Origin of the sequence: Janthinobacterium sp. SUN128, from assembly GCF_030587275.1 — a bacterium.
Classification (GTDB): Bacteria; Pseudomonadota; Gammaproteobacteria; order Burkholderiales; family Burkholderiaceae_D; genus Janthinobacterium; species Janthinobacterium lividum.
In genome coordinates this window covers 1-57,671 of sequence record NZ_JAPWHY010000004.1, presented here as the reverse complement: position 1 = coordinate 57,671, position 57,671 = coordinate 1, and the positions used below count along the sequence as shown (strand labels likewise).

The 57,671-nt window shown below is 62.6% G+C and carries 47 protein-coding genes (1 of these 47 running past the window's edge); 21 read left to right on the top strand and 26 right to left on the bottom strand.

What is annotated here, in order from left to right; all coding sequences use genetic code 11:
- On the top strand, positions 1-308 hold the 3' end of the coding sequence (locus O3297_RS24355) for a heavy metal sensor histidine kinase (RefSeq protein ID WP_305050533.1). It extends 1,093 nt beyond the left edge of the window; 308 of the gene's 1,401 nt are visible here — the last part of the coding sequence; its start codon lies beyond the left edge, outside the window; it ends in the stop codon at positions 306-308.
- Positions 309-464: 156 nt separating this feature from the next.
- Here O3297_RS24355 and O3297_RS24350 read toward each other — a convergent pair whose 3' ends face one another.
- From O3297_RS24350 to O3297_RS24330, 5 genes are all read right to left on the bottom strand, one after another.
- Positions 465-3,803 (bottom strand): DEAD/DEAH box helicase, encoded by a 3,339-nt coding sequence (locus tag O3297_RS24350; protein ID WP_305050532.1) that lies wholly within the window; start codon positions 3,801-3,803, stop codon positions 465-467.
- A 174-nt stretch (positions 3,804-3,977) separates the two neighbouring features.
- Positions 3,978-5,684, bottom strand: a complete 1,707-nt coding sequence (locus tag O3297_RS24345; protein ID WP_070280113.1) for a methyl-accepting chemotaxis protein — start codon at positions 5,682-5,684, stop codon at positions 3,978-3,980.
- A gap of 651 nt (positions 5,685-6,335) precedes the next feature.
- The gene (locus tag O3297_RS24340; protein WP_305050529.1) at positions 6,336-6,881 is read right to left on the bottom strand and encodes a DinB family protein; all 546 of its coding nucleotides are present in this window, start codon (positions 6,879-6,881) and stop codon (positions 6,336-6,338) included.
- An 18-nt stretch (positions 6,882-6,899) separates the two neighbouring features.
- Entirely contained in the window at positions 6,900-7,499 is a 600-nt protein-coding gene (locus tag O3297_RS24335; protein WP_070280111.1) for a MarC family protein, read from the bottom strand.
- 116 nt (positions 7,500-7,615) lie between these two features.
- Positions 7,616-8,404, bottom strand: coding sequence for a helix-turn-helix transcriptional regulator (locus O3297_RS24330; RefSeq protein ID WP_305050527.1), 789 nt, complete (start codon positions 8,402-8,404; stop codon positions 7,616-7,618).
- 102 nt (positions 8,405-8,506) lie between these two features.
- Between O3297_RS24330 and O3297_RS24325 the strand changes: the two genes are divergently transcribed.
- The 3 genes from O3297_RS24325 to O3297_RS24315 all read left to right on the top strand — a co-directional run bounded on the left by O3297_RS24325 (position 8,507) and on the right by O3297_RS24315 (position 13,160).
- A complete protein-coding gene (locus O3297_RS24325; RefSeq protein ID WP_034781295.1) occupies positions 8,507-9,421 on the top strand; it encodes a DMT family transporter in 915 nt (304 codons plus the stop codon).
- Between the two features lie 41 nt (positions 9,422-9,462).
- A complete protein-coding gene (locus O3297_RS24320; RefSeq protein ID WP_305050524.1) occupies positions 9,463-11,076 on the top strand; it encodes a toxin-antitoxin system YwqK family antitoxin in 1,614 nt (537 codons plus the stop codon).
- A 350-nt stretch (positions 11,077-11,426) separates the two neighbouring features.
- Positions 11,427-13,160, top strand: coding sequence for a methyl-accepting chemotaxis protein (locus tag O3297_RS24315; protein ID WP_305050523.1), 1,734 nt, complete (start codon positions 11,427-11,429; stop codon positions 13,158-13,160).
- A gap of 1 nt (position 13,161) precedes the next feature.
- Here O3297_RS24315 and O3297_RS24310 read toward each other — a convergent pair whose 3' ends face one another.
- Positions 13,162-14,313 (bottom strand): AI-2E family transporter, encoded by a 1,152-nt coding sequence (locus O3297_RS24310; RefSeq protein ID WP_070280107.1) that lies wholly within the window; start codon positions 14,311-14,313, stop codon positions 13,162-13,164.
- Between the two features lie 163 nt (positions 14,314-14,476).
- Positions 14,477-15,487: a hypothetical protein gene (locus tag O3297_RS24305; protein WP_305050522.1), complete on the bottom strand. Its 1,011-nt coding sequence runs from the start codon at positions 15,485-15,487 to the stop codon at positions 14,477-14,479.
- Positions 15,488-15,610: 123 nt separating this feature from the next.
- On the opposite strand from O3297_RS24305, the gene O3297_RS24300 reads away from it, so the two are divergent.
- The gene (locus O3297_RS24300; RefSeq protein WP_305050521.1) at positions 15,611-15,961 is read left to right on the top strand and encodes a hypothetical protein; all 351 of its coding nucleotides are present in this window, start codon (positions 15,611-15,613) and stop codon (positions 15,959-15,961) included.
- On the opposite strand, the gene O3297_RS24295 is transcribed toward O3297_RS24300, so the two are convergent.
- The 5 genes from O3297_RS24295 to dnaA form a co-directional block, all read right to left on the bottom strand.
- Positions 15,958-17,019 (bottom strand): GGDEF domain-containing protein, encoded by a 1,062-nt coding sequence (locus O3297_RS24295; protein ID WP_305050520.1) that lies wholly within the window; start codon positions 17,017-17,019, stop codon positions 15,958-15,960. The genes O3297_RS24300 and O3297_RS24295 overlap by 4 nt on opposite strands.
- Positions 17,020-17,225: 206 nt before the next feature.
- Entirely contained in the window at positions 17,226-18,146 is a 921-nt protein-coding gene (locus tag O3297_RS24290) for a bifunctional helix-turn-helix transcriptional regulator/GNAT family N-acetyltransferase (RefSeq protein WP_305050519.1), read from the bottom strand.
- 143 nt (positions 18,147-18,289) lie between these two features.
- Positions 18,290-20,788 (bottom strand): DNA topoisomerase (ATP-hydrolyzing) subunit B, encoded by a 2,499-nt coding sequence (gyrB, locus tag O3297_RS24285; RefSeq protein ID WP_211552143.1) that lies wholly within the window; start codon positions 20,786-20,788, stop codon positions 18,290-18,292.
- Positions 20,789-20,941: 153 nt separating this feature from the next.
- On the bottom strand, positions 20,942-22,048 hold the full coding sequence (dnaN, locus tag O3297_RS24280) for a DNA polymerase III subunit beta (protein WP_034754341.1): 1,107 nt from the start codon (positions 22,046-22,048) through the stop codon (positions 20,942-20,944).
- 150 nt (positions 22,049-22,198) lie between these two features.
- Positions 22,199-23,593 carry a chromosomal replication initiator protein DnaA gene (gene dnaA, locus O3297_RS24275; RefSeq protein ID WP_034781304.1) on the bottom strand — a complete coding sequence of 465 codons (1,395 nt, stop codon included), beginning with the start codon at positions 23,591-23,593 and terminating at the stop codon, positions 22,199-22,201.
- 513 nt (positions 23,594-24,106) lie between these two features.
- On the opposite strand from dnaA, the gene rpmH reads away from it, so the two are divergent.
- From rpmH to O3297_RS24245, 6 genes are all read left to right on the top strand, one after another.
- Positions 24,107-24,241 carry a 50S ribosomal protein L34 gene (rpmH, locus tag O3297_RS24270; protein ID WP_010401996.1) on the top strand — a complete coding sequence of 45 codons (135 nt, stop codon included), beginning with the start codon at positions 24,107-24,109 and terminating at the stop codon, positions 24,239-24,241.
- A gap of 8 nt (positions 24,242-24,249) precedes the next feature.
- The gene (rnpA, locus tag O3297_RS24265) at positions 24,250-24,702 is read left to right on the top strand and encodes a ribonuclease P protein component (RefSeq protein WP_080753306.1); all 453 of its coding nucleotides are present in this window, start codon (positions 24,250-24,252) and stop codon (positions 24,700-24,702) included.
- Positions 24,699-24,959 carry a membrane protein insertion efficiency factor YidD gene (gene yidD, locus O3297_RS24260; protein ID WP_034754335.1) on the top strand — a complete coding sequence of 87 codons (261 nt, stop codon included), beginning with the start codon at positions 24,699-24,701 and terminating at the stop codon, positions 24,957-24,959. The genes rnpA and yidD overlap by 4 nt, the downstream gene beginning before the upstream one ends.
- 11 nt (positions 24,960-24,970) lie before the next feature.
- Entirely contained in the window at positions 24,971-26,701 is a 1,731-nt protein-coding gene (gene yidC / locus O3297_RS24255) for a membrane protein insertase YidC (RefSeq protein WP_070258727.1), read from the top strand.
- Positions 26,702-26,886: 185 nt separating this feature from the next.
- Positions 26,887-28,266 carry a tRNA uridine-5-carboxymethylaminomethyl(34) synthesis GTPase MnmE gene (mnmE, locus tag O3297_RS24250; RefSeq protein WP_034781311.1) on the top strand — a complete coding sequence of 460 codons (1,380 nt, stop codon included), beginning with the start codon at positions 26,887-26,889 and terminating at the stop codon, positions 28,264-28,266.
- Positions 28,267-28,275: 9 nt separating this feature from the next.
- On the top strand, positions 28,276-28,575 hold the full coding sequence (locus O3297_RS24245) for a hypothetical protein (RefSeq protein WP_305050504.1): 300 nt from the start codon (positions 28,276-28,278) through the stop codon (positions 28,573-28,575).
- Between the two features lie 23 nt (positions 28,576-28,598).
- Here O3297_RS24245 and O3297_RS24240 read toward each other — a convergent pair whose 3' ends face one another.
- Positions 28,599-30,296 carry a M1 family metallopeptidase gene (locus tag O3297_RS24240; RefSeq protein WP_305050502.1) on the bottom strand — a complete coding sequence of 566 codons (1,698 nt, stop codon included), beginning with the start codon at positions 30,294-30,296 and terminating at the stop codon, positions 28,599-28,601.
- A gap of 179 nt (positions 30,297-30,475) precedes the next feature.
- Here O3297_RS24240 and O3297_RS24235 point away from each other — a divergent pair, with 179 nt between their 5' ends.
- Positions 30,476-30,673 carry a hypothetical protein gene (locus O3297_RS24235; RefSeq protein ID WP_034781317.1) on the top strand — a complete coding sequence of 66 codons (198 nt, stop codon included), beginning with the start codon at positions 30,476-30,478 and terminating at the stop codon, positions 30,671-30,673.
- Positions 30,674-30,682: 9 nt separating this feature from the next.
- On the opposite strand, the gene O3297_RS24230 is transcribed toward O3297_RS24235, so the two are convergent.
- Together O3297_RS24230 and O3297_RS24225 are read right to left on the bottom strand one after the other, a co-directional pair.
- Complete coding sequence (locus O3297_RS24230; protein WP_034781319.1) at positions 30,683-31,318, bottom strand: Hpt domain-containing protein; 636 nt, start codon at positions 31,316-31,318, stop codon at positions 30,683-30,685.
- Positions 31,319-31,423: 105 nt separating this feature from the next.
- Entirely contained in the window at positions 31,424-32,374 is a 951-nt protein-coding gene (locus tag O3297_RS24225) for a CAP domain-containing protein (RefSeq protein WP_370385444.1), read from the bottom strand.
- A 268-nt stretch (positions 32,375-32,642) separates the two neighbouring features.
- On the opposite strand from O3297_RS24225, the gene pssA reads away from it, so the two are divergent.
- Entirely contained in the window at positions 32,643-33,383 is a 741-nt protein-coding gene (gene pssA / locus O3297_RS24220; protein ID WP_225243950.1) for a CDP-diacylglycerol--serine O-phosphatidyltransferase, read from the top strand.
- A 150-nt stretch (positions 33,384-33,533) separates the two neighbouring features.
- On the opposite strand, the gene O3297_RS24215 is transcribed toward pssA, so the two are convergent.
- Positions 33,534-34,460, bottom strand: coding sequence for an aldo/keto reductase family oxidoreductase (locus tag O3297_RS24215; RefSeq protein WP_305050501.1), 927 nt, complete (start codon positions 34,458-34,460; stop codon positions 33,534-33,536).
- A 53-nt stretch (positions 34,461-34,513) separates the two neighbouring features.
- Positions 34,514-35,056: a TetR/AcrR family transcriptional regulator gene (locus O3297_RS24210; RefSeq protein WP_213086523.1), complete on the bottom strand. Its 543-nt coding sequence runs from the start codon at positions 35,054-35,056 to the stop codon at positions 34,514-34,516.
- Between the two features lie 251 nt (positions 35,057-35,307).
- Here O3297_RS24210 and O3297_RS24205 point away from each other — a divergent pair, with 251 nt between their 5' ends.
- Genes O3297_RS24205 through O3297_RS24195 form a run of 3 tightly spaced genes read left to right on the top strand, consistent with a single transcriptional unit; the run spans position 35,308 to position 39,232 of the window.
- Entirely contained in the window at positions 35,308-36,000 is a 693-nt protein-coding gene (locus O3297_RS24205) for a gluconate 2-dehydrogenase subunit 3 family protein (protein ID WP_305050499.1), read from the top strand.
- 38 nt (positions 36,001-36,038) lie between these two features.
- Positions 36,039-37,826 (top strand): GMC family oxidoreductase, encoded by a 1,788-nt coding sequence (locus tag O3297_RS24200; protein WP_052140055.1) that lies wholly within the window; start codon positions 36,039-36,041, stop codon positions 37,824-37,826.
- A 14-nt stretch (positions 37,827-37,840) separates the two neighbouring features.
- The gene (locus tag O3297_RS24195) at positions 37,841-39,232 is read left to right on the top strand and encodes a cytochrome c (RefSeq protein WP_305050497.1); all 1,392 of its coding nucleotides are present in this window, start codon (positions 37,841-37,843) and stop codon (positions 39,230-39,232) included.
- Positions 39,233-39,295: 63 nt separating this feature from the next.
- On the opposite strand, the gene O3297_RS24190 is transcribed toward O3297_RS24195, so the two are convergent.
- The 9 genes from O3297_RS24190 to O3297_RS24150 all read right to left on the bottom strand — a co-directional run bounded on the left by O3297_RS24190 (position 39,296) and on the right by O3297_RS24150 (position 47,983).
- Positions 39,296-40,441: a D-alanyl-D-alanine carboxypeptidase family protein gene (locus O3297_RS24190; RefSeq protein ID WP_034754313.1), complete on the bottom strand. Its 1,146-nt coding sequence runs from the start codon at positions 40,439-40,441 to the stop codon at positions 39,296-39,298.
- A gap of 114 nt (positions 40,442-40,555) precedes the next feature.
- Positions 40,556-41,209 (bottom strand): alpha/beta hydrolase, encoded by a 654-nt coding sequence (locus O3297_RS24185; protein ID WP_070280179.1) that lies wholly within the window; start codon positions 41,207-41,209, stop codon positions 40,556-40,558.
- A gap of 35 nt (positions 41,210-41,244) precedes the next feature.
- Positions 41,245-41,562, bottom strand: coding sequence for a ferredoxin (locus tag O3297_RS24180; RefSeq protein WP_034781335.1), 318 nt, complete (start codon positions 41,560-41,562; stop codon positions 41,245-41,247).
- 40 nt (positions 41,563-41,602) lie between these two features.
- Entirely contained in the window at positions 41,603-42,790 is a 1,188-nt protein-coding gene (locus tag O3297_RS24175) for a VanZ family protein (protein WP_034781338.1), read from the bottom strand.
- Complete coding sequence (locus O3297_RS24170) at positions 42,787-43,401, bottom strand: ABC-type transport auxiliary lipoprotein family protein (RefSeq protein WP_305050491.1); 615 nt, start codon at positions 43,399-43,401, stop codon at positions 42,787-42,789. Before O3297_RS24170 ends, O3297_RS24175 begins: the two co-directional genes overlap by 4 nt.
- Positions 43,402-43,413: 12 nt before the next feature.
- A complete protein-coding gene (locus O3297_RS24165; RefSeq protein ID WP_034781344.1) occupies positions 43,414-44,373 on the bottom strand; it encodes an MlaD family protein in 960 nt (319 codons plus the stop codon).
- The gene (locus O3297_RS24160; RefSeq protein ID WP_070253863.1) at positions 44,373-45,272 is read right to left on the bottom strand and encodes an ABC transporter ATP-binding protein; all 900 of its coding nucleotides are present in this window, start codon (positions 45,270-45,272) and stop codon (positions 44,373-44,375) included. Before O3297_RS24160 ends, O3297_RS24165 begins: the two co-directional genes overlap by 1 nt.
- Positions 45,272-46,405, bottom strand: a complete 1,134-nt coding sequence (locus O3297_RS24155) for an ABC transporter permease (protein WP_034781349.1) — start codon at positions 46,403-46,405, stop codon at positions 45,272-45,274. Before O3297_RS24155 ends, O3297_RS24160 begins: the two co-directional genes overlap by 1 nt.
- Before the next feature lie 57 nt (positions 46,406-46,462).
- Positions 46,463-47,983 (bottom strand): B12-binding domain-containing radical SAM protein, encoded by a 1,521-nt coding sequence (locus O3297_RS24150; protein WP_305050489.1) that lies wholly within the window; start codon positions 47,981-47,983, stop codon positions 46,463-46,465.
- Between the two features lie 164 nt (positions 47,984-48,147).
- Here O3297_RS24150 and O3297_RS24145 point away from each other — a divergent pair, with 164 nt between their 5' ends.
- From O3297_RS24145 to O3297_RS24125, 5 genes are read left to right on the top strand one after another with little or no spacing between them, the layout of a single operon-like run.
- Complete coding sequence (locus tag O3297_RS24145; protein WP_305050487.1) at positions 48,148-49,758, top strand: DUF2138 family protein; 1,611 nt, start codon at positions 48,148-48,150, stop codon at positions 49,756-49,758.
- Positions 49,755-50,426 carry a DUF1175 family protein gene (locus O3297_RS24140; RefSeq protein ID WP_305050485.1) on the top strand — a complete coding sequence of 224 codons (672 nt, stop codon included), beginning with the start codon at positions 49,755-49,757 and terminating at the stop codon, positions 50,424-50,426. The genes O3297_RS24145 and O3297_RS24140 overlap by 4 nt, the downstream gene beginning before the upstream one ends.
- 8 nt (positions 50,427-50,434) lie before the next feature.
- Positions 50,435-54,985 carry an alpha-2-macroglobulin gene (locus O3297_RS24135; protein ID WP_305050484.1) on the top strand — a complete coding sequence of 1,517 codons (4,551 nt, stop codon included), beginning with the start codon at positions 50,435-50,437 and terminating at the stop codon, positions 54,983-54,985.
- Positions 54,985-56,667, top strand: a complete 1,683-nt coding sequence (locus O3297_RS24130; RefSeq protein ID WP_305050482.1) for a DUF2300 domain-containing protein — start codon at positions 54,985-54,987, stop codon at positions 56,665-56,667. The genes O3297_RS24135 and O3297_RS24130 overlap by 1 nt, the downstream gene beginning before the upstream one ends.
- 29 nt (positions 56,668-56,696) lie before the next feature.
- Positions 56,697-57,425, top strand: coding sequence for a YfaP family protein (locus O3297_RS24125; RefSeq protein ID WP_070253868.1), 729 nt, complete (start codon positions 56,697-56,699; stop codon positions 57,423-57,425).
- The last annotated feature ends 246 nt before the right edge of the window (positions 57,426-57,671 follow it).

Sequence of the window (57,671 nt, the reverse complement as noted above, 5' to 3'; positions counted from 1 at the left end):
CGCTGGGCAACCTGCTGTCGAACGCCATCCGCCACGCGGCGCCCGGCAGCACGATTTTATTGCGCTCGCATGCGACGAACGAGGGCGTGGAATTGAGCGTGAGCAACCTCGGCCCCGCCATTCCCGCGCGCCACTTGCCGCACCTGTTCGAGCGCTTCTACCGCGCCGACCCGGCCCGCAGCGATTCGGCCGCCTCTACCGGCCTGGGCCTGGCCATCGTCACGGCCATCATGCAGCTGCACGGCGGCAGCGCGACCGTGGCGTCCGATGCGGCCGCTACGACGTTTACCCTGGTTTTTCCGGCGTAATTGACTGGGGTGGTGTCGGATTACGCTACGCTAATCCGACCAACGCCGCATTCCGGCACAGGGTAGGTCGGATTAGCGAGGCGAAGCCAAGCGTAATCCGACAAGAGCCGTCAATAATACTGTCGGATTACGTGGTCCCGTATGGTCTCGGAGCCGTCAGCCCATTTCCACCAAAAACTCATGCATGCCCGTATGCGCCAGTTGCGCACATGCTGGCGCAAAGTGTGGCAACTGCCCCCACAGCAACGGGTTGCCGACGATGTACACGTAATGCTGCGCGCGCGTCAGGGCCACGTTGAGCAGGTTAGGCGTGGCCGCCGCCCACTGCGCGGCGCCGGCCGTGCTGTCATCGGCGCCGAGGACCAGCATCACCACGCTTTGTTCCTTGCCCTGGAAGGTGTGCACGGTGCCCACCATCTGGCTGCTCCACTGGCGCAATTCGCGCGCCGTCGGCGCCTTGCCGTAGCCGAGGCGGCGGTCCCAGTCCAGGTCCATGATGCGCGAACGCAATTCGTTGCGCACGGCCTTGAACGGCGTGATCACATACATGTCGGGCAGCTTGCCGTCGCGGCGGTACAGTTTCAGCAGCACTTCCAGCACGAAATCGAGCTGCACGGGCACGACCTGCTTGTAGCTGACGGCGCCGACGGCGTCGATCCAGCGGCTGGGGCCCCGCGTAAGTCCCCGCGCGCCATCTGGCGGCGTGCGGTCGCTCAGGCCGTAGACCATCTTGTCCTCGTAGGCGATGCTGTTGGCCAGTGAAAACATCGGCTCCACGCAGCGGCGGTGCACGCGCAGGGGGCTGCCGATCCACAAGGGTTTTTCGCCGTTGGCGCCGACCACGGCGCCGAAGCGGTTGGCCTTGTCGGCCAGAGTCTGCACGGAAACACTGCCTGGCGCGTAGCTGCCGTCCTGCGTGTGCGGCGACAGGGCGGACAAGGTCTGCACCAGGCGGCCCGGCACCGTGAACACGGGTTCGATCTGCAGCGGGTCGCCCACGACGACGGCGCGCTTGGCGCGCCACAGGCTGCCCAGCGCCGTTTGCGGTGGTGCTTGGCCCGCTTCATCGATGAACAGCCAGCCCAGCGATTCGGGGCCCATGCCCTGGAACTGGCGCGCGAACGAGGCAAACGTGGTCGACACGACGGGCACCACCATGAACAGGCTGTGCCAGACCATGGCGATGTGCGACTGGTCGTAGGCGCGCTTGTTTTTCAGCAATTTCGACACGGCCAGCAAGTTGCCGCCAAAGCCGGGGCCGCCTTTTTTTGCCACTTCCGCCAGCCACGCTTCATGCAGGGCCAGGGCCTTGGCGAACAGGCGCGAGCGCAGGCGCGCCAGCGCCGGTTCGTGCCACAGGCCGCCAATTTGCAGGGCGTCGCCGTCCAGCTCGTCCAGGGTGGCCGGCGCGATGATGGTGGGGAAGCGCATGCGCGCGCGGCGCAGCAGTTCCGTGCTGTCATCCCATTCGCGCTGGCGCGATTGCGCCGTGCGCAGCGCGATGTGCAGGCTGTTGCGGGCGCGCTCGCAGCGCGGCTCCAGTTCGCCTTTCAGCAATAGCTTGATGGCGGACACGTCGCGCGCGGCCTGGCGCTGCGCTTCCGCGTTGGCGACGACGGCATCCTTGAAGGCGCGTGCCGGTGCCGTGCGGAACAGCCGGGCAAAGAAGCCGGGCTGTGTCAGCGCCACCAGGCGTTCTTCTTCCAGCAATTCCTTCTTGCTGGCGAGCAAGGTATCCTGCTGCGCCAGCGCGGCGGCCAGGGCGCCATTTGCCGCATCCATCTCTTGCTCGGCAGCAATCAGCGCTTGCTGGCTGGCCTGCATGAAGTCCGCTTCCGTGCAAGTGCCCACGGCTTGCCACAGGGCGGCGTATTGGGCGTGTTCGGCCAGGGCCTTTTCCACCACGTGTTCCGTCTCGCGGAACTCGCGCGCAGCCTGGGCGAAGCTGACGCCCTGGTAGCTGGCCAGCCACTGGCGGATGTTCTGCGCATTCGGCGTCTTGCGCGGCGTGCTCTTGTCCCAGTCGTCGTCATAGAAATTGCTGACGAAGCGGCGGCGGTTCGCGCTGTTTCCCAGCGCACAGGACATCAAGCCCCATGGCGCTTCCGTCTCGCCCAGGGCGCGGTTGGCGCCGCTGCCATCAGCCACGACCCGGCGCGCCACGCTTTCAAAATAGCGCGTGCGCGCCCATTCCTTGCCCAGCTGCTTCGGTTTTGGCAGGTCGCTGGAAATGTTTTCCACCGCCGCGTTATTCGACGAAGCGACGACCATTTCAAAGCCCGTCAGTTCCGGACGCAAGCGGGCGATGGTAATCGGGTCGCGCACGCCTTCGAAGGCCACGGCCACCTTGCCGATGAAGGCGTCGCCGGCGCGGTCCAGGCAGGACAGCACGCTGGCGCGGCGCACGATGTTGTCGGCGAACAATTCACGCAGCAAGGTCGTCTTGCCCGTGCCCGGTGGGCCGTTGACGGAAAAGATGCCCCGTTCGTTCAAGCCCGTGCGCGCGCCGTGGATGGCGAACTGCTGCATCAGGCTCATGGCGTAGCTGGCGTCTTCCAGCCAGTGTCCCCGGTTCATATTGGCCGGATTGAGCATGGCGGCCAGCGCCTGGCGTCCGGCCGGGCTGTACAGGTCGATGCGCTCATCCTGTGCCAGCGGGGTCAGATAGGCAGCCACCGTCGCGGGTAGCTTGCCGCCACGCAAGGCGCGGATGATCTGCTCCAGGTCGTCGAGGTAAAAACTGTTGAGGATATCGATCGATGGCTCCACCGCGTCGCCGAAGTCCAGCGTGCGGTTCTGGCTGGCTTCAGCCAGGTCGGCTTCCGAGACTGCGGCGCGTTTTTTGCGCGTGCGCAATTCCAGCACGGCCAGCGGCTGGCCTGCCGACGGGTGGAAGCCGGCCCAGTCGCGCAGCAGGTCGGCCAGGGCGGCGATTTCCATGCCGGACAAGGGCGACGAGACATTGCCTGCCTCGTCCGTCACTGGCTGCGGGGCGCGGCTTGCCGCGAAATTGCGCAGGCTGTCTTGCAGCGCCAGCTGGCTGTCGCTGAAGGCGTCCAGGCTCAGTCCGGACCAGTCCGGCGTGCGGGCGCGGCCCAGGGCCCACGGCAACGTTGACACGGAGACGGGATCGAATTGCGGTTCGCCCAGCGCATTGAGGTTCAGGCGGGCAAAGCACGAGCGTCCCAGCAGTTCTGTTTTTTCTGTTTCGGCAATGTTTTCCGGGCCGTTGGCCGGCGGACAGGCCTTGTTGATTTCGGCCTTGTCGAACACGCCGAGGAACAGCGAGAAGCCGTCGATCTCTCGGTCGGACGGCACTTGCCATTGCGTGGCGAACTGCAGTGGCAATTGCGCCAGCTGTTCGCGGTGCAGGAGGCGCACGGTGGACTGGTCTTCAACGTCCGTGATTTGATTCAGGTCAAACGGGATAAAGAATTCGATCTTGTGCCAATACTCCAGGATAGCCAGGAGGCGCTGCTGTTCTGCCTGATTCATGATGACCAATATTTTGTAAAGCGAGCGAGGATTGTAAAGCGTATGCGCGGTGCACGTTTTGCACTTTTGCCTATTGCGCGGGCTTTGCCGCAAAAAAAGTGGTGATTGCGGACGAAAAAAAGCCAGGCAGCAACTTCCTGCCTGGCTTTCCCGTGGGGAGGACGTTGCTATTGGTTAAAACTCTTCCCATTCGCTCTCGGCGGCAGCATTGCTGCGGCGTGCCGGCGCGGCCGCGACAGCCTTGCGCGCGGGTGCGGGCTTGGCGGCGGGGCGTGCGATGGCGGGCGCTGCCGGTGCGGCGCGCACAGGCGCCAGCTTGGGTGCGCTGGCGACATGGTTGCCGGTTTTAAAGAAACCCACCACGTGCGCCAGTTCGCCCGCCTGCTCCTGCATGCTTTGCGAAGCGGCCGCCGCTTCTTCCACCAGGGCCGCGTTCTGCTGCGTCACTTCATCCATCTGGGCAATGGCCATGTTGATCTGCTCGATGCCGATGGTCTGCTCGTGCGTGGCGGAAGTAATCTCCCCCATGATGTCGGTCACGCGCACGATGCTGTCGACGATGTCGCCCATGGTCTGGCCCGCTTCATTGACGAGGCGCGAACCCGTGTCCACGTTGGCGACGGACGCGGCGATCAATTCCTTGATTTCTTTCGCTGCGCCAGCGGATCTTTGGGCAAGATTACGCACTTCCGTTGCCACGACGGCGAAGCCACGGCCCTGTTCGCCCGCGCGGGCCGCTTCCACGGCCGCATTCAGGGCCAAAATGTTGGTCTGGAAGGCGATGCCGTCGATGACGCCGATGATGTCGACGATTTTCTTCGACGACTCGTTGATGGTGCCCATGGTGTCGACCACTTGCGAGACGATGCTGCCGCCGCGCACGGCCACTTCCGACGCGCTTTTCGCCAGCTGGTTGGCCTGGCGCGCATTGTCCGCGTTCTGCTTCACGGTTGAGGTCAGCTCTTCCATGGCCGACGCCGTTTCTTCCAGCGAACTGGCTTGCTCTTCCGTGCGGGACGACAGGTCGAGGTTGCCGGCGGCAATTTCGCTCGATGCCGTGGAGATCGCATCCGTGCCGTTGCGCACTTGCGCCACCACGCCCAACAGGCTGTCGTTCATGGCTTTCAGGGCGCCCAGCAGGCGGCCCGTTTCATCGCTGGAATTGACGACGATGTGCGACGACAAGTCGCCCGAGGCCACGGTTTCGGCCACGCCCACGGCTGCATTGATGGGGCGGGTGATCGAGCGCGTGATGATCCAGGCAACAAAAGCGCCCAGCAGCACGGCCACGCTGCCCAGGGCAATCATGGAGGCGCGCGCGCTGGCGCTCAGCGTCTCGGCATCCGTCGCCGCCTGCGCCGCCTGCTCGCCTTCATACGCGACCAGGCTGTCGAGTGCGCCCAGCACGCGCTTCAGGCTCGGTGCCGCCTGCTGCGTCAAAAAGGCGATCGCTTCTTCCGTCTGGCCCGCATTGCGCAGCTCGATCACCTTGTTGTTCAGCGGCGCACCCGATTTCAGGGCAGCGTCCAGCTCGGCCATCAGTGCCGTTTCCTTGTCCGTCGAGATTTTCTTTTGCAAGGTTTCCTTGGCGGCACCATATTTCTTGCGCGCTTCGCCGATCTTCGCCAGTTCCGCCTGCACCAGCGCTTCCGTCGGCGCCACCACAATGCTCGTGATCGCCAGCGTAATGTTGCGCACGTTGTCGCTCATGGTATTGGCGGCCGCCATCTTGACGTTCTTGTCGGCCACGATGTCGTGCGTGCGCGCGCTCAGTTGTCCCATGGAGTACAGGCCGACGAGCAAGACGGCCACCAGCAGGCCGAGGACGACAGCAAACCCGATCCCGAGCCGGGTGCCGATTTTGAATTGTGTGAGTGACATGATTGCTTTCGTGTTGCGGAAGTGAAGGAAAACGTCGACAGGCCTGGGCTACGGGTTTATACGTAAGGGCGGCCAGGCTGTAATTGTTCCTCAAAATTCCGCACTGCAATACAAAAACTTGTATCAAGTCCCCGAAAAGTTTAAAAATTGGTAGCAAATTAAATAAGTTGTCGTGTGGAAACAACGAGCGCGGCGCCGGATGCGGACTCAGCTTTCCGGAAACACGTGCGTGGCCAGGAAGTCGAGGAAGGCGCGCAGTTTCGGCGTCAGGTGGCTGGCTGCTGGGCCACAGGATACGAAAGGTCCCATTGTGGCTGCGGTGCGCGTTCAGCACGGGCGGCAAGCGGCCCGCGGATACGTGTGCGCACATGCGGCCAGCACGGAGTGAGCCAGCTGCCCACCTGCGGCAGCTTGACGCGCAGGCATCCTCGGGGTGCAGCTCTTGCTGCTGGATAATTCCTGCTCGGCCGCTTTGATCTCGCCCAGGATGCGCCGGCAGCGTGCGAGAGACACGGTTCCCTCGCTCGTCATTGCGACGGAACTGTGGCAAGCCGTGTATGCGGCAAAGGAAATGCCATGACTCTGCCGCATCCCATTGTCTTTCTTGCGCTGGGCTTGATCTTGTTCAAGGCATGGCGCTACCGCCCGTCGTCAGTCGGCAATATGGTTGGGGATGCGAAACAGTAGATCCGTGTCGCCGATGTCCACGCCCGCTTGCGACAGCAGGGTGCTGGCCTGGCCCCGGTGGTGCGTCTGGTGGTTGAAGAAATGCATGAGCAGGCTGAAAAACTCGCGCCGGTTCGGGCCCTTGCTGTTGCGGTAATCGAGCAAATGGTCGAGGTCGGCTTCCGTGATCGAGACGGTCCAGTCGATGATGAGCTGGTCCAGCCATTGCCGGTGCGCGTGCATGGCGGCAAAATCGTCTGCCGTGAACAGCGGGTGCGTGAGCGAGGCGGGCGGGGTGATGGCGCGGATGGGGTCGAGCAGGGGAAAGCCGGCCGGGTGCTTCGCATAGCGCTGCATCCACAGCGTGTCGCCCACCATCACGTGGTTCAGGGTGGCCAGCAGGGAGCCGAAGAAGGCGCCCCGCTCGCGCTGCAGCTCGCCGGGTGGCAGGCTGGCCGCCGCCGCGTACACCTTGGCATTCATCCACTGGTTGTAATCGGCCATCAGGCAAAGGTGGGCGCAACGGCTCATGGTGATGAATGTTCTATATCAGACGGATTTCAAAAACGCGCGTATGCCGGCCAGCAGCATTTCAATGGCCATCGCCGTCAGTATCAAGCCCATCAGGCGTTCAAACGCCGTCATGACTCTTGGACCCAGGGCCCGCTGCAAGCGTTCGGCGCACAGGAAGACGGCCAGCCAGACGGCGGCCACGGCCGTCAGCCCCGCCACGTGGGCAATGACTTCGTTCATTTCATGCGAGGAAAACAGCAGCACGGTGGCCAGCGCCGACGGGCCGGCCAGCGCGGGGATGGCCAGCGGCACGATGAACGGTTCGCCGCCCATCTCGTGGTCGCTATTGCCGGCGTTGGGCTGCGGAAAGACCATGCGCATGGCGATCAGGAACAGGATCACGCCGCCGCCGATGCGCAGCGCCACTTCCGACAATTGCAAGGCGTTCAGGAAATGGCGGCCGAAGAACATAAACAGCAGCAAGATGCCGAAGGCGATCAGGCATTCGCGCACCACGACTTTCCAGCGCCGCTCGATGGGCACCCGTTTCAGGGCATTGACGAACAGGGAAACGTTGCCGAACGGATCGGTGACGAGCAAGAGCAGGATAAATGTCTGGAAAAAATTCTGTGTCATGGTGATGTGATTGAGGTCAACACCGCTGCCAGGATGGGCGCAGTGCGATAAGGCTTGCGATGATAACAAGAGCGGCGGCTATCGCCCATGATTATTGATGCATAGCAGCATTTTTTTTACGCAGCGATGACTTTTGCCTGGTAAAACGCGGTGGGCGTGGTGCCGAAATGCTTCTTGAACATGGCCGTGAACGCACTCTGGCTCGTATAGCCATTGTCCATGGCCACGTCGATGACCTTGCTGCCGTGCGCCAATTGTTCCAGCGCCCGCAGCAATCGCGCCTGCTGGCGCCACTGGCCAAAGCGCATGCCCGTCTGTTTCTGGAACAAGCGGTGCAGGCTGCGCTCGGTGATCGTCAGTTCCTGCGCCCAGTGCGCCACCGTCTGCTGTTCGCCCGGCTGCGCCATCAGCCGAGCGCAGATGCCGCGCAGGCGCGCATCGGCAGGCAGCGGCAGATACAAAGGCAGCACGGGCAGGCTGTCGAGCTCGTGCAACAGCAATTGCAGCAGATGCCAGTCGCGGCTGCCTTCCGTGAAATCGGGCGCGATGTCGACGGCCGCCACGATCAATTGCCGCAGCAGGGGGCTGATGTCGAGCACGCAGCTGTGGCGCGGCAGCAGCGGTGAGCTGGCGCAGTCGATGAAGACGGTGCGCATTTTCACGGCGCCGCTCATGCGTACCTGGTGCGCGATGCCGGGCTGCAGCCACACGCCGCGCGTGGGCGGCACCACCCAGCGCCCGCCTTGGGCCTCGATGGTCATCACGCCCTCGATGGCATACAGCAATTGCGCATGCGTGTGGCGGTGCACGGAAATCACGTGGCCATGCGCATAGTCGACGGCCAGCGCCATGGCGCGCGCCGTGACGGGCAGCAATTCCTGAAAGGCGGGGGAGGTGCAATCCATGAAAATGATGTCAGTTTTGCGATAGGTCCAGACATTTTAGCGCGAGAAGGCGCGGCGCGCCTGCGGCATGATGGTTTCCCGCAACTATTCCTGGAGCCTCGCATGCCTGTGCGCGCCTATCTGTATCCGTTTTTGGCCATGCTGCTGTGGGCCGGCAACGTCGTCGTCTCGAAGCTGGCGGCGTCCAGCATCGCCCCCACCGCCATCACTTTTTACCGCCTGGTGCTGGTCTTGCTGGTGATGACGCCGTTTATCGCCCGCCCCCTGTGGCGCAACCGCGCCGCCATCCGCCGCCAGTGGTGGCAGCTGGCCCTGTGCGGCGTGATGTCGATGGCGCTGTTCCAGAGCCTGTCCTACCGCGCCGCCGAATCGACGACGGCGACGAATATGGCCATCGTCACGGCGCTGGCGCCGCTGATGACGGCCTTGCTCAGCGTGCTGCTGCTGGGCGAGCGGTTGACAGTCGGCATGGCGGCCGGCGGCGTGCTGTCGTTTGGCGGCTTGCTGTACCTGGTGGGGCGCGGCGACGTGCTGGCCTTGCTGCATCAAGGCGTGCATGCGGGCGATGCGCTGATGCTGCTGGCCTGCCTGAGTTTCGCCCTGTATGGCGTGCTGCTGCGCCGCTGGCGTTTATCCATTCCCGCCTGGCAAGCCATTTATTGCCAGGCCTTGGCAGCCTTGGCGTGCATGCTGCCGCTGTTCCTGCTGCTGCCGGCCGGCAGCGCCAGGCTGGACGCTACGACCTTGCCGCTGATCGGCTATGCCGGCATAGGCTCGTCCATCGTGCTGTCCTACCTGTGGATTGAAGGGGTAAAACTGCTGGGACCGAACCGCTGCAGCATTTACGTCAACCTGCTGCCCTTGCTGACGGCCTTGCTGGCCATCGTCTGGCTGCACGAAAGCATGCATGTGTACCACCTGGTCGGCGGCGGCATCTCGCTGCTGGGCGTGCTGCTGGCCCAGACGGTGCAGCGGCCCCTGTGGCGCCAGCGTCCTGGCGTGTCCGGTCTTGCCTGAATGGCCATGCATAATGGCGGTTTTCAGGCAGTGGAGTTGACATGCGGCAAACATTTTGGATGAGCACGATGGCGGCGCTGCTGGCGCTGGGCACTTTGGCGCCGGCGCAGGCGGCAGTCCGGTTCTACGAGGGTAAACCGATGGCCACCGCCAGCGTTGTCGAGCGCCGCGATGGCGGCGTGGTGCTGGCCTTCCTGCGGGAAAATGGCGAAGTCAACGGCTACTATTGCCAGTGCAACGGGGATAGCGAGAAGCGCATGAACCTGAACAAGTATGGCAAGGCCAGCATCGCGGCCGTGTTCCAGCTTGACCTCGACAGCGAAGGTGAAACCACGTTCGTGCTCAGCCGCAGCAGCGATAAGCTCTTTGGCTTGCATGCCTACCGCTACGAGCGCAGCGGCGGCAGGATGTTCAAGGTGGCCACCCTGCAGCCCACCCTGGACGCCATCGTGCGCGGCGCGAAAACCATGGACGAGGCGCGGGTGCGCGCCGCGCTGGCCCGCTTGCAGCTGATCGACTACAGCATCGCGTACGCACCCACGGGCGTGGCCGAGTTCGACGCCATCGAGCATGGCCACGGCACCCTGGTCGGCTATTTCAATATCGATGGCGAGTTATTGCCCGGCAAGCCGACGGACGCCCCGGCATTTGCCTATAAAAAAACCTTCCAGGAAAAGGAGGGCCATTTCCTCACGGTCACCTATCTGCTGGGCAAGGGCTGGGAAGGCGGGCGCGCGCCCAGTTATCACGTCAAGTGGATTACCTGGGAAACGCAGCCGCAGCGCTTCGCCGCCAGCCAGGATGGGCTGCTCATCGAATACGACGTGAATTGCTGCACGGGCAACGTGTATGCCCGTGGCCGGTATGCGCAAGGCAAGCGCACTGGGCAGTGGCACTATGAAGAGCCGCTCACCATCCGCTCGGTTGGCGCGTTTGTCGACGACAAGGCCGAAGGGCCGTGGACGTATGAAAGCGGCGAGGAAACGACAACGGGCATGATGCAGCGGGGCCAGCGCACGGGCCGCTGGGAAGTGAGCCCGGGCGTGGACGAATGGCGCGACGAGGGCAAGGGCAATTACGAGGGTTTCGATACCTACGTCAAAGACAGGCTGGACGGCCCCAGCGAGCGCCGTATCGGTACGCTGGTGCACTGGCAGGGCAACTATGTGAATGGCAAGAAGCAGGGCCAGTGGATCGAGCCGGGCGGTGGCGGCCTGTATGTCGATGACATCAAGCAGGGGCCGTGGAAGAAGGCGACGCCGGATGGCGGCTGGCAAGTGCTGACCATGCGCGATGGCGAACCGGAAGGCAAGCTGGAACAATATGCGGCCGGTGGCCAGCTGGAACTGGTCGAACATTACCGCTTTGGCGAGCTCGAGGGCCCGATGGAGAGTTTTTATCCGGATGGCAAGCGGCGTTACCAGGGCTCGTTTGCCAACGGCAAGCGCGATGGGGCGGAAACCCTGTTTTATCCCGATGGCGAAGTGCCGCAATTTCACCGTAGCTGGCACAAGGGCGTGCTGCATGGCGTCAATATCGAGAATTTCCAGAACGGCAAACCAAAGCGGATAGGCGCCTACAACATGGGCATGAAAACGGGCCGGTTCCAGTATTTCCGCGACGATGGCCAGCTCATCGAAGAAACCATGTATTAACTTGTTAGCTAGCATAAATGGCATTCCCACGCGACCTTGCACGGCAGCGGAATGCCAGTTCTGCGCAAAAAACATCATCCGCTTGTTACAAAGCGTGAAAATCAATACTGGATGTTGCTACTAGTAAACTTTCCCTGTATCTTGCAGTCAGGAAATTAAAAGTACAGGAAACCTCGACCTCGTTGCCCTGTATTGCACTCCTGACGATATGCGCGGGCCGCCTTCCCCCCTGCCGCCTTACACGCCGTATCGATCTGTCCTGAACAATTCACGTGACCCGCCCATCTGGCGTTTGCCGCTATCTCGTCCGGCATGCGCAGGCAAGGTTGCGCCCTTACCAAGGAAACTGCATGCTGTCGAATATAACAATAAAAATGCGCCTGATTGCCACCATGAGTGTGCTGGGCTTGCTGATCGCCGTGTTGGGCGTCATGAGTATCATCAGCCTGAAATCGGCCAACCACAACCTCAACGAGGTCTACAGCAATCAGCTGGTATCGACGCAAGCCATCGGCGAGTCGCAGATTCTGCTGGGCCGCGCCCGGTTCACGATGGACCGCGTGATGGTGCACCCCGAAGCGGCCGATGCCAAGGATACCCTGGCCCGTGCGGAACAATTCATGGAAGCCTCCAACAAGTCCTGGAAGGTGTACCTGGCCTTGCCGCAAAGCACGGACGAAAAGCGCCTGTCCGACGACATGGACAAGAAGCGCAGCGATTACATGAACAACGGCTTGCTGGTCATGAGCAAGGCTTTGCGTGAAGGCAACGTCGCACAAGCGGACGGTTTGATGATGACGGGGCTGACGCCGCTGTACCGCACCCTGGACCAGGCAGCCGAAACATTGACGCAATACCAGGCCACGTCGGCCGCCGCGATGTATGCGACCAGCCAGTCCAGTTACCGCACCCAGGTGGCCATGGCCATCGGCGGTATGATCGTCGGCGCCTTGCTGACGATTATTTCCAGCATCTTGCTGCTGCGCGCCATCTTCGGCCCGCTGGATCAGGCCCTGCGCCATTTCGGCGCCATTTCCGACGGCAACCTGGCCAATGACATCGTCATCACGCGCAACGACGAGATGGGCGCCTTGCTGACGGGCTTGCAGAAAATGCAGGAACGCCTGTCGAACACCGTGCGCGGCGTGCGCGACGGCAGCGGCGCCATCGCCACGGCCAGCAATGAAATCGCTTCGGGCAACCTGGATCTGTCGAGCCGCACGGAGCAGCAAGCGTCGAGCCTGGAAGAAACAGCCTCCTCGCTGGAAGAGCTGACCTCGACCGTCAAGCAGAATTCCGACAATGCGCGCCAGGCAAACCAGCTGGCCGTGTCCGCATCGGATGTGGCCGTCAAGGGTGGTGCGCTGGTGGCGCAAGTGGTCGATACCATGGGCACCATCAGCGAATCGTCGAAAAAGATTGCCGACATCATCGGCGTGATCGATGGCATCGCCTTTCAGACCAACATCCTGGCCTTGAATGCGGCCGTGGAAGCGGCGCGTGCCGGCGAACAGGGCCGTGGCTTTGCCGTCGTCGCCACGGAAGTGCGCAACCTGGCGCACCGCTCGGCCAGCGCGGCCAAGGACATCAAGATGCTGATCGAAGCGTCGGTGCAGAACGTGGGCGCCGGCAGCGCGCTGGTCAGCCAGACGGGCACGACGATGGATGAGATCGTGTCCAGCATCCGCCGCGTGACGGACATCATGGGCGAAATCAGCGCCGCCGGCCGCGAGCAGGAACTGGGCATCGGCCAGATCAATCAAGCCGTGGCGGAAATGGATACCGTGACGCAACAGAATGCGGCGCTGGTGGAAGAAGCGGCAGCCGCTTCGGAATCCATGCAGGAGCAGGCGGCCGCGCTGGCCGAGATGGTCAGCATTTTTAAACTCGACGCCAACCATAGCGGTCCGGCAGCGGCCAAGCCTGCCTTGCGCAAGCCTGTCGTGGCCGCGGCCAGCACGGCCTTGAAACGCCCGGCGCTGCGCTTGGCGCCGGCCCGCGCCGCTGCTGCACCTGTCGCTGCCGCAAAACCGCGTCCCGCCAAGCCTGCTGCCGATAACAGCGGCGAGTGGGAAGAGTTCTAAGTTACTGCGCTGGCAGGGTGGCCTTGCTGCCCTGTTCCTGCAAGCGCGCCGCCTCGGCCAGGGCCTGGGCGCGCGCTTCTTCCGCCGCCTGTTCCGCTTTCTCATGCGCATCATGGCGCGCCTGCAAGGCCGCTCGGGCACGCACGAAGACGATCTTGATGGCCGCCATCACGGGCACGGACAGGAAGATGCCGACCACGCCACCCAGCTGGTCGCCGGCCAGCAAGCCGACGATCACCATCAGCGGGCTTACTTCCACGCCTTCGCTCATCAAGTATGGGTTGACCACGTAATCCTGGAACAAACGGTAGGCGGCGATAAAGCCGATCAGCCAGAACACGTGCTCGAAGCCGCTGAAACCGGCCACGACCACGGCGATGACGGCCGCCGCCAGCGGGCCGGCAAACGGGATGAATTCCAGCAAGGCGGCCGCGCCGGCCAGCAGCAGGCTGTACGGCACGCCCATCAGGGAAAAGGCGATGCTGTAGGACACAAAAGTGGCGATCGACAACAGCAGCAGGGCGCGCACATAGCGCGACAACAAGATGTCGAGGTCATCGATGATGGCGCCCCAGAGTTTCTTGTTCGGGCGGTTCAGCAGGGAGAGCAAGCCGTCGCGCATGTCCGGCCCTTCCTTGATCAACAAAAAGCTCAGCACGGGCACCAGCACCAGATAGATCAGGTTGCTGGCCGCATGCATGACGGTCAAGCCCAGTTCTTTCGCCAGCGGCATGGCTTGTCCCGTCCCGCTGCTCAGCTGTGTCTGCATGAACGACAGCAGGCGCGCGCGCAACGGTTCCATGAATTCCGGCAAAGGAATGCGCTCGGCAAAATTATTCCCCTTGAGCAAGGTCGGCAATTGATCGCTGAGCTTGATCGCCTCTTCCTCTATCCGCGCCCCGAAGATCGACCCCAGCACCGCCACCAGCAAGATCACCACCAGGAAGACGATGCCGATACTGGCCGTGCGCGGCAGGCGTTTCGGCCCATACCGCTCCAGCAGCCCGATCAGCGGATACACGAGGTAGCTGAAGAACACCGCGAACACCACCACGATCAAGGTCGACGACACCTTGTACGTGATGAATAACAAAAAAGCGACGAGAAAAGCCGTCCACACCATCTTGGCGACGCGCAAGTTAAAACCGAACATATGAATTCCTTAGGGCAGGATGCTACGCAAGCGTGGCTGGCTTGAAGGACAGGGTGGGCAAGGCAGGGATCGGGCCGCGCCGCACGGCCGGAAATCATACCGCAAAATGCCAAAATGCCATGCCCTTGTGCGGAATAGCAATGTTTTCCCTGTGTGCCTCCGCTTATTTTGTCCGCCAGAAGGCTACGGTAATGAAGACGCCGTTTTCCTTGTCCGGCTCGCGCAAGGTCACCGTGTAGCGGCCGCTCGTATCGCTGCCCGTGAACACGACCTTCTCGTCATGCCCCTTCACTTGCGCGCCCTTGGCCAGTTTGGCATAGGTGTTGAGCACCCAATGGAAATCGGCATAGCTGCGCAGGGTGATGCTGGCATCGGGCATGGGCTCGTCGCCGGCCTCGGCCGCTTCCGTGGGTGTGCGCATGGGCAAACCCGCCAGGCCCGCCGGCGCGATGAGTTTGCCGCCGCTGGAACTGCTGTTGAGTTCCGCATTCGGCAGCAGCAGGTGCAGCAAGCTGGCGGGAAAGCCGGGCGGTACGTCGCGCTGTTCCCAGCCGGGCTGGCCGGGGCGGGTCGTGATGTATTCCACCACAGCAATGCTTTGCCGCTGTTCCGGCGCAGCCTGTGCCAGCATCTGTGGCAACTGCCGCGCCCAGACCAGCAGCGGCGCGGCCATCTCGTCCTCCGCGCCGGGCGGCAGGAACAGCGTCAGCACGGCATGCGTGGATGGCAGGCAGGCGGGCGCGGCGTCGCCGATGGCGGCCTGGCAATGGCCGTTGACAAGGCCCAGCGCCAACAGCTTGCGTTGCGGATCGAACAGCATGGCGGCGCGCCATGCACCGTCGGTGCTGGCATCGATGGAGGCCAGCACCGAGCGCCCGTCGGGCAGCATGGTGCGCGTGATGTCATCGAGTGAATGCATGCTGTCGAGCACCTGGCGCGCGATCAGGGTATCGCCCTGCGTATAGCTGCCGCGCGCATAGCCGAGCAGTTTCAAGACGTCGGCGCGGATCTCGGGATGCGCGCTCAGGCGCAGCGGCGGCGATGGGACAGGCACGGTGGCGGCCACGAAGGCGGCATCCTCGGCAGGAATGGCTTGCGCCATGGTGGACAGCGGCAGGCACAGGGCGGCGCACAGGGACAGCATGCGAAAAGTGATGTTTCCTGGGGTGTTCAATGGCAATCCTTGTCGAGACGCCATGCCGGACGGCTTGCCGGCATGCGCGGGCCGCGATCTTAGCATTTCAGGAATAAATCTCTTTCTGCTAAGCTTGGCTATTGAATCACTGTTCCCGTTGCCATGGCCCAGATTACTATTTCCTGCAGTATCCCTGTCGACGATGCGGCAGTGACCGAGTTCCTGCACAAATATCTGGGCCGCTCGCGCGTCGGCTCGGCCAAACTGTTGAGTATGGGAGAGACGGGCTGTTTTTATACCTGTCCCTTGTTTCTGGATGACCACGCCAAGGTGAGCCGTTTGATCCGCCGCATGCTGGCGTTCTTTGAGAGCAAGGACATTCCCTTGACGATCCTCAAGATCGGGGCCCAGGACAGCTGGTACGAGGTAGATCCCGAGCAGCGCGATCCCTGGAAGATTTCCCCGCAAGCCTTGCTGGCGCTGCTCGATGCCAAGCAGGACGCCAATGCCTAGGCGGCGTTGAGCACGTAGCGGTTCTTGCCGTTTTTCTTGGCCTGGTACAAGGATTCATCGGCGCGCCGGTAGCTGTGCGACAAGTCCGTTTCCTTGATCAGTTCCGCGATGCCGATGCTGACGGACACCCTGCGTTCCGGCACAAAGGCCGCTTCGACGGCATCGACCAGTTGCGCGGCAAAGGCGCAGGCCGCGTTCTTTTCGCCCAGGTAAATCACCGCAAACTCCTCGCCGCCCAGGCGGCCGCACAGGTGCTCGCCCGACAGCCCGCCGATCACCTCGGCGATCTTTTTCAGCACCTCGTCGCCCACGTCATGGCCATACACATCGTTGATCTGCTTGAAGTCGTCGATGTCGATCATCAGGAAATACGCAGGTGTGCGCGCCGTGCGCTGCAAGGTGCGGGCGCTTTGCGTGAACATGCGCCGGTTGTTGAGTCCGGTTAAGCCATCCTTGTAGGCCATCGTCGCCAGTTCGCGCTGGGAACGGTAGTTATGGATGCGCAAGACGAGAAAATAGATGTTCAGCGCCAGGCCGATGATCACGCTGATGGTGACGGCCAGCACGGGCCAATGCTGGTCAGCCTGGCCCGCATGCACGGGAAACTGCCCCAGCCCAAGGATGGCCCACACGCACAGCGATACGCCCAGGTAATACGCGATGCCGCTGAAGATGGGCGCCGTCGTCAGGGTGATCATCACGCCCAGCGGCAATACCCAGAAAGCGGGATCTTCCGTCCCCAGCATCAGCACGCGAAAGCTGAAAGCAATGAACAGCACGCTGATCGTACCGCTGACGATGATCGCCTGCAGTGACTTCGCATACCTGGTCAGCACCAGCCCGACCACCATGCCCGTCACGCCCAGCGCCGCCTGCGCATGATCGAGCGAAGCGCGCGACAAGGTCAGGCTGAACGTGACCAGCCAGCAAGCCAGGCCAAATGTCAGGATGGCTATCGAAATGAAATGCAGTTCCCTGAAAAAGCGCTGCTGCTGCTCCCGTTCTCCTGAAAAGAAAAGGTAATAGAAGGCAGGAGACAGGCTGCGCGAAGTGAACATGACATTTGTCCAGGCAGACAACACGCCTTGCGGCAGGGACGCCTCCCGGCAACGGCAGGCGGCATGGCGCGCGCACAAAATTAGTTGCGCTCAGGAACTAGTGTACTGGTTTCTTGAGGGGAAGGGGGATACGGGCGAGGAAATTGGCGGCCACTGTCCTCGTGCCGCCACAGTCGCTTTCACCTCAGAAGCTGGCAAGCGCCTGCTTACAGGTCACGCGCCAGCACCTGGCCGATCAAGTCCTTGCCAAAGCTGTGATGCGCCTCTTCCTCGACCAGCTGGAAGCCGGCCTTGTCGTAGATGCGGCGCGCATCGGTGAGGATGCTGTTGGTCCACAACATCATTTTCGTATAGCCGACCTGGTGGCTGAAGCGCAGGCACTCGTCGACCAGGCGGCTGCCGATGCCCAGGCCGCGCGCACAGGGATCGACATACAGCAGGCGCAGCTTGGCCGTTGTGTCGTCCTGGCGCACGATGAAGACGGAACCAATTACCTTGCCGTCCTTCTCTGCTATCCAGCAGCGCTCGCGGACCGGGTCGAATTCCCGCACGAACTTGGCGAGGATGTCGGCAACGAGTGCCTCGTACTCGTTGTTCCAGCCATATTCCTGCGCATACAGCACGGCTTGCCGGTGGATGATCCAGCCCATGTCGCCCGGCTGCGGATTGCGCAGGAGATAGCTGGGCGATGGTTCCCCCAGCAAACCCTGGATTTGCTCCATGGCAGCGACCAGCGCCTGCTGCGCCGTCGGCGGCAAACGTTCCAGCATGGCGGCCACTTCGCGCCGCGAGGCGTCGACCAAGGGGGCGAGGGTGCGCTGTCCCTGCTCTGTCAGCTGCAATTGCGCCGCGCGCGCATCCGTGGGCGAGCGCGTCTTGGCGATCAGCCCCTGCTTTTCGAACCCGGCAATGACCCGGCTCAGATAGCCCGCATTCAAGCCCAGCTCGCGGCACAAGTCTGCGCTGGTCAATTGCTCACGATGCGCCAGTTCATACAGGATGCGCACCTCCGTCAGCGAAAACGCGCTGTCCAGCAAGTGTTCATGCAGCACGCCAATCTGGCGCGTATAGAAACGGTTGAAACGACGCACGATCTCCGTGCGTTCGCCAAGTTGATCCGCCTGCATGTGATATCTCCCATTTGCTTGCTTATGGCAGATTATTGCTTGCTTTTGGCAAGTATGTCAATCTGGCGGCAGGATACTGGCGTGCAAAAAAAAGCGGCCCTGAAGAGGGCCGCCTTAGCTGAACGGAAACCAGAGACGTTAGCTTACACGTCGATATTCCCCGCACGCAGCGCGTTGTTTTCGATGAAGGCGCGGCGTGGTTCCACGTCGTCGCCCATCAGGGTGGTGAAGATTTGATCCGCGGCAATCGCGTCTTCGATCTGCACTTTCAGCAGGCGGCGGACGGTCGGGTCCATCGTTGTTTCCCACAGTTGATCCGGGTTCATTTCGCCCAGACCTTTGTAGCGCTGTTTCGAGACGGTGCGTTCGGCTTCGTCGCGCAGCCATTGCATGGCCTGGTGGAAGTCAACCACGGCGATTTCCTTGATGCGCTCGCCTTCGCCGCGGCGGACAAACGCGCCTTCGCCGATCAAGCCTTCGAAGGTGGCGGCGCCGCTGCTCAGCACGGCGTAGTCTGGGCCTTGCACGAAGTCGGCGTCGATGGCGCTGACTTTCACGTTGCCGTGGTGCATGCGCTCGATGCGCAGCATGTGTTTTTCCGACAAGTCGTCGGAACGCACGTGCACGCGCACGGCGCTGTCGTTGATGGCCGTCTGCAGGGCCAGGGCGGAGGTTTCCGCCAGGTCCAGGGTCGACAGGTCCAGCTGCACGCCCGTCATGATGGCCGTCAGGGCGGCGCGGTCGATGACGCGCGTCAGACGGGTCATGATGGTGTTCGACAGGTTGAACTTGCGCACCAGTTCCGTCAGGGTCTCGCCGGAAATGCCTTCCGCGCCTGTGCGCGGCACCAGCACGGCCGTGTTCAGCGCCACCGTCATCATGTAGCTCGCTTCCTCGGCGTCATCTTTCAGATAGCGCTCGTCGCGGCCGGCTTTCACCTTATACAGCGGCGGTTGCGCGATGTAGATGTGGCCGCGCTCGACCAGTTGCGGCATCTGGCGGTAGAACAGGGTCAGCAGCAGGGTACGGATGTGGGCGCCGTCGACGTCCGCATCGGTCATGATGATGATGCGGTGGTAGCGCAGCTTTTCGACGTTGAATTCGTCCGGTCCGATCGAGGTGCCGAGCGTGGCGATCAGAGTGGTGATCTGCTCCGACGACAGCATTTTCTCGAAACGGGCTTTTTCCACGTTCAAGACCTTGCCGCGCAGCGGCAGGATGGCCTGGAACTTGCGGTCGCGCCCTTGTTTTGCCGAGCCGCCTGCCGAGTCACCCTCGACGATGTACAGTTCGCACAGGGCGGGGTCTTTTTCCTGGCAGTCGGCCAGCTTGGCCGACAGGCCCAGGCCGTCCATGATGCCTTTGCGGCGCGTCAGATCGCGGGCCTTGCGTGCCGCTTCGCGCGCGCGCGCCGCTTCGACGATCTTGCCGCAAATGATCTTGGCGTCGTTCGGTTTTTCCTGCAGGTAGTCGGCCAGGGTCTTGGCGACGATCTCTTCGACGGGACCGCGCACTTCGCTCGACACCAGCTTGTCTTTCGTCTGCGACGAGAATTTCGGTTCCGGCACTTTCACCGACAAGACGCAGGTCAGGCCTTCGCGCATGTCGTCGCCGCTGATTTCCACTTTCGCCTTCTTGGCGAATTCGTGTTCATCGATGTATTTGTTGATCACGCGCGTCATCGCCGCGCGCAAGCCCGTCAGGTGGGTACCGCCGTCGCGCTGCGGGATGTTGTTCGTGAAGCACAGCACCTGTTCGTTGTAGGCATCGTTCCACTGCATCGACACGTCGACCGAGATGTTCGTGCCCTGGTCCGACAGGCGTTCGCCCGTGGCCTGGAAAATGGTCGGGTGCAAGACCGATTTGGCCTTGTTGATGTATTCGACGAAGCCGCGCGTGCCGCCTTCGAAGGCGAAGATTTCTTCCTTGCCCGTGCGCTGGTCGGACAACTTGATGTTGACGCCATTGTTCAGGAAGGACAGTTCGCGGATGCGCTTGGCCAGGATTTCGTAGTGGAATTCCACGTGCGTGAAAATCTCTTCATCGGCCCAGAAATGCACGTCGGTGCCGCGCTTGTCCGTTTCGCCGATGACCTTGATCGGCGAGGTGGCGATGTCGCCGACCATGACGATCTGGCGGTCTTGCGGCACGCCGCGCACGAATTCCATGTGATGCACTTTGCCATCGCGGCGGATGGTCAGTTTCAGCAGTTTCGACAGGCCATTCACGCAAGACACGCCCACGCCATGCAAGCCGCCCGAGACTTTGTACGAGTTCTGGTCGAACTTGCCGCCCGCGTGCAGCTCGGTCATGACGATTTCCGCCGCCGAACGCTTCGGATCGTGCTTGTCGTCCATTTTCAGGCCGGTCGGCACGCCGCGGCCATTGTCGGTGATCGAGATCGAGTTGTCGCTGTGGATGGTGACGTGGATTTCCGTGCAGTGGCCGGCCAGCGATTCATCGATCGAGTTGTCCAGCACTTCGAATACCAGATGGTGCAAGCCGGTGCCGTCCGAGGTGTCGCCAATGTACATGCCCGGGCGTTTGCGTACGGCTTCCAGGCCTTCCAGGATCTGGATGGAGGCGGCGCCGTATTCTTCCGTTTTGGCCTGGATCGGGGTGTCTTGTGGATTCTCGGACATGGACTGCTTTCTCAAATAACGATTGCTGATTGATTCGGGGCTGCTGGCTGATGACCGTCTGTCGAGTTAGCCGGAACGGCGTAACCCGACAGGCGGAGATTCAGCATGTCGGATTACGCTGCGCTAATCCGACCTACGTCACTGCTGTGGTCTTTAGATGCGCATCGGCATGACGACATACTTGAAGTCGGCATTGTCCGGGATGGAGATCAGGGCGGACGAGTTCGAGTCGCCCAGCGCGATGTTGACGTATTCGCATTTCAGGTTGTTCAGCACGTCCAGCAGATACGTCACGTTGAAGCCGATGTCGACGGAGTCGCCGCCGTAGTCGATTTCCAGCTCTTCGACGGCTTCTTCCTGGTCCGCATTGGTCGAGCTGATCTTCATGCTGCCCGGGGTGATGATGCAGCGCACGCCCTTGAACTTGTCGCTGGTCATGATGGCGGCACGTTGCAGCGAGCGCAGCAGTTCATCGCGGCCGATGGTGAAGTCGTTTTTGTAGCCTTTAGGAATCACGCGCGTGTAGTCGGGGAACTTGCCTTCCACCAGCTTCGAGATCAGCTCGATGTCGGCAAAGGTCAGTTTCACCTGGTTGGCGGCGATGTCCAGCTGCACCGGCTCATCGTTCTCTTCCAGCAGGCGCTGCAGTTCGATGATGGTCTTGCGCGGGATAATCACTTCTTGGCGCGCGAACGTCTGCTCGGTGGCGACCTGGCAAAACGCCAGGCGGTGGCCATCGGTGGCCACGGCGATGACATTATTGCCATCCAGAACCAGCAGCAAGCCGTTCAGGTAGTAGCGGATGTCTTGCTGCGCCATCGAGAAATGCACCATGTTGAACAGGTGCTTCAGCGTTTTCTGCGGCAGGGTGACGGACGCGTTGTAGCTTTCCGCCTGTTGCACGGTTGGAAACTCTTCCGCCGCCAGCGTTTGCAGGGCGAAGCGCGACTTGCCCGTTTGCACGGTCAGGCGCTTGTTCAGCAGGGTCATCGTGACGTCGCCCGATTCGGGCAGGGCGCGCAAAATGTCCAGCAGCTTGCGCGCGGCCACGGTGGTGCCGGTGACGTCCGCGCCGGAACCGATTTCCGCGTGCGTGGTGATCTGCACTTCGGTGTCGGTCGACAGGAAGGAGACATTTTCACCGTCTTTGCGGATGAGGATATTGGCCAGAATCGGCATAGTGTGCCGACGCTCGACAATACCGCTCACGATCTGCAGTGGCCGGAGAAGGGTATCTCGGGTGGTTTTGACCAATTGCATATTTATCCTCAATGTATAGGTTGAACAGTACGACGTTTAACGTATTAATTTAACAATTGTTGCCATGGGAAGCCCCGACAGACCGGCTGCGGTGCCCTCCCAGATAATAAGGGTAAAGCACGTTTTGAGCCAGTCTTGCCAAAGCCGTGCTTAGCCCTTCAACGTTTGCTCCAGCACATGCAACTCGTGGTTGCATTCCGGGTTTTTGGTACGGTCCAGCGCGATCTTGCGCACGGCATGCAGCACCGTGGTGTGGTCGCGGCCGCCGAACAGCTCGCCGATTTCCGGCAAGCTCTTCTGTGTCAATTCCTTGGCCAGGTACATGGCGATCTGGCGCGGCCGGGCGATATTCGCGGGGCGGCGCTTCGAATACATGTCGGCAACCTTGATATTGAAGAAGTCGGCCACCGTTTTCTGGATGTTTTCCACGGAAATCTGGCGGTTCTGCACCGACAGCAAGTCCTTCAAGGCTTCCTTGACGATATCGATGGTGATGTCTTTGCCATGGAAACGCGAATACGCCAAAATTTTGCGCAGCGCGCCTTCCAGTTCGCGCACGTTCGAGCGCAAGTGCTTGGCGACAAAGAAGGCCACGTCGTCAGAGAAGGTCACGCCTTCCTGCTTGGCTTTTTTCAGCAGAATCGCCACGCGCATTTCCAGTTCCGGCGGTTCGATGGCCACCGTCAGGCCCGAGTCGAAGCGCGAGATCAGGCGGTCGTCCATGCCCGTGATTTCCTTCGGATAGGTATCCGAGGTGATGATGATCTGTTTCTTTGCGGCAATTAATGCCTCGAACGCATAGAAGAACTCTTCCTGTGTGCGGCTCTTGCCTCCAAAGAACTGGATATCATCGATCAGCAGCATGTCGAGCGAGTGATAGTAATGCTTGAAGTCGTCGAAACCCTTGCGCTGGTAAGCGGTCACTACGTCGCGAACGTACTGTTCCGCGTGGATGTAGCGGATCTTCGCGCCCGGATTGTCGGCCATCACCTGGTTGCCGATGGCGTGGATCAAGTGGGTCTTACCCAGGCCGACGCCGCCATAGAAGAACAGCGGGTTGTACGACACGCCCGGATTGTTCGCCACCTGGATGGCGGCGGCGCGCGCCAGCTGGTTGGCTTTACCCGTCACGAAGCTGTCGAAGGTCAGGTCGGTGTTGATGCGGCTCTGCTCGCGGCGCGGCGCGGCGCCGATGCTCAGTTCCGGCACGCTGGGCTGCGGCTCCGCGGCGCGCGCGCTGGGCGCGCCGCCATTCGGATCGCTGGCCGGGGTGCTGGCGGTGACGGGTTTCTTCGGCAGGGCCAGGCGCGGGTCGAGCACGAACTGCACTTCCGTCGGCGCTTCGAAGTACTGAATGGCCAGGGCAGTGATGCGGCTGGCGAACTGGGTCTTGACCCAATCGAGCTTGAAGCGATTGGGCGCAGCAATGCGCAGCTTGCCCTCTTCGTAATCGAGAGGGATAAGCGGTTTGATCCACGCACTGAATTGTTGCGGTGTCAGCTCCAGTTCCAACTGCGCGGAACAGGCCTGCCAGAAATTATCCATGTATGTCTATGTGAAAAGGTGTGGGAGGGCGTATCGATTCTGCCCTGCGTTCACCGTGTTGCAAGGCCGGCGTCGCGCGAGGGCTCGCCACACGTAACGCGCTATTCTACTCCCGACTGCGAAAGTTATCCACAGGCACGGCTGTTATTTTTGTGTGGCGGGGTGGGGCGCCGTGTGCATAAGAGGCGACTTATCCCCCGGTTATCCCGTCACAGGCAGTGCTGGCGCGGCCTGTGGCGGGGCCTTGCCGGCAGATGGGGAGCGGCGCGCAAATTTCCAGGCGATCACGGCAATCCTTGACAAGAGGGGGGCATATGCTGAATAATTCAGGGTTCCCCGCCCGTATTCCGTGTTTATTCATTTGGAACGACAATATGGACTAAGCGTGGATTAAGCGGGCGATGAGATTGGCCAGCTTGTGCCTTGGCATAAGTGCGCGATTGTCATTGGCACCAAAAACTGACGGGACGTCAGACCCGATTTTGCATTTTTTTTGTTTTTAGCGAGACCAACATGAAACGTACTTACCAACCTTCCGTCGTTCGCCGCAAGCGTACGCACGGCTTCCGCGCTCGTATGGCTACCCGTGGTGGCCGTGATGTGCTCAACGCACGTCGCGCAAAGGGCCGCAAACGTCTGGCCGTCTAGGCTTGTCGTTGACAGCTGATCGCGTGGCTAGCTGTACTCCAGTCGGCAATCAACGCGAAGGTTCACACGACTTCGCGCGCGTTCGGCGTATCGTTAAAACGGATGAATTTTCATCCGTTTTTCGTTTGCGCCCTTCGCAAAAAACAGCGCATTTTGTGCTGTACACCCGACACAATCAATTGCCGCATGCGCGGCTGGGCGTCGTTGTGGCCAAGCGTTTCGCGCCGCGCGCGGCGACCCGCAACACGATCAAGCGCGTCACGCGCGAGCTGTTTCGCAACAGCGCGATGCCGCCGGTCGACTGCGTGGTGCGTTTGTCGCGCGCCGTCAACAGCAAGGATGGCCCGGCCACCACGACCCGGCTCAAAGCCGAGCTGCGTGAGGAATTGAGCCGCCTGTTCGCGGCGCAAATCGCCGCCCAGGCCCGTTCTGTTGCTGCGCCACCACCATCCGCGCCATGAAAACCCTGCTGCTGTTCCTGCTGCGCGCTTATCAGTTGCTGATCAGCCCCATGCTGGGACAGAATTGCCGTTTCTATCCGAGCTGTTCGCATTACGCGATGGAAGCGCTGCGCGTGCACGGCACGGCCAAGGGCAGCCTGCTGGCTGCCAAGCGCCTGTGCCGTTGCCACCCCTGGAATGAAGGGGGCGTCGACCCGGTGCCGCCGGCCGATGGCAAACAATCTTCAACGACCGCTTGCGGTTGCAACCACTCCTGACAAATACCCTAATGGATATCAATAAACGTACCATCCTGTGGATCGTGTTTTCCGTCTCGCTGGTAATTCTCTGGAACGAATGGATGATCTCGAACGGCAAGCCGTCGATGTTCTCCGCGAACACGGAACAAACCGCCAAGGCGCCTGCGACCCCTGCCAAGACGGCTGCCCTGCCAGCTGCGGCAGGCGTGCCTGCCCTGCCGGGCGAGGCTGTCGATCCCGCCGCGTTCAAGCGCGAAGTGATTACCATCACCACCGACGTCATCAAGGTCGATATCGACACCCTGGGCGGCCAGGTCAAGCGTCTGGAATTGCTGAAATTTAAGGGCGCGGGCAATCCGGGCTGGTTTGGCGGTTGCTTCGGCCTGTTCAAATGGTGCCAGCCGGACGACGGCAAGCAAAACGAAGTGCTGTTCGACGAAGGCGCGAACCACACCTACCTGGCGCAATCGGGCCTGGTCGGCGGTCCATTCCCTACCCACGCGAGCGGCTTCACCGTGCAGCCTGGCGTGCGTACCCTGGCCGATGGCAAGCAGATCCAACTGGTGATGGAAGCGGTCGAAGGCGGCGTCAAGCTGACCAAGACGTTTACCTTCAAGCGCGGCGACTACGTCATCGACGTGCGCCACGACGTGTCCAACGTGGGCGCGGCGCCCGTCACGCCGCAGCTGTATCTGCAACTGACGCATGACGGCAACAAGCCGGTCGGCGATTCGTTCTTCAACAGCAGCTTCACTGGTCCTACCCTGTACACGCCACAGGACAAGTACCAGAAGCTGACTTTCGAGAAAATCGAAAAAGCGGCTGCAGAAGACGAGAAGAAAGGCAACGACAACGCCATGAAGGGCTTGCACCCGGCGACGGCGAATGGCGGCTGGTTTGCGATTTCGCAACACTTCTTCGTGTCCGCATTCGTTCCGCCTGAGAACGCCAAGCGCGACATCTTCACGAAGAAGGTCGGCCCCAACCTGTACGCCATCGGCAACGTGCTGCCCCTGCCTACCCTGGCGCCTGGCGCCTCGGCCAGCATGGACAGCAAGCTGTACTCGGGTCCGCAAATCGCGCACCTGCTGGAAAACGTCTCGCCTGGCCTGGAACTGGTCAAGGATTATGGCTGGCTGACCATCATCGCCAAGCCGATGTTCTGGGTCATGGAACAGATCCACAGCGTGCTGGGCAACTGGGGCTGGACCATCATCGCCTTCACGATCCTGATCAAGCTGCTGTTCTTCCCGCTGTCGGCCGCCGGCTACCGCAGCATGGCCAAGATGAAACTGGTCACGCCGAAGATGCAAGCCATCCGCGAACGCTTCAAGGGCGATCCGCAAAAGATGAACCAGGCCACGATGGAGCTGTACAAGACGGAAAAGATCAATCCGCTGGGCGGCTGCCTGCCGATTCTGATCCAGATGCCTGTCTTTATCGCCCTGTACTGGGTCTTGAACGCGTCCGTGGAAATCCGCGGCGCGCCATGGATCGGCTGGATCACCGACCTGGCCCAGCATGACCCATGGTGCATCCTGCCCGTGCTGTACGCGATCTCGATGTTCATCACGACCAAGCTGAACCCGGCCCCGGCCGATCCGATGCAAGCGAAGATGATGCTGTTCATGCCACTGGCATTCTCGGTGATGTTCTTCTTCTTCCCGTCGGGCTTGGTACTCTACTGGGTCGTCAACAACGTCCTGTCGATCGGCCAGCAATGGGTGATCACCAAGAAATACGCGCCTGCCGTCAAGTAAGTCCGGCCAGCGAACAGAAAGCCCGCCTAGTGCGGGCTTTTTAATTCTTGTAGGTCGGATTAGCGTGGCAAGGCCACGCGTAATCCGACACTATCGCCAGCGTGTGCTGCGTCGGCTTACGCGCTGCGCGCTAAGCCGACCTACGTTGCTGCACCTTCCCTTGCCGTACCTATTACAATATCCCCATGAAACTCGACTCTTCCCCTATCGCCGCCATCGCCACCGCTCCCGGACGCGGCGGCATCGGCGTGGTACGCGCCTCCGGCAAAAATCTCGCCCCTTTGATGGCCGCCCTGTTCGGCGCGCAGCAACTGAAACCGCGCCACGCCACCTATCTGCCATTCACGGAAAGCGACGGCGCCATCATCGACCAGGGCATCGCCATCCACTTCAAGGGCCCGCATTCGTACACGGGCGAAGACGTGCTGGAATTGCAGGGCCATGGCGGCCCCGTGGTGCTGCAGCTGCTGCTGGCGCGCGTGCTGGAAGCGGGCCGTGACAGCGGCTTGCGCCTGGCCGAACCGGGCGAATTCACGCGCCGCGCGTTTTTGAATGACAAGCTTGATCTGGCGCAAGCCGAAGCCGTGGCCGACCTGATCGATGCCTCCACGGAGGCGGCGGCCAAGTCCGCTTCGCAATCGCTGTCGGGAGCGTTTTCCAACACGATCCACGCGCTGGTGGAGCAGGTGACGGGACTGCGCATGCTGGTCGAAGCGACCCTGGACTTCCCGGAAGAGGAAATCGATTTCCTGGAAAAATCGAATGCGCGCGGTCAATTGAAGGCCGTCATCGAAGCGCTGAATAAAGTGTTTGCGCAGGCGGCGCAGGGCGCGCTGCTGCGCGAAGGCCTCAATGTCGTGCTGGCGGGCCAGCCCAACGTGGGCAAGTCGTCGCTGCTGAACGCGCTGGCGGGCGCCGACGTGGCGATCGTTACGCCGATCGCCGGCACCACGCGCGACAAGGTCAGCGAAACCATCCAGATCGAGGGCATTCCGCTCAACATCATCGACACGGCCGGCATCCGCAGCGCGGGCGACACCATCGACGCCGTCGAGCGCATCGGCATCGAACGCACGTGGGGAGAGATCGGCAAGGCCGACGTGATCCTGCACCTGTTGGATGCCGACCATGGCCCCACCCTGGCCGATGAAACCATCGTTGCCGCATTCCCCGAAGGCGTGCCGGTGGTGCGCGTGTGGAACAAGATCGACCTGTCGGGCCACAAGCCCAGCGTCGACAGCTTGCCCGATGCCACGCACGTGTATCTGTCGGCGCACGAGCACATCGGCATTGACCTCTTGCGCGCCGAGCTCTTGCGCATCGCCGGCTGGCAGCAGACGGGCGAATCGCTGTACCTGGCGCGCGAACGCCATCTGATCGCCTTGAAATCGGCCGGCAAGCACCTGGACATCGCCGCCGAGCACGCGGCGCAGGACGACCAGTCGCTGGACCTGTTCGCCGAAGAACTGCGCCTGGCGCAGGTGCAGCTGTCGAGCATCACGGGCGAGTTTTCGCCTGACGATCTGCTGGGCGTGATCTTCAGCCGTTTCTGCATCGGCAAGTAAGGGGAAGCGATGAAAATGTTGATCGCTGCCGCACTGTGCTGTCTGCTCTTGCTGGCTCAAGCAGAGGAAAAGCTGCCGCGCGACGTGGCGCAGTTCATTGAGCATGCGCAAATGTGCGAACACTTTGCCGGCGAATGGGATGACAACGACAAGGCGCGCCAGCGCGAGATCACGCAAGCCGTGGCCGACTCGTGCGGGAAGGCGCAGCGGCAGTGGAAACGGCTGTCCGCCAAGTATGCAGGGCAGCCGACGCTGCAAAAAGTCATTGCCGACAATGCCAATGACGCGGTGCGCAGTTTCCGGAAATAGCGGCTGCCCTGACTTGCGGCAGCTCAGCTCTTCTTGTGCTTGGCCTGCTCTTCCTTGAATTCCTGGAACGTTTCGATATGCTCTGCGCGGCGCAGCACGCGCGAGTGCGGGTCGAGCGTGTACGTGGCGCCAGCCGGCAGGGGCAGTTCGCCAAAGCCCAGCGACATGGAAACGGTATGGATTTCCTTGCCGATACGTACTTCCACCGGCATCGGGAAGGCGATGTCGGCAGGCGTCTTCCATAGCAGGCGCAGGGTGTCGCCGTCACGCACGGCGGACAGTTCCGGCAGCGCGGCCTGGTACAGATAGGCCTGGAAGAACCAGTCGTAATTGCTGCCCGTGACTTTGTTGACGATGGCCATGAATTCCGTCGTGCTGCCATAGCGCGGCTGGAACTGGCCCGGCTGCGGCTGTTCCGTGCCGTAGACGAGCAGGCGCACGGCGCGGAAGAACGCGTCGTCGCCGATCAGGCCGCGCAAGGTGTGCAGCACCAGCGCCCCTTTCACATAAATGTCGCCGCCCGGCCCGCCCTTTTTCAGGTCGTAGACTTCTTCCTCGCTTTTAGGCTTGCCCGAGACCATGGGAGCCTTGTTGACGATGCCGGCGCGCATTTGCTGCAACGAAGCAAAATACTCCTGTTCTCCCCGCAGATATTGCATGTACAGCGGCTGCATATACGTGCCGAAGCCTTCGTGCAGCCACATATCGTCCCAGTTGCTGTTGGTCAGCTGGTTGCCGAACCATTCATGCGCGAATTCATGCTGCAGCAGTTCATCGTAGCCATAGCTGGTCTTGGCGAATTTGTTGCCATAGGCATTGATGGTCTGGTGTTCCATGCCCTTGTGCGGCGTTTCGGCGATACCGACTTTTTCATCGCCAAACGGGTAGGGGCCGATGACGCTTTCAAAAAAATCTAGCATGGGCGGCAATTCCGCGAACAGGGCGCCCGCCTTCGCCTCGCTTTCCGGCAAGTACCAGAACTGCAGGGGGATGCGGTTGCCGTAGCGGCTAGCATACTCGCCCTGCAGGCTGCGGTAGGGCGCCACGTTGAGGGCGATGCCATACGTGCTCGGGTGTTTGGCGCGCCAGTGCCAGGTGCGCCAGCCGTTGGCCTCATCCATGCCGAGCGCGATGCCGTTGCCGGCCGCCACCAGCGGCGCCGGTACCTGGATGTGCTGGTCGATCAGCTGGGCCTTGCCCATCGGATGGTCGATGCAGGGCCAGAACAGGTCGCAGCCCTCGCCCTGCACGGCGCTGGCGATCCACGGCGCGCCATCGGCTGTGCTCGACCACACCATGCCGCCATCCCACGGCGCTTTCACGGCGACGTGCGGCACGCCGTGGTAGACGATGCGGATGGTGGTGCGCGCGCCTGCCGCGAGGGTGGCCGGCAAGGTCATGCTCAGGCGCCCGTCCGGGTTGGCATAGTCTTGCGGCCGCAGCGCCTTGCCGTCGATTTCGATGGCATCGACCGGCAGGTTGCGGTCCAGGTCCAGCGCGAAACGCGAGATCGGCTGCGTGGCCAGGAAGGTCAGGCGCGCGTCGCCGGCGATGCTGCGGCTGGCCGGGTCGATGCGCAAGGTCATGTCGGCGTGTTCGAACACCACCGCCAATTGCTCCGGCGTGCGTTCGGCGCCCGAATTGAGGGTATAGGCAGTGGGCGCGCGCGTGGCGCAGGCGCTGAGCAGCAGGCAGGAGAGTAGCAGAGGGATGTGTTTCATGGCGAGCGCGCAAGTGAACGGAGCACTAATTGTAGTGAGAAGTGACAACGTTGTCGTTTGGAAATTTCAAAGTGCCGATGGGGCAAGCGTGGCCGCCGTTGAGAAATGTCATGGGCTTCAAACTGTGCTGACGTAATCTTGCTGAGCGGCCTTGAAGTGCCGCTAGGAAAGGAAGCGCCATGGACAGCAAACAGCCGGACGTCGTGGAACGCGAGGGAGAGGTGCTGGCGGCATTGCCCGCCATGCCGGAATTGATCGCTACCTTGCCGCCAAAAGGCGCGTGCTGGTACTGCGACAAGCCGCTCGACGCCGTGCGCCGCTTTTGCGGCAAGAGTTGCGGCATGGCTTACGCGGAAGAGGCGCAATACCACCGTTGAGCGTGGAGACTAGCGGCGCCGCAGCAGTGCCGCCAGCGCGCCGTCGAAATCGAACTCGTGCGCGGCGGCTGCCACCTCCTGGTAGACGTTGACGCCCAGGCTGGCCGCCAGCAGGCTGGCCGAGTTTTCCAGGATGTCGATGGCCGCCCCGTCGCCTTCGCGCAGATGGCTGGCCAGGCGCGCCAGCAGCAGCTGGATGGCGGGCGCGGCCGGATCGGGCGCCACGTCCTGCGCCGCCGTGTGGGTTGCCTCCGGCGTGCCCAGCATGCTGCTGACCGCGCCCAGCAATTGATCCTGCGCCAGTTCCAGCTGCAGCATTTGCCGGGCCAGGTCGGGTGCTTGCGCACGCAGTGCCGACTCCAGCGTTTCGGCCAGGCCATGCACGTGGCGCGCACCGATCATGCCGGCGGCGCCCTTCAAGGTATGCGCCTTCAGGCGCGCGGAGGCATAGTTGCCCGTGTCGAATTCGGCGCGGATCTGGCACGGCGTGGTGCCGTGGTCATGCAGGAAGCGGCGCAGGATTTTCAGGTACAGGATGCGGTCGCCCATGATGCGGCCCAGTCCGTTCTCGACATCGAGAATGCGGACCATGTCGGATGCCGCAACGGCGGCATCATCATCGCAAGTGGCGTGTGGTTTCAGCATGCTGTGCAGAGCGCCCGAAAACTTGTCAATTGCCGTAAAGCAGGAACAGCTATTCTACATCCAGTCGTACCCGACGCTGCGCCCGCTTGGCAGTCGGCAAAATCGCTAGCGTGTCGTGAATGACCAGCTCTGCGTGACGTCCGCACCATTGACTTTGCCGATGAAACTCACGTCATAGGCCGTGTTCGCCAGCAGCGGCGCCAGCGGGATGATGGACGCGGCCGAGACCGGCGTATGTGCATCATTGCCGCTGGTGAGCAGGCGCACCGTCAAGTCCGCGGCGGCACCGCGCTGGCGCACGCTGAACGCCGTCACGCTGACGGTCGTGCCGTAGTTGGCATGCACGCTGATCGGGTAGCCGACCACGTCCTGGTTCGGCACGGGATCGGGTGCTTCGTTATCGCTGGAAAAACTGACGGCTACCTTTTGCTGGCCGCCGAATGGGTAGGTGACGATTTTCCCTGCCGCCAGCCCGGAGCCATAGCTGCGGTTACCGGCCAGGTCGGTGGTGAAATACGCATAGCCGGCGCCACTGACGGCCGCGCCCGCGCCCCCTTCCTTGAAGAGGGGATCGAAAATGACGAAGCGGTGATAAATGGCCGTGACCAGTTCCTCTGCCAGGTAAAAGCCGGACGTGTTGCTGGCGCCGGCGATGACTTCGCCCTGCAGCGACGTGACGACGTAGCCGGCCTTGGCCAGGCGGTCGCCCAGTTTGACGCCGGTAAAGCCGGGCTTGCCCTGCACTTGCTCGTGCGCCACTGTATTGTTGAGATTCAAGTAGTTGGAATGGCCCAGGGCCGCGCTGTCGATCAAGCCATTGCGCACCATTGGCGACAGGCCGATCTGGCTGCGCCGGTAGTTGAACCAGTTGAAGCCATCGGTGGCAATATTGTTGCTGAGGACGGGCGCACCGGGCTCCTGTGTCAGCTGCCCGGCCGGGGTCGAGGTGCTCAGCGACGTCTTGTCGCCGCTATCGCCGCCACCACAGGCGCTCAGCAGGGCTGCGCTCAGCAGGGCGGGTATCCAGTATTTCCAACGCAGTGACGAGACAATCAAGTTGACTCCTGTATAGGTAGGCGGACAGCGGTAAGCCAACGTGCTGCCCTGTAAAACGATTCTAAGGCATTTTTATATGCAGTAGAGCATCCATGACAAGATATGTCGCGCGCTCGTGCGCGGACGGTGCCGCAGCTGCGCAGGGTAGAATGAGCATAGTGCAGCGTTTGCCGCTGCGTAGCCTCATTACCGATTTCTTTGATTGCCCACAAATTTGAACACATTGCCCAAGTCGCGCCTGCAGCGCGCCAAGTACGCCTTGCCCAGCATGGTGACTTTGCTTTCGATAGCCTGCGGTTTTGCCAGCATCGTCATTTCCGTCGATAACGCGACTGTTGGCGACGCGGATGCCTACCGCCTGGCCGCCGCCTTGCTGGTACTCGCGGGTGTGTTCGATGCGCTCGACGGCTATGTCGCGCGCCTGACGAACACCAGTTCGCAGTTTGGCGTGCAGCTCGATTCCATCGCCGACGTGATGAATTTCGGCTGCGCCCCGGCCGTCCTGTTGTACTGCTATGGTTTTGTGCAGATGGGCGTGCACGATCCGCTGCTGCTGCGCTTTGGCGGCATGGCCAGCTTCTTCTTTGTCGCGTGCGGCGCCATGCGCCTGGCGCGTTTCAATGTGAACGTGGGGCGTACCGATCCCCTGTATTTCGTCGGCATGCCGATCACGGCCGGGGCCGCTTGCGTAGCGGCCGTGGTGGTGGCGTGGCCGGCGCCCATCGATTCCATGCTGCACAGCTATCTGCTGATGCTGCTGCTGGTGGGCGTGGGCAGCCTGATGGTGTCGACCTTGCGTTTCCCCAGCTCCAAGCAAAAGAAAAGCCTGGCCGCGCTGCTGGTGCTGATCGTCGCCATCGCCCTGCTGGTGTGGCTGAAGACCAGCTTCTTCGCGCTGTTCTTCGCCGTCTACATCGCCGCCACCCTGCTGCTCAACCTGGCGTGGTACCTGGGCTGGCGCGGTATTGCGCTGCCGCAGGTATTCAACGACCCTGACGAGATCGACTAGAACGCCTAACAACCTACTGCGCGTCGCGATTTGCGGCCTGCGATGCTCACTGACTCGGCGTCCCCGTGCATTCGCACAGCTGCGCTTCTTTGGCCAACGGGGGCGCCGAGCCTCACTGCCGCTCGCTACGGTTGTTAGACCTTCTAAGTATTAAGCCACCTCGTGCCCGCGCGCGGCGCGCAGGATGGCGAACCAGTCGCTGCGGCTGAGCGTGAACTGCGTGCCTTCCACGGCCACGCCCACGGCTTCGATGCGGCCCGTGCCCGTCAGCGGCAGGGGACGGCATGGCAGTTGCATGATCCAGGCAAACACCACGCTGGCAAACGGACGCTGCAGCTGGTCGGCGATCTGCTTGATGACATTGCGCAAATTCTCCACATTCGCGTCGCCGCCCTGGAACAGGCGGCCGCCCGCCAGCGGCGACCAGATCATCGGCGCCACCCCCACATCCTGCAAGCCGTCGAAGGTTTCATCGAACAGCGGTGTCACGTGCAGCGGCGAAAATTCCACCTGGTTCGTCACCAGCGGGAAGCGCCGGTACAGGCACTCGAACTGGTGGCGGCTGAAATTCGATACGCCAAAGTGCAAGACCTTGCCCGCCTGCTGCAGCTGGGTGAAGGCGCCTGCGATCTCGTCAAAATCCATCAGGGGGTCGGGACGATGGATCAGCAGCAAGTCCAGGCGGTCCGTGTGCAACTGGCGCAAGGTGTGTTCCACGGAACTGGTGATGTGCGCCGCGCTCGTGTCGTAATGCTGGATGGCGTGGCCGGGCCGGTGCGGCGACAGCAGCTTGATGCCGCATTTGCTGACCAGTTCCATCTTGTCGCGCAAGCCCGGCTGCAGGGCCAGCGCTTCGCCGAACAGGCCTTCGGCGCTGTAATCGCCATAGATATCGGCATGGTCGAAACTGGTCACGCCCAGCGCCAGGCATTGTTCGATGAAGGCCAGGCGCTGCTGCGCCGACATATTCCACTCGCCGATGCGCCACATGCCGGCGACGATGCGCGACAGTTCGGGACCGTTGCTGCTTAAACGGCTGCGCGGCGCTTGCAGGCTGGCGGGAAATACATGGCTCATGGGCTGGCTTTCTGATGGTGGCGAAGAAGGTGATGCCCCGATTATATCCAGTGCTACAGCATGCTGCGGATAAAGCGGCAGCAACGTTCCTGCAGGGCAGCGTCGAGCTGGCCGCCCAGCTGCATCTGGTACACCAGCGCCGATTGCAGCATGAAGGCAAACAGGCGCAGGTCGAGGTCGGCGCGCACGCCGATGTTGACCAGGCGCTGCACCACCAGGGTGATCCACGGCGCGACGATCTGCTCGCGAAAGCGCAGCTGCGCCGCCGCATCATTGTGGATCAGCACCAGGAGATCGCAGGTGAAGCGGCCATCGGCGTTCAGGTTGTCGAAGATGCGCGCGCAGATCGCCTCGATTTCCTGGCCGTCCGGCATGTCGAGCGCGCGCTGCAGCTTTTCCGCCGTGCGCTTGACGAGCGCGTCAAGCAGCATGTCTTCGCGGCGCGGCCAGCGCCGGTAGATCGTCTGGCGCCCCACGCCGGCCACGTCGGCCACCATCTGTATCGTCACGGCGTCGAGCCCATGCTGGCGCACCAGCATGACGATCGCCTCCAGTACCGCATCTTCCACGCCCGCCTTGCGCGGGCGGCCACGCACCGCTGCCTCTTTTTTAATCACGTCGAACCTGTCTCTGAATGTTTCTTTTAATTATGGTACGATGCGCACCGTAAATGCAAAGCAACTGCTTGTCAATCATGTTGGTCAATTAACCGGCAGGTTGATGCAGCGCGCCGCGATACTCCAGTCATCTCTAAGTGAAATCTGCAATCTCAGCGGCGCGTGCCCGCATTTTCTTTCTGACTCCCACATCCATCACTGTGGCGGCTCGTGCCGCCTGAGGAAAACCTATGAAAATCATCGGGATTTCGCCCCACCGGCGTAACTTCCTGCGCAAGGCCGTCGGCGCCGCGCCTGCCGTGGCCTTGCTGGCCGGCCCCGGCGGCGGCCTGGCCATGGCTGTCTCCAAGGATCAGCCTGCCTACAAACCGCGCTTTTTTGACGCCACCGAATGGGCCACATTGAGCGCACTGGTCGACCGGCTGATCCCGGCCGATGGCGAAGGGCCGGGCGCGCTGGAATCGGGCGCGCATGAATTCATCGACTTGCAGATGAACACGCCGTACGCGTATGGCGCGCTGTGGTACATGCAGGGGCCGTTCGTGCCCTCGATCGAACAGTTCGGCTACCAGTTCCACATGGCGCCGCGCGAGCTGTACAAGAGCGCCCTGGCCGGCGTCAATGCAGCCGTCAATAAACAGTCCGGCAAGCCTTTCGTGCAGCTGAATGCGGCCGAGCGCGATGCCGTCATCACGCAATTGCAAAAGGGAACCCTGGACATCGGCGCAGTGCCGGCCAAGGTCTTCTTCAACCAGCTGCTGCAAAACACGCGCGAAGGCTACTTTTGCGACCCCGTCCACGGTGGCAACAAGGACATGCTGGCCTGGAAGATGGTGGGATTCCCCGGCGCGCGCGCCGATTACATGGATTGGGTGGAGCAATACGGCAAGAAATACCCGCTGCCGCCTGTTTCTATCGCATAAGACTTTTTGTAGCAGATCAAAGAAAAAGAAAAACCATCATGAGTGATATCAAACCAGATGTAAAAATGAAGCCTGTCGATGCCGTGATTGTCGGCTTTGGCTGGACCGGCGCCATCATGGCCAAGGAAATGACGGAAGCGGGCTTGAACGTGGTCGCGCTGGAACGCGGCGAGTACCGCGACACCTATCCCGACGGCGCCTATCCGAAGACCCTCGACGAGCTGACCTACATCCAGCGCAGCAAGCTGTTCCAGGATATGTCGAAGAGCACGTTCACCTTCCGCCACAGTATCACTGGCGTGGCCGTACCGTACCGCCAGATCGGCGCCTTCAAGCCCGGCACGGGCGTGGGCGGCGCAGGTCTGCACTGGTCGGGCATGCACTGGCGCGTCTTGCCGGAAGAGCTGCAGATCCGCAGCCACTACGAACGCCGCTACGGCAAGAAATTCATCCCCGAAGGCATGACGATCCAGGACTTCGGCGTGACCTACGCCGAGCTGGAGCCGCACTTCGATTTCGTGGAAAAAGTCTTCGGCACTTCGGGCCAGGCGTATAAGGTCAACGGCATCGTCGTCGGCGACGGCAATGTGTTCGAGGGCGACCGCTCCGACAATTACGCGCTGGCACCGCAAAAAGTGCCGTACACGGCCGAACTGTTCCGCCGCGCGGCCAAGGCCGTCGGTTATCACCCGTTCGTCAACGCTTCGTCGAACGCGTCCGGCCCGTACACGAACCCGTATGGCTGCCAGATGGGACCGTGCAATTTCTGCGGTTTCTGCTCCGGTTACGCCTGCTACAACTATTCCAAGGCGTCGCCCAACGTCAACATCATGCCGGCCCTGCGCATGGTCTCCAATTTTGAATTGCGCGCCAATTGCAACGTCGTGCGCATCAATCTCGACGGCAGCAAGAAACGCGCTACCGGCGTGACCTACATCAATGCGGACGGCAAGGCCGTCGAGCAACCGGCCGATCTGGTCATCGCCAGCGCCTTTGCCTACAACAACGCGCATCTGTTTTTGCTCTCCGGCATCGGCAAGCCGTACGACCCCGTCAGCAATGAAGGCGTGGTGGGGCGCAACATCGCCTACCAGATGATGTCCACCATCCAGACCTTCTTCAAGGAAGACACGAACACCAACCCCTTCATCGGCGCCGGCGGCACGGGCGTCGCCCTCGATGACTGGAATGGCGACAATTTCGACCATGGCCCGCTGGGCTTTGTCGGCGGCTCGCCCGCCTGGTGCAACCCGGCCGGCTCTAAGCCCATCTCGGGCATCGCCACGCCGGACGGCACGCCCGCCTGGGGTTCTGCCTGGAAAAAAGCCGTCAAGAAGAGCTATTTGAACACGGTCTCCTTCGACTGCCACGGCGCCAACATGACGTATCGCGACTGCTATGTCGACCTCGACCCGACCTACACGGACAAGTATGGCCAGCAATTGCTGCGCTTTACCTTCGACTGGAAGGAAAACGACATCAAGATGAGCCGTTTCGTCACCGACAAGATGATGAAGGTGGCCGAGGCCATGAATCCGGAAGCGATCAAGGTGTCCGTCAAGAGCGTGGGCGACCACCTGGACTTGCGCAACTACCAGACTACCCACTGGGCGGGCGGCACGGCCATGGGCGCGGATCGCAAGACCAGCGTCGTCAACCGCTACCTTCAGAGCTGGGACGTGCACAACGTGTTTGCCGTCGGTTCCAGCGTGTTCCCGGTCGGTATCGGCTACAACCCGACGGGCCTCGCTTGCGCGCTGACCTACTGGTCGGCCAAGGCCATCCGCGAGCAATACCTGAAAGATCCCCGTCCCCTGGTCGCCTGATAAAGAACAAGAAGATGAACAACACATTCACCCATACCGTGGGCGCGCTGCTGCTGGCGCTCGCCTCCAGTACCCCCAGCATCGCCTGGTCTGCCACCACCCCGAACGCCCAGCTGATACGCCAGGGCGAATACCTGGCCCGCGCCGGCGACTGCATCGCCTGCCATACGGCCGGCACCAAGGGCCAGCCGTTCGCGGGCGGCCTGGGCATGGAAACACCGATCGGCAAGGTGTATTCCACGAATATCACGCCGGATAAAAAGGCCGGCATCGGCGACTGGAGCTTTGCCGATTTCGACAAGCTGATGCGCACTGGCGTGACGAAACATGGCTATACCGTGTATCCGGCCATGCCCTATCCGTCGTACTCGCGTTTGAGCGAGGCGGATATGCAGGCCCTGTACGCCTACTTCATGCATGGCGTGAAGGCGGACCCGACGCCGAACAAGGCGGCCGATATTCCATGGCCGCTATCGATGCGTTTCCCTTTGACCATCTGGCGCTGGGCGTTTGCCCCCACGCCGCAGCCCTACAAGGCGCCAGCCACGGGCGACGCGCAATTGCTGCGCGGCGCCTACCTGGTGCAGGGCCTGGGCCACTGCGGCGCCTGCCACACGGCGCGCGGCGTGGGCATGCAGGAAAAATCGCTGACGGACGAGGGTAATACCACCTTCCTGGCCGGCGGCGGCGTCATCGACGGCTGGTCCGTGCCCTCGCTGCGCAATGAGCATGGCGGCGGCCTGGCGCGCTGGAGCGCGGCGGAGATCGCCGAATTCCTCAAAACGGGCCGCAACAGCCACACGGCATCGTTTGGCGCCATGAACGATGTGGTGGCCCATTCCATGCAGCACATGACGGATGGCGACCTGGCGGCGATGGCGAAATACCTGAAGTCCCTGCCGCCGTCGAATCCAGCCACGCCGGCCTTCGTGGCCGATGACAAGCTGGGCAAGCAATTGTTCAGCGGTATCGTCAATTCCAAGGGCGCGCAGCTGTACCTGGACCGCTGCGCCGGCTGCCACCGCTCCGACGGCAAGGGCTACGACAAGGCCTTCCCTGCGCTGGCCGGCAATGCCGTGCTGCAAACGAACGATCCCACGTCGGCTATCAACATCGTGCTGTCGGGTGGTGCCGTGCCGGCCACGCGCACGGCGCCGTCAGCGCTGACGATGGCGCCGTATGCCGACATTTTTAATGACGAGCAGACTGCCCAGGTGGTGACCTTCATCCAGACCAGCTGGGGCAACCGCGGCACGCCGGTAACGGCGGCGCAGGTGGCCAAGGTGCGCAAGGTGTCCGTGCCGGTGGAAGCGTCGCAGACGGAAGCGACGTTTGCGGCAGGCCGCCACGGCACCTTCCCGCCCGTGGCGCGCAAGCCGCATCTGAAGGATGCGCCGGCGAAGTAAAGTCTACGGACGAAAAAAATGCCCGCAGCATCTGCGGGCATTTTTTATGGGAGTGCTAACTGCTTATTTCATCCACAGGCGCATCGAATCCCAGGCGCGGCCGAAGATCGTGGCCTGGTTGATGGTTTCCAGCGCCACGACAGGCAGTTCCAGCAGGACCTTGTCGTCGACCATCATTTTCAGTTTGCCGACAGGGGCGTTTTCAGCCAATGGCGCGACCAGCGGGTCCTTGCGTTCCAGCACCGGTTTCATCTTGGCAGCCGTGCCTTTTGGTACGGTGACGAGCACATCGCGGGCGAAACCGATTTTCACGGTGCCTTTCGAGCCCTTCCACACTTCCGGCGTGGCCACGGCCTGGCCCTTCGAGTACAGCTTGACCGTATCGAAGTTCTGGAAGCCCCAGTTCAGCAGCTTCTGGCTTTCCTGCGTGCGGGCCTGGTCCGACGAGGTGCCCAGCACCACGGAGATCAGGCGGCGCTCGCCCGTGCCGCCTGGACGGCGGGCCGACGCGATCATGCAATAGCCGGCCGCTTCCGTATGGCCCGTCTTCATGCCATCGACGGTTGGGTCCAGCCACAGCAGGCGGTTGCGGTTAGGCTGGGTAATCTTGTTGTACGTAAAACTCTTGATGGAATCGATTTTGTAGAATTCCGGGTAGTCGGCGATCACGCGCTTGGCCAGCACGGACAGGTCTTGCGCCGTGGAATAGTTATCGGGGCTAGGCAAGCCATGCGGATTGGCAAAACGCGTGTTTTTCAAGCCCATGCGTTGCGCTTCGCGGTTCATCAGCACGACGAACGTGCCTTCATCGCCGGCAACGGCTTCAGCCAGCGCCACGGCGGCGTCGTTACCCGATTGAATCATCAGGCCGTGCAGCAAATCGTCGATCGAGACGGGGGTGGCCGGGTCGATGAACATCTTCGAGCTGCTCGAATCGACTTTCCAGGCGCGCACGGACACGTTCACTTTTTGGTCCAGTGCCAGTTTCTTTTCGCGGATGGCGGCAAACGTCAGGTAAGCCGTCATGATCTTGGTCAACGATGCCGGCTCGATGCGCGCGTCCGGATCTTGCGACGCAATGATCTGGCCACTGGTGGCGTCAAGCAACAGCCAGGACTTGGCGGCGATGGTCGGGGCTGGAACGCTCTGGGCGTAGGCGGCGGAAAAGAAAAATACACTGGAGGCCAGTGCCGCTAAAAGTTTTTTCATGGGGCTGGTCTGCGAGAAAAAGATGAAGGCTGAGGGCCATGCTGTTGCTACCTGCATGGCCGCGTGGAAAAAACGGATCAATTATAGCCGTGGAGGCGCTAGTAAGCCCACACTTCAATGATCATCTGCTGCGATTGCGGGTTTGTCACCATGCCACAGGGCAATCACGAGGTTCTTGATGTGGTTGAGCTTGCGGTGGAAAAAGTGGTCGGCGCCGGGGATCACGATCACGGGAATGTCTTGTGGACGGGCCCAGTCGAAGACGGCGGACAGGGGAATCGTGTCGTCCAGTTCGCCGTGGATCAAGATGGTGTCGGCGGGAATATCGGCCATGGCCCACTTGCCGGCCGCGCTGCCGATCAGCGCCAGGCGCTCGGCGGGTGTGCCGGCGGCAGCCAGGCGCTCCTGCAGTTTCGATTGCACGAAGGTGCCGAACGAGAAACCGGACAAGGCCACGGGCAAGCCCGGGTACAGGCCGCGCATGTGTTCATACAGCAATTGCATGTCGTCCGTTTCGCCCGCGCCATGGTCATGCACGCCTTCGGAAGCACCCACGCCGCGGAAGTTGATGCGCGCCACCACGTAACCGAGGGCGACAAACGCGCGCGCCAGGGTTTGCGTGACCTTGTTATCCATCGTGCCGCCATACAGCGGATGCGGATGGGCAACGAGGGCGATGCCGCGCGGAGTGTCTGCCGGGAAATCGAGCAAGCCTTCCATGCTGCCTGCATGGCCGGCGAGGGTAAATTTTTCCGAGTTTCTGTTCATGATGCTCATACTGGTGGGTATCTCTTAAATTGGCATTAAATCTTGAGGCGTTCGACAATTTTGCCGCCCACCAGGTGCGTATCGATGATTTCATCGATATCGCTGGTGTCGACATAGGTGTACCAGGTCGCTTCCGGGTAGATCACCAGCAGCGGGCCTTCTTCGCAGCGGTCCATGCAGCCGGCCTGGTTGATGCGGATCTTGCCCGCGCCATTCATGTCGAGTTCCTTGATGCGGCGCTTGCAATGCTTTTGCGCCGCTTCCGCGCCATGGTCGCCGCAGCTGTTGCGGCCGTCTTCACGTTTATTCATGCAGAAAAAAACGTGGCGTTCAAAATACGGTGCGTCGCTCATACTATTCTCCTGCTGATTCATCAATGCGCCATGATAACGCTTATGGGTGGTCTTCGCGACGCTGGCGCTGCACGTCTTCCTGCCGGTTCAGGCGGTGCGAGGGCAGACACAGGAACCACAGGGCCATGAAGGGCCACAGCAAGGCGAGGAATTGCGCCGCGCCATTGAAATTCAGGAACTTGCCTTGCACCCAGCCTTGCAAGGTTGACATGAAGTACGGGTTGATCGGCGTCGTATTCACCATCACCAGGCTCAGCAGCAAGGTGGCGGCCGCGATGCGGCGCTGCGCCACGTGCGGCGCGAACGCCAGGCCGCCCAGCATGATCAGGCCGATCAGGAAACCGCCCTGGGCGCCTGGCGTGATCCAGACGAAGGCGTTTTCGGGCGAAAACAGCAGCGCGCTGGCCATCGAGCGCACGGTCAGGGCGGCGGCGATGAGGATCAGCATCAGCACGGTGCGGGGCGCCGCGCGGCGCAGCAGGCACAGCAAGGTAAGCACGGCGCCCGTCATGCCGCACGCCGTGATGATAGTTTCCGAAAGCCAATATTGCTCGACGGTTAATATCACGTCGGGACGCAGATACGTGGCCAGGTCGATCTCCATGCCCGCCAGGCGCGACAGCCAGTCCGACAGGATGGGCAGCAGCTGGCCCAGGCCGAACAGATAGCCTTGCGGATAGATCTGCGCCAGCGGCCACAGGGCCACCAGCACCAGGCCCTGGCTGGCATGTTGGGCAAACCAGCGCTGGCGCAAGCGGTACAAATGGCTATGGTCGAGCAGCTTGCGCGCCGTCAGGGCGCCGATGATGGAACCGATGCAGCAGCCGGCCGAATTCGTATAAAAGTCCAGATTCGACGATACGCGGCTGGGCAAATAGGTTTGCACGGCTTCCATGCTGCCGGAAATCAACATGCCGCACAGGCTGGCGACGATGACGGCAAAGAAACCCGTGATGCGTGGAAACAGTGAATACACGATCAAGGCGCCCAGCGGGATGTAGCCGACGACATTGATGCCCACGTCAAAGCCTGTCCAGTAGCGGGGCATGCGCGTGTTTTCCAGGAACGTCAGCGGCGACAGGCCATTGCTGTGCCAACCCGTGAACGGAAACCAGCTGGCGTACACGATCAGGAAGACGTAGGCGAGCAGGGTCGCGCGCGACACGGGCGAGGAGCGGACGGGCGGCAGTGGTGCCGCCGGACTGGCGGGGGAAGCTGGCGCCGTCATTCTTTCGGGATGGTCAGCGTGCCCAGCCAGGTCAGCAGATCGGCGGCGATGGCGTCCGAGGCCGCCGCCAGCGCCTGCGCGCCCCCTTGCGCGTCGGCGCTGCTTGCCGGGCCGCTGCGGCTGAAGGTTTTCTGGTCGATCAGGCGGTGGCCGCGGAACAGCGAGGCGCGCAGCGAGACATGGCCGCTGCTCTGCGTCTGCGTATCGAAAGCTTGCGAAAAATCATCGACGTCGATGCGCAGCAGGGGCATGCCGGCGGCCGCGTCCGTGGTCGACAGCACTTTCACGCCGCTTTGCGCCACGCGCGTTTTCAGGCGTTGGCTCAGCAGTTGCAGCGGCGGCGTGTTCCAGCGGTTGTAGGCGTACGGGCGCGATTGCTGCGCATCGGCGTACAGCAAGCGGTAGTACATGCGCTGGCTGTCCAGCCAGGAGGGACCGTTGGCGTCGGCGATCACCAGCACGGGCACGGCTGGCGCCGCCGGCTGCGGGGCGGCCAGCGGCGCGGCGGGGCCGAAATCATAAAACGTGGGGACGGGGCCGCGGCTGGCGCAACCGCCCAGCAGGAATGCGGCGGCCAGGACGAGTGCGCTGAGATTGCGTGGGATAGGCATGCGGTGTTCTCCTTATTTGCCCGGTGCCGAAAAACCGGGCTCGCCCGGGCCGGGCGGGATGTCTGGGGCGCCGAACAAGATGCTCTGCGGCTGTTCATTGAGCGTGCTCATGGTGGTTTTCAGGGCGCGCATCGAGGAGCGCGCCTCGCCGCTCAGCTCGATTACCTGTGGCAAGACTTCCAGCGATACGCCATTGGCCACCGTTTCCACCGAGTTGCCGACCCGGTCGACCGTGCCATTGACCTTGTCGAGCACGCCGCCGGGCGCCTGGATATCGTTGCCCAGCTTTTTCCACGTGGCCGTCAAGTCCGACACGTTCTTGCCGGCCGTGCTGACGGCCGTCAGGGTTTGCCGCGTCTGTTCCGTCAGTTGCGGCAATTGCGTCAGGGTCGGCTCGAGCTGCTGCGGAATGGCGCCAAAGGCCTTGGCCGCCTTGCCCACTTCATTGAAGGCGCCCAGCATGGCCGCCTGGTTCTCGGGGCTGAGCAGGTTGTTGACCTTGTTGGTGATCTGTTCGGCCTGGTCGAGGATGCGTTTGCCGCGCTTTTCCAGCTGGTCGAGCAAGCCCGCGCGCAGGGGAATCAGCGACGGCTTGTCCTTGCTGGTGCCCAGCAGTTTCGAGCCCACCTGTTCATCGTCGAGCTGGATGTAGGCGATACCCGTCACGCCCTGGTAGCCGAGGGTGGCAAAGGTGGTGTTGGTGACGGGGGTATCGGGCGCGACGCTGATGTGCACGAGGATTTGCCCCGCCTTTTGCGTGTCGAAGTCGATGGCGTCGACCTTGCCCACTTCCAGGCCCCGGTAGCGCACGGTCGCCTGCGGGTTCAGGCCCGGCACGGACAGGGTGGTGGCGAGCAGGTAAGGCACCCGTTCCACGCGGTCGCGGTTGAACCAGACGCCGAACAGGATGGCGGCCACCAGCAGGGTGAGTGTAAAAAATCCCGTCATCAGGGCATGTGATCTGTTTTCCATTACTTCTCCGCTTTCTTGTCTGTGCCGGCATCGTCGCCTGGCTGCGCCGCATTGCCCGCCGCCGCCTGTTTCTCATCGAGAACGGCCAGCGCGCGCTTGCCGCGGTCGCCGAGGAAAAATTGCTTGATGAACGGGTGGTCGACTTCGATCACCTCGCGCGTGGGGCCTATGGCGATCACGTGTTTTTCCGCCAGCACGGCGATGCGCGTGGACAGGGCGAACAAAGTGTCGAGGTCATGCGTGACCATCACCACTGTCAAGCCCAGTTCGCGGTGCAGCGACTGGATCAGGGCGACAAAACTTTCCGACAGGTCCGGGTCCAGGCCCGCCGTGGGTTCGTCGAGGAATAATAATTTCGGTTCCAGCGCCAGGGCGCGCGCCAGCGCCACGCGCTTGATCATGCCGCCCGACAAGTCCGAGGGCATTTTCAGTGCATGTTCCGGGCCCAGGCCCACCATATTCATCTTTAATAGTACCGCGTCGTGCACCAGGGCTTCGGGCAGCACGCGCAATTCGCGCATGGGCTGGGCCACATTGTCGAATACGGTCAGGGCCGAATACAGGGCGCCTTGCTGGAACAGCATGCCCCAGTGGTTGCGCAACTGTTGCAGCTGGTCGGAACTTGCCTGGTTGATATCTTCGCCAAAGACTTTGACGCATCCCCGCGCCGGATGTTCCAGGCCCAGCATCTGGCGCAGCAGCACCGTCTTGCCCGTGCCGGAGCCGCCCACGATGGAAAGGATCTCGCCCCGTTCGATTTCCAGGTTCAAGTCCTGGTGCACGACGGTGCGGCCGAACTTGGTCCACAGATTGGTGATGTCCACCACGGGCGCGTCGCCGTGCAGGTTGAACTGGCCTTCCTTGCCGGTGCCGCAAGCGATATTGGTGTCGTCCGCCATCAGTAGCCCACTCCATTGAAGACGATGGCGAACACGGCGTCGGCCAGGATCACGACCGTGATGGCCGTGACGACGGCGGTGGTGGTGCCGCGCCCCAGGCTTTCCGTGTTGGCCTTGATGCGCAGGCCGAAGTGGCACGAGACCAGCGCGATCAGCATGCCGAAGATGACGCCCTTGCCCAGGCCGATCATGTAGTTGGCCAGCGGCACGGCGTCGGGCAGCTTCTGGATGAAGTAGCGCGCCGACAGGTTCAGTTCCACCTTGGCCGCCACCATGCCGCCGATCAGCGCGGCCGTATCCGTCCAGATGACGAGCAGGGGCATGGAAATGGCCAGGGCCAGCACTTTCGGCATGATCAGGCGGAATCCATGCGAAATGCCCATCACCAGCATGGCGTCGAGCTCTTCCGTGACGCGCATGACGCCCAGCTGGGCCGTGATGGACGAGCCCGAGCGGCCGGCCACGAGGATGGCGGCGAGCAGCGGCCCGAGTTCGCGGATGACGCTCATGCCCAGCAGGTTGACCAGGTAGATGTCGCCGCCAAAGGCGCGCAGCTGCTGCGCGGACAGATAGGACAGCACCACGCCGATCAGAAAGCCGACGAGGGCCGTGATGCCCAGCGCCTGGAAGCCCGCATGGAAGATATTGGCGGAAATTTCACGCCATGGCCCGCGCATCGGATGGCGCGCGAAGCGGCCGATATCCTGCGTCACCTGGCCCACGAGGGCAATAAAACCCTTCAAATGTTCGAAAAACAGCAGGATGGCCATGCCCAGTTTCATCACGGGCGTGAGGCGGTTGGCGCGCGAGGGCGGCGTTTCCAACGGCCCCGTTTCTTCGATGCGCCTGAAAAACTCTTCCTGCGACGGCGCCAGGGTCAGCTGCGCCGGACGCTGCTTGCCCCAGGCATTCCAGAACAGCTGGGCGCCGATATGGTCCATGCTGTCGATGGCCGACAGGTCCCATTGCGCCTTGGTATCGCCCTGCAAGGGCTTGAGCTGGGCATCGATGGCCTTGATGGCATTGTCATGCGCCAGCGCGTGCACCTGCCAGGTGCCGCTGGCAGTGACAAGGGCTCCCTGTTGGGAGCTGGTCTGGGAGAGGGTCAGTTTCGGCGATTGTACAGTCGGCATCGTGCCAGTTTAAGGGAGAATGGCGCAGACCGCCACCGCTGTTCAATCGCCAGCCTGTCAGGAAGCCAGATGGCGTGCCTGCCGCTGCGGCAGGGCCACGTCCGGGCGCACCTTGGCGCCGCTAGTACTCACTTCGCTTGGCTTGCCATGCACGGCCGCCTGCGCGCCGCCCGCATAGTCGCTGGCCAGCAGGGCATTGGCCTCGACCGCGCTCATGCCGCGCGTCTGCAGCCATTGCGCCACCAGCTTGGCCAGGCGTTCCATGGCGATGCGGTGGGTGGCATCCGTGTGGGCGTACAGCCAGTTCGAAAAATCCATGAAGTTTTCAAAAGGCGCATCACCGAGCATCCATTGCACCGTATTGGCGAAGCGGCCGGAGTTGGCCACCAGGTCCCAGTAGCGGGCGAAGCGCACGAGGCGCTGCATGCTCATGAAATCGAGCTGTTTATTCGCCAGGATGGTATAGGGCGGGTGCGGATCGAACACCATGCCATAGTTTTCCGTATGGCGGATGATGGGCGTGCCGCGCAGCCGCTTTAATATGCCGAACTGGATTTCATGCGGTTTCAAGGCCACCAGCTTGTTGAAGCCGGCCGCGAAACTCGCTTCATCCTCACCCGGCAAGCCGGCGATCAAGTCCACGTGCAGGTGGGCGTTCGATTCCTCGCACAGCCAGCGGATGTTGTCGGCCGCCTTTTGATTGTCCTGCTTGCGGCTGACCAGCGATTGCACGTCCGGATTGAAGCTCTGGATGCCGATCTCGAATTGCAGCGCGCCGGGCGGGAACTTGCTGATGCCTTCTTTCAAGGCATCGGGCAAGTGGTCGGGCACCAGTTCGAAGTGGGCATAGATGGGATCGTCCGGGTTCGCCTCGATCTTGTCCAGAAAGAACTGCATGATCTTCAAGCTGGTCTTGATGTTCAGGTTGAAGGTGCGGTCGACGAACTTGAACAGGCGTGCGCCGCGCGCATGCAGGGATTCCATCTCGGCGAGGAAATTTTCCAGGGCGAAGGGCCAGGCCGTCTTGTCGAGCGCGGACAGGCAGAATTCGCACTTGAACGGACAGCCGCGCGATGCTTCCACGTAAATCGTGCGGTGGCGGATATCGTCGTCTGTATACAAGGAGTAGGGCAGTTGCAGTTCCGCCAGCGGGGCTTGCACGCCGGCATGGATCTTCATCAGCGGCTTCGGCCCGTTGAGGATCTCGCCGCACAGCTTGGGGAAGGTGACGTCGCCCCAGCCCGTGATCAGGTAGTCCGCCAGTTTGACGATCTCTTGCTCGCCCGCCTCATGCGACACTTCCGGCCCGCCCAGCACGATGATGACCTCGGGCGCCACGCGCTTGAGCATGGCCACCAGCTTCGTTGTTTCCTCGACGTTCCATATGTACACGCCAAAACCGATGATGCGCGGCTTGTTGACGAGGATGCGCTCGACCAGTTCCGTGGTTTTCGTGCCGATGACGAATTCCTGCAGCCGCGTCTGCGCCTGCAACGGCCCCATATTGGCCAGCAAATAGCGCAATCCCAGCGAGGCGTGGGTGTAGCGGGCGTTCAGGGTGGAGAGCAGGATGGTCATGGGAGGCGATGGAAACGGCGAAACCGCTATTTTACGCTGTCGCGTCACCGGTGCGCTGCGGCCAGAAATGCCATGTTACCATTTGTCAATAATTACTAACTTGTCAATGCTACGGCAGGGTAAAGGAATACACGGTGCTGGCGAAAAAAGTACAAGATAAAAAAGTGCTTAATAAAAAAGTCCTGGTCGGGGCACTTGCCGGGGTGGCGCTGGTGGCGGCCGCGCTGGTCGGCTACCGCGTCTTCGGCTGGGGCGCGATGGGGCCGGTCAACAGCCTGAAGCTGGATTTATCCCGGCCCGACGCGCTGGTGCGGACGAAAAGCCTGTCGACCTTGCCGCGCGACCTGCTGACGGTGCCGCTGGCGCGCGACGTGCTGCGCGAGGATTTCCTCTTCTATTACGAGCAGAGCGAAGACCGGCTGGGCCTGAAGGGCAGCTTGCGCCGCATCGCCTACGAACATGAGCTGGGATGGGGCGACCAGCTGCTGCGCATGGTGCTGGACCAGCCTGCGGAAGTGGCCCTGTGGCGCGACGCCGACGGCTCGCTCAAGCACTTCGCCATCGCCGTGTCGCGTGGCCAGTTGACGCGCCTGCTCGAGGAAGCGGGCAAGATCGCCTTGAAGGATACGCAAATGCGCGTGGCCGGCAGCTTGCGCGTCGATGGCGGCCAGGTGCCGGTATACGCGCTTAATTACGCCTACCAGCGCACCTTGCTGTTTGCCGCGCACGGCCAGCGCCTCGTCATCCTGTCCCATCCCGGCATGCTGTATGGCGGCAGCGATGGCAAGAATGGCGATGGCACGGCCGAGAAAACCGTGGCCAGCCTGCTGGCGCCGGAGCCGGCCAAACAGAATGTCTTTCATCCGCAGTTCCATCTCGACAGCGCCGCGCCCGAGGGCCACAGCATCGCCGTCAAGGCGGACTTCCTGTCATTCGGTTACCAACCCTTCTTTGGCGCGCTTGAAGCGCTGCGCTTCGATTTCAGCAAGGGCGCCTGGCAGTCCAAGGTGCTGCTCAATGCCGACAAATTGAACAAGAGCGGCAAGGGCGGCTACGACAGCAGCGCCTTGTGGCCCGTGCTGCCGCACAACCCGAGCGCCTGTTTCAGCGTGCCGGTGGACTGGACCGCGCTGCAGCCCGTGCTCAAGCGCCTGGGCGACAAGACATCGGCGCCGGTGGTGCCGCTGGCCGGACACTTGCAAGGGCCGGCCGCCGCATGCTGGTACGGTACTTCGCGCCTGCATACGCCCGTCTTTGTCGCCACCCGCAGTGCGCAGGCCGGTGATGACGCTGTATATGGCAGCCTGTTCGAGGCGGCCATCGGCGGCAAGGACCCCGTGCGCAAGACCACTGGCAAGGATGCTAAAGGTGAGTTCGTGCGTTGGGAGCGCAGCGTCGCCACGGCCCTGGGCCAGTCCGCGCCGGCGCTGGCCGTGGCCGGTAATACGGTGGTCTTTTCCGCTGACGGCAAGCTGGTGGACCAGGTGCTGGCCGTGCGTCGCAAGCAGGCGCCGGCCGCCAGCGACCTGCTGCCCGATGCTTCCCGCACGATCGGCCTGATCGCGCCGGCATCGCTGGCCCGCCTGATCCAGCTGGAAGCCTTCGATACCCTGCCGGCGAACAACGAACCGGTACTGCGCGCGGCCGCCAACGAACACCTGGTGCCGCGCCTGAACGCCTTGAAAAAATACCCGCCGCTGCGCATGGTACTCAAGCGGCAGCCAGCCAGCGGCACGTCATGGGAAACGCTGGAATGGCAGGAGACCGCGCGATGACGGTACGGCATGCGCGCCGTGCCGCCTTGCGATTGCTGGCGGCCTGCGCCGCCACCGTGGCAATGCCCGCGTGGGCCCTGCGCGCGGCCGCCGAACCGCAAGTGCAGCTGTCGCAGGCCCAGAGCCGCGCCTTCCAGGCATGGATGCTGCGCATCGTCAATGCGCAGATCGAACGCGGGCCGTCACCGCGCTGGACGCACCGCGATTGCGCCGGCCTGGTGCGCTTTGCCGTCAACGAAGCCTTGACCGTGCATGACGCGAAGTGGCTGCATGCGAACGGCATCGCCAGCGACCGGCGCCTGCCGCCCGAGCTGGAACTGAATGAGGCCCAGGCGGCCTTACGCAACCGCTGGATACAGGCGGACGGCAAGGTCGGCCACTTCGTCACGGCGCTGGCGCTGGTGCAGCACAACAGCCGTTTCATCGCCCGCGAAATCAGCCAGGCGCTGCCCGGCGACCTGCTGTTTTTCGACCAGGGCGACGAACAGCACCTGATGGTCTGGATGGGGGCGCGCATCGCCTACCACACCGGCACCGTCACCCCCGACGACAATGGTCTGCGGACCGTCGATATCAAAGAACTTACGAGCTGGAAGGACACGCGGTGGCAACCTGTGGTCAACAATCCGAATTTCGCCGGTGTGTTCCGGCTGGCGTTCCTGTCATGAAGCTTCTCATGAAGCTGCTATTTGCCGGCCTGCTGGCGCTGGTGCTCATAGGCGGTGCCTCCGCGCAGCAGCGCGAACCGAGCAACTACAGCACCTTCAAGGGCGAGCCCTTCTTCCTGCTGTCGGACGCCAGCTACGGCAGTCTTGACGAAGCGCGCGTGCGGCTGGAAGTGCCGGGCCGCGATATGGGACGCATGAACCTGGAAGCGTATTCGGGCGCGGACATCGTCGTCTACCGCGTGCCCGAGCCGATGGAATTCCTGAAAAAGCAGCGCAATCTGCACCGCATCCAGGTCGAGGGCAATTACCAGGGCGAGGGCCTGGCCAATACGCTGAGCTTTCTGTGGGATAGCTGGTGGAAGCAGTCGCGCCTGGCCTGGCGCAAGCTGTTTTCCGGCGCCGCGCGCCGCGCGGTCACGAAAGAGCAGCCGCAACTGGCGACGAATGACGCGATCCGCAAACCGACCGTGTTCGCCAACCATCCGCAATACAAGCCGATCAAGGGCATGGAGCTGGTCGACAGCTTCCGCTATCCGATCTGGCAAGCCAAGGCCATCGCACCGCCGAAAGGCGTCAAGCTCGATGGCTCCAGCAGCGACTTCATCGTCGCCGGCGCCGGCAACGTGATGATACCGCTGGGTAAACGCAAGCCGGGCTTGTACCTGATCGAAGCGATCATCGGCGAGCACCGCGCCACCACCCTGGTGTTCGTGTCGGACACGGTGGCCGTCACCAAGGTATCGTCCGGCCAGATGCTGGTGTGGACGGCGCGGCGCGACAACAGCGCCGCCGTGGCTGGCGCCAGCGTGGCGTGGACGGACGGCACCGGCGTGCTGCAGTCGGCCACTACGGGTGCAGATGGCGTCGCCTCGCTCGAGCGCGGCAGCCCGGAACATACGTATGTGCTGGGCCAGGACCGCGACGGTGGCGTGTTCGTGTCCGAGAATTTTTACTATGACAGCGAAATCTATAACACCAAGATTTATGCGGTAACCGACCGGCCCCTGTACCGGCCCGGCGACGAAGTCAACGTCAAGTTTTTGGGACGAGAATTCACTTCGGCGCGCGCATCGCAGGCGGCAGCTGCTGCGCCGCTGAGCCTGACCGTGCTCAATCCGAACGGCACGCCGCTGCTGACGCAAACGCTGCAGCTGTCCGGCGACACGGGCGCCGACACGCGCTTCCGCCTGCCGACGGAAGCCACCGCCGGCGGCTATGAGTTGCGTTTCAATTACAAGGATGGCGCATATGGCGCGGCCTTCCGCGTGGCCGAATATGTCAAGCCGCATTTTGAAATCAACGTCCAGCCATCGAAACCGGAATTCAAGACAGGCGAGGCGGTCAAGGGCAGCATCGCGCTGCGCTACCCCGATGGCAAACCGGTGAAAAACGCGAAGATGACCTTGTCGCTGCGCAGCCAGCAAAACACCATGGTCGAGGGCGAACTGCGTTACAGCGGCCTGTTCCCCGTGGCGCTGAAAACCGAGGAAGTGACGAGCGATGGCAGCGGCAATGTGGACTTCACCTTGCCGCCCGCCGCCGATCCGTCGCGCTACATCTTGACCGTGCTGGCGACCGATGGCGCGGCCTACCGCGTCAAGACGACGCGCGAGCTGATGATAGAACGTTCGAGCAGCAGCTACCAGCTGAAGGCCGTGCGCCAGTTTTCCGATCCGGGCCAGGCCGTGCATTTCGACCTGGTGGCCGATGGCCAAAGCGCGGCCAAGCCCGTGCGCTGGGAGATGGTGCAGCTGGAAAAGCAGGGCAAGACCGAGGGCGCATTTGACCCGGCCGCCAAGGGCTGGGATGTGACATTCCCCGCATCGGGCTCGTATCAGCTGGCGCTGCGCGACGAGCGCGGCAATTTGCTGGCCGCCGCCAGCCACTGGGTGTCGGGTGACGGCGTGCAGGCGACGCCGGGCAGCATCGAGATCGTGCTGGACCGCGCCCGCTATCGTCCGGGTGATACCGCCGAAGCCTTGATCACTTTCTCCGACAAGGTCGACCAGGCGCTGTTCACGCTCGAGCGCGACAAGGTGGAACACCATGGCTTGATGGCCGGCGCCGCTGATTGGTACCAGGCGAAGCGCGTGGCGCCGCGGCAGTGGCGAGTGCGCATTCCCGTCAAGGAGGAGCATGGGCCGAACATGACGTTCTCGGTAGCCTATACCCGCAATGGCGATTTCGTCTTCGAGAACGCCGGCCTGCAAGTGATCGAGCCGCGCATCGCGCTGCAGTTCAAGAGCGACAAGGAGGTCTACCAGCCGGGCGAGAAGGTCACCCTGGACGTCAAGGCGACCCTGGACGGCAAGCCCCTGAGCACCCTGGTGGCGCTGGGCGTGGTCGATGAAATGATCTATGTGCTGCAGCCGGAAATCGCGCCGGACATCGGCGACTTCTTCTACCATCCGCGCCGCAACAACGTGCGCACCACGGCCAGCCTGTCTTTCATCAGCTACGACATGGCGCAGGGGCGCACAGCGGGCGCACCGGCGCGCCACAACTACAACGAGCGGGGCGTCAAGGTACTCGAACGTCCGCGCCGCGACAATATCGATACCGCGTACTGGTCGCCATCGCTGAAGACCGATGCCAATGGCAATGCGCGCGTGAGCTTCATCATGCCCGACGCGCTGACCCGCTGGAGGATCACGGGCCGCGCGATGGATGAGCAGGGACGGGTCGGCCAGCGCACCGCCTATCTGCGTTCGGACAAGAATTACTATGCCAAGTGGACCGCGCCGGACTGGATGCGCGCCGGCGATGCGCCGCGCGCTTCGGTGGCCGTGTTCAACCAGACGGGCAAGGAGCAGGCGCTCGACGTGGTGCTTTCCGGCGGTGCAGGCGGCACGCAAGCGAAGACGGAAAAACTGACCGCCAAACCGGGCGTCAATTACGTTGAATTTCCGCTCGCTGCAGGCGCTGCCGGACCGCTGCGCCTGGAGGTAAAACAGAACGGCAAACTGGTCGACGCGCTGGATACCGCTATGCAGACGCTGCCCGCCGCCTGGAGCAGCCCGCGCACGCTGGTGCTGCCGCTCGATGGCGCCGCTGGTGAGATTCCCCTCAAGCTGCCGGCGGATGCGCGCAATATCCGCCTCTCGTTCGCGCAAGGAGCCGCCAGCCACTTCGCGCGCATTGCCGACGATCTGATCGACTATCCGTATGGCTGCGTGGAGCAGACGGCGAGCCGCCTGATTCCGCTGGCGCTGGCCACGCAAAGCCTGGGAGCGGATGCCGGCGCGGCAAGCGAACGCCTGCAAACGCTGCTGACTGCGCAGCGCCTGCGCCTGGTGTCCATGGCCGGTCCGAATGCCGTCTTCGGCTGGTGGGGCAATGCCACGGCCGGCAATGCCTTGATGACGGCCTATGCCTATTACGCCGACTGGTACGCGGCGCGCGCGCTGCGCATCGAGCTGCCGCCCGAACACTGGAACAAGCTGCTGGCCGTCTACAGCGAACATGGCTTGAAGGACGCGATGGGCGACCGTGCGCTGGTGCTGTGGATGGCGCGCGAGATGGGCCTGCCCACGCAGACGCTGGCGGCGGGCCTGGTGGACGACAGCGCTATCGCCGTCCTGGGCGGCAAGCCGCGTCAGGCGGGCGACAGCGGTAGTCTGCTGCTGGGCGGAGCCCTTGACCGCGAAGCGCAAGCGATGTCGTTGGGCCTGGTGGCGCTGGTCGCCGCCCAGAACGGCATCGCCCAGCCGCATTCGCTGCAGCTGCAAGTGGCCAGCGCGTGGCAGGTGCTGCGCGAATCGAAAGCGCCGGTGGCGCAGGCCCTGCTGATGCTGGCTGGCGAAGTGCCGGCTACCCAGGCCGAGGCGGTGCTGGCCAGCGTGCGCGCCGAGATGCCGACCCTGGACCGCGCGATGACCTTGTTGTGGGTGCAAAAAAAGCTGGGCGGGGCATCGTTTGGCAAGGGGCCGGCCGTCGCGCCGGACGGCGCATGGCAAAAACGCGAGAGCCGCGGCGGCCAGCCGCTCTGGCGTTGGAGCGATGCCAAGGGCCTGCCTGACAAATTGCGTCTCGCTGCATCGACCTCGGCGCCGGCCGGCACGGTGGCTGTGCTGCAGTACGACAGCCACGCCGCCGAAACGCAGACCTTGCCGGTCACCGTCGAACGGCGCATCCTGCGCATGAAGGCGGGCAAGGGCGGCTACACGACGGAGCTGGTCAAGCCGGGCGAGGCGCTCAGCACGGACGCGCTGTACCTCGATGAAATCACCTTGAAAGCAGCGGCCGGCGCGAAGCACCGCTTTGGCTTGCTGGAAGTGGCGCTGCCGCCGGGCGCCATGGTCGAATCGACCACCTGGGGCATGGTCATGGCGGGCGACAAGCCGGCCGCGCTGGAACGTGCGCGTCATGCCGAGCGCCGCGACGGCTATGCGGTGCCGATCGAGCCTTTGGCCGGCGACGTGACCGTGCGCCATTTGATCCGCTTTGCACAGAAGGGCAGTTATGTGCTGCCGCCAGCGCGCTTTTATCGCATGTACCAGCCGGAGCAGAAAGCCCTCGAGGGCGGCGGCAAGACCACGCGCGCGTTGAAGGTCGAGTGATGCGTGTGGTACTTCCTGCGTTGATGGCGACCCTGCTGCTGGCCGCTCCTGCCCGGTCTGCGTCGCTGGATGTCGCCTGGTGGCGCGACGGCAAGACGGAAGTGCGGCAGTTGCGCCAGGGCGGTGCCGCGCCGCCGCCGTTTGACGGCGCGCGGCAAGTGCCGCTGGCCAGCCTGTGGAAGCTGTTTGTCTATGTATACGCGGCCGATAACAAGGTGGCGATGCCGGACTACCGCTGCGGCGGCCGCGATCCGGAAGAAGTGTATTGCTGCGATGCGGGCCAGAGCATCGGCCACGACGCGGCGCTGGCGCAGTCCTGCGGCCTGTTTTTCTCGCCAAGGCGTCTGATGATCGCGCCGGCTTCATGGCGCCAGTACTGGACGGGCCGCCTGGGTAGCGCACCGACAGGCGATTTTGCCTGGCTGTCCGACCCCGCGCAGCTGGCGCCGGCGCGCATGGTGCGCCTGGACAGTCTGCTGCGCGCGCTGGGCAGCATCCCGGCTGCCAGCCGCGCGGATGCCGAAGCGGCGCTGCTGCGCGTGGTGCTCGATGGGCGCGGCTTTGGTGCGGCGCGCTGGTTCGGCAGCCAGCTGCGCGTGAAGACGTATTCCTGGCACGAGCAGCGCCGGGCAGAAGAGCGTATCGGCGGCGCGGCCGGCTGGCTGGCCGACGGCACGCCGATCTGGTTTGGCGGCGCGGGTGGCAGCAGCAATGTCTTTGCACAGTGGGCGCCCAGACTGGCCGCCAGCTTGCCGCCAGTGGGCGCGGCCGACGATGGCGGCTGCGTGGTGGTCGATTACTTCAAGCGCTATCCGATCCGTGCCGTGCGCGGCGAGCGTGGCGTAGCCGCACCTGGCCCGCTCAATGGCCGCTACCATGTGCAATTCGAAAATGGCCAGAACCTGGCCCTGCGCAGCACCGGCGAGTTGATGCTGCTGCAGGAGAAGGGCGGCCGCCCGCAATTGCGCGGCCGCTTCGGTGTCAATGAATATGTGGCGCGCGTGCTCGACCGCGAAGCGAATACCGGCGAGCCGGAAGCGGCCAAGGCGCTGGCGATTGCCGCGCGCACGTATCTGCAGCAGAACGCCGTGACCGTGGCAGGCTGCCAGCAGATCGCCGACAGCAGTGCGACCCAGCGCGTCAGCCCCAGCCCCGCGACGCCGGCGGCGCTGGCGATTGCGCGCTGGACCGACCAGCTGATCGTCGATGGCGTCACCGTGCGCTATCACAGTAACCAGCCGTCCGAGGGGACCATGGCGTGGAGCGAGGCGGTGCGGCAAGCCAAACAGGGCAAGCACTATGATGAATTGCTGGCGGCGGCCTATCCCGGCGGCGCGCTGACCACCTTCGGCAATACCGGCGCGCGTTGCCAGCGCCTGGCGCAGAACGAGGATTGGCTGGCGCGGTCCGTGCCGCGCTGGCAGCGCGTGCTGCTGCGCGAGGCCGGCTACGAGGCGCCACCACAAGCGCCGCTCGTCTGCGCCTTGCAGAGTGGGGCGCCGTATTCGGAACAGTCGCGCAACCGTATCTTCATGCGGCCGCTGGCCACGCGCGAAGACCGCATCACTCTGGCCCATGAATACCTGCATCTTGGCCTGCGCCGTCATCCGCGCGGCCAGGACGAAGAATATGTCGAGCGGCTGGCCCGCCGGCTCGTCGACCTTAACCTGGAGGCCCTGTGAGTTTTTATATCCGTTGCTCGATTCCCCTGATGCTATTGCCACTCTGGGCGCAGGCCCAGGTCACCATCGATGCACCGAAGGGCGGCTGGCGCAATTCGGCCGGCGCGCGCGAGGACTATACGCAAGCGGTGAATTACCCCGCCGCGTCCGTCAACCTGCAGCCGGGCCAGGCCGAGACGGCGCAGATAAGGGGACGCATCGCAGGCGCCGTCAAGGGCAAGCCCGCTACTTTGGTGGTCAATGGCGTGGCGATGCCAATGGAAGTGGGCGAGGATGGCAGCTACGGACGCCCGTATGGCTTCGGCAGCGGCTCGAACAGCGTGGAAGTGCGCTCGCCGGATGGCAGGAGCCGCGCGCGCACCCAGTTTGTCGACAGCTACCAGGGCAAGACGCAGGCGCGCCTGCGTATCGTGCTGTCCTGGGACAGCGCCGGCACGGACCTCGATATGCACGTGGTCACGCCGGACGGTGGCCACGCCTGGTACGGCAATCGCGTACTGAAGGATGGCGGTGCGCTGGATGTGGACGTGACCACCGGCTATGGCCCGGAGATCTTTTCCAGCGCGGCCCCCCTGAAGGGCAATTATCACGTCTATGTCAATTACTACGGCAGCGGCGAGAACACCGCCATGCTGACTGTCGCCCGCATATCGGTCATCACCAATGAAGGCACGCCGCGTGAAAAGCTGCAGAGCTTCCAGGTACCGATGCGGGCTGCTGGCGAGCTGACCCTGGTGAAATCGTTCGTCTTGCCATAAATGGTCGAAAATGGCTCTTGCGGAGCCGCAGCACTATGGCTATAATTCGCCCCCTCGCTGAACGACGCATGCAAATGCAGCGTAAAGTGAGAAAAAAAGAAGGAGTTGACGGACGTAGCAAATTGCTTCATACTCTTCCTTCTTCGCAGCTGACAAACACAACGCTTTGTCGATAGCGCGAAAGCAGTAACCGAATACAGTTCTTTAACAATTAACAGTCGATAAGTGTGGGCATTTGATGTAAGT

What these genes read in the sequence shown, in the direction of transcription:
- O3297_RS24190 (WP_034754313.1), bottom strand. Translation starts at nt 40,441, where the DNA reads ATGAAAAAACTTTTAGCGGCACTGGCCTCCAGTGTATTTTTCTTTTCC.
- O3297_RS24175 (WP_034781338.1), bottom strand. Translation starts at nt 42,790, where the DNA reads ATGACGGCGCCAGCTTCCCCCGCCAGTCCGGCGGCACCACTGCCGCCC.
- O3297_RS24230 (WP_034781319.1), bottom strand. Translation starts at nt 31,318, where the DNA reads ATGCTGAAACCACACGCCACTTGCGATGATGATGCCGCCGTTGCGGCA.
- O3297_RS24330 (WP_305050527.1), bottom strand. Translation starts at nt 8,404, where the DNA reads ATGGATTGCACCTCCCCCGCCTTTCAGGAATTGCTGCCCGTCACGGCG.
- O3297_RS24200 (WP_052140055.1), top strand. Translation starts at nt 36,039, where the DNA reads ATGAGTGATATCAAACCAGATGTAAAAATGAAGCCTGTCGATGCCGTG.
- O3297_RS24340 (WP_305050529.1), bottom strand. Translation starts at nt 6,881, where the DNA reads ATGAGCCGTTGCGCCCACCTTTGCCTGATGGCCGATTACAACCAGTGG.
- O3297_RS24345 (WP_070280113.1), bottom strand. Translation starts at nt 5,684, where the DNA reads ATGTCACTCACACAATTCAAAATCGGCACCCGGCTCGGGATCGGGTTT.
- O3297_RS24195 (WP_305050497.1), top strand. Translation starts at nt 37,841, where the DNA reads ATGAACAACACATTCACCCATACCGTGGGCGCGCTGCTGCTGGCGCTC.
- O3297_RS24170 (WP_305050491.1), bottom strand. Translation starts at nt 43,401, where the DNA reads ATGCCTATCCCACGCAATCTCAGCGCACTCGTCCTGGCCGCCGCATTC.
- O3297_RS24335 (WP_070280111.1), bottom strand. Translation starts at nt 7,499, where the DNA reads ATGACACAGAATTTTTTCCAGACATTTATCCTGCTCTTGCTCGTCACC.
- O3297_RS24215 (WP_305050501.1), bottom strand. Translation starts at nt 34,460, where the DNA reads ATGAGCCATGTATTTCCCGCCAGCCTGCAAGCGCCGCGCAGCCGTTTA.
- O3297_RS24245 (WP_305050504.1), top strand. Translation starts at nt 28,276, where the DNA reads ATGAAAATGTTGATCGCTGCCGCACTGTGCTGTCTGCTCTTGCTGGCT.
- yidD (WP_034754335.1), top strand. Translation starts at nt 24,699, where the DNA reads ATGAAAACCCTGCTGCTGTTCCTGCTGCGCGCTTATCAGTTGCTGATC.
- O3297_RS24325 (WP_034781295.1), top strand. Translation starts at nt 8,507, where the DNA reads ATGCCTGTGCGCGCCTATCTGTATCCGTTTTTGGCCATGCTGCTGTGG.
- mnmE (WP_034781311.1), top strand. Translation starts at nt 26,887, where the DNA reads ATGAAACTCGACTCTTCCCCTATCGCCGCCATCGCCACCGCTCCCGGA.
- O3297_RS24140 (WP_305050485.1), top strand. Translation starts at nt 49,755, where the DNA reads ATGACGGTACGGCATGCGCGCCGTGCCGCCTTGCGATTGCTGGCGGCC.
- dnaA (WP_034781304.1), bottom strand. Translation starts at nt 23,593, where the DNA reads ATGGATAATTTCTGGCAGGCCTGTTCCGCGCAGTTGGAACTGGAGCTG.
- O3297_RS24135 (WP_305050484.1), top strand. Translation starts at nt 50,435, where the DNA reads ATGAAGCTGCTATTTGCCGGCCTGCTGGCGCTGGTGCTCATAGGCGGT.
- gyrB (WP_211552143.1), bottom strand. Translation starts at nt 20,788, where the DNA reads ATGTCCGAGAATCCACAAGACACCCCGATCCAGGCCAAAACGGAAGAA.
- O3297_RS24125 (WP_070253868.1), top strand. Translation starts at nt 56,697, where the DNA reads ATGCTATTGCCACTCTGGGCGCAGGCCCAGGTCACCATCGATGCACCG.
- dnaN (WP_034754341.1), bottom strand. Translation starts at nt 22,048, where the DNA reads ATGCAATTGGTCAAAACCACCCGAGATACCCTTCTCCGGCCACTGCAG.
- O3297_RS24295 (WP_305050520.1), bottom strand. Translation starts at nt 17,019, where the DNA reads ATGTTCACTTCGCGCAGCCTGTCTCCTGCCTTCTATTACCTTTTCTTT.
- O3297_RS24350 (WP_305050532.1), bottom strand. Translation starts at nt 3,803, where the DNA reads ATGAATCAGGCAGAACAGCAGCGCCTCCTGGCTATCCTGGAGTATTGG.
- O3297_RS24300 (WP_305050521.1), top strand. Translation starts at nt 15,611, where the DNA reads ATGGCCCAGATTACTATTTCCTGCAGTATCCCTGTCGACGATGCGGCA.
- O3297_RS24185 (WP_070280179.1), bottom strand. Translation starts at nt 41,209, where the DNA reads ATGAACAGAAACTCGGAAAAATTTACCCTCGCCGGCCATGCAGGCAGC.
- O3297_RS24160 (WP_070253863.1), bottom strand. Translation starts at nt 45,272, where the DNA reads ATGGCGGACGACACCAATATCGCTTGCGGCACCGGCAAGGAAGGCCAG.
- O3297_RS24290 (WP_305050519.1), bottom strand. Translation starts at nt 18,146, where the DNA reads ATGCAGGCGGATCAACTTGGCGAACGCACGGAGATCGTGCGTCGTTTC.
- O3297_RS24130 (WP_305050482.1), top strand. Translation starts at nt 54,985, where the DNA reads ATGCGTGTGGTACTTCCTGCGTTGATGGCGACCCTGCTGCTGGCCGCT.
- O3297_RS24205 (WP_305050499.1), top strand. Translation starts at nt 35,308, where the DNA reads ATGAAAATCATCGGGATTTCGCCCCACCGGCGTAACTTCCTGCGCAAG.
- O3297_RS24165 (WP_034781344.1), bottom strand. Translation starts at nt 44,373, where the DNA reads ATGGAAAACAGATCACATGCCCTGATGACGGGATTTTTTACACTCACC.
- pssA (WP_225243950.1), top strand. Translation starts at nt 32,643, where the DNA reads ATGGTGACTTTGCTTTCGATAGCCTGCGGTTTTGCCAGCATCGTCATT.
- O3297_RS24180 (WP_034781335.1), bottom strand. Translation starts at nt 41,562, where the DNA reads ATGAGCGACGCACCGTATTTTGAACGCCACGTTTTTTTCTGCATGAAT.
- rpmH (WP_010401996.1), top strand. Translation starts at nt 24,107, where the DNA reads ATGAAACGTACTTACCAACCTTCCGTCGTTCGCCGCAAGCGTACGCAC.
- yidC (WP_070258727.1), top strand. Translation starts at nt 24,971, where the DNA reads ATGGATATCAATAAACGTACCATCCTGTGGATCGTGTTTTCCGTCTCG.
- O3297_RS24315 (WP_305050523.1), top strand. Translation starts at nt 11,427, where the DNA reads ATGCTGTCGAATATAACAATAAAAATGCGCCTGATTGCCACCATGAGT.
- O3297_RS24310 (WP_070280107.1), bottom strand. Translation starts at nt 14,313, where the DNA reads ATGTTCGGTTTTAACTTGCGCGTCGCCAAGATGGTGTGGACGGCTTTT.
- O3297_RS24320 (WP_305050524.1), top strand. Translation starts at nt 9,463, where the DNA reads ATGCGGCAAACATTTTGGATGAGCACGATGGCGGCGCTGCTGGCGCTG.
- O3297_RS24235 (WP_034781317.1), top strand. Translation starts at nt 30,476, where the DNA reads ATGGACAGCAAACAGCCGGACGTCGTGGAACGCGAGGGAGAGGTGCTG.
- O3297_RS24150 (WP_305050489.1), bottom strand. Translation starts at nt 47,983, where the DNA reads ATGACCATCCTGCTCTCCACCCTGAACGCCCGCTACACCCACGCCTCG.
- O3297_RS24155 (WP_034781349.1), bottom strand. Translation starts at nt 46,405, where the DNA reads ATGCCGACTGTACAATCGCCGAAACTGACCCTCTCCCAGACCAGCTCC.
- O3297_RS24240 (WP_305050502.1), bottom strand. Translation starts at nt 30,296, where the DNA reads ATGAAACACATCCCTCTGCTACTCTCCTGCCTGCTGCTCAGCGCCTGC.